The organism is Azospirillum palustre (assembly GCF_002573965.1).
Taxonomy (GTDB): domain Bacteria; phylum Pseudomonadota; class Alphaproteobacteria; order Azospirillales; family Azospirillaceae; genus Azospirillum; species Azospirillum palustre.
In genome coordinates, this window is sequence record NZ_PDKW01000043.1 from 2,307,212 (window position 1) to 2,348,744 (window position 41,533).

A 41,533-nucleotide genomic window follows, 5' to 3' on the forward strand; every position below is an offset into this window, starting at 1 on the left:
CCGCCCCCTCGCCTTCCGCACGTCACGCCTGTGATTGCCGTCACAGCGCCATCCGCCGGAATTTCCTAAAATTTTAGAGAAATCGGCACTGGAGCGGTGGAGGGCGCGATGATGGCGAAGCGGCAGGCGGACGGCTGGACCGGGACTCATGCGGCCGACCGCCTCCAATACAAGCGGCCGGCCCGAATCGCCTCCGCTCCGGGATCGGGCAAGCGGGCACGGTGGCGGGATCACGAGAGCCGCCTTGTGGAGGTTCTGCTGGAGTTCACCACCATCGCCGGCCTGTTCGCCCTGCTGTTCGCCCTGTTCGTGCTGTTCGGCGCCGCCCAGACCCTGTCGCCCTGAGTCTTTCATACTCAGTCTTTCATACTCAGTCTTTCACCCTCAGTCTTTCGCCCCGACCTCGCGCTCGTTTCTCCTGCTGCGGAGTTCCCGCGGCCATGTTTCTACAATTCGCGACAAATTGAAATCCACACTCCCGCCTTGCGCGAATTCCGCATAGGATCGCCGCCGATACGGGCGGCACCATCCTGCCCGGCGCGCCAAACGGGAGTTTTCATCCATGACCACCCAGCCGGTCTGCCAAGCCGCGGTCGATCTTGTGAAGCATTTCGAAGGCCTCTACCTCAACGCCTATCTGTGCCCGGCCGGCGTTCCCACCATCGGTTACGGCCATACCGCCGGCGTGACGATGGGGCAGACCATCACGGTGGAGCAGGCCGACGCCTTCCTCGCCTCCGACCTGGCGCAGGCGGCCGGCCATGTCGACGCCCTGGTGAAGGTGCCGTTGAACGAGGACCAGCGCGGCGCGCTGGCGTCCTTCGTCTTCAATCTCGGCGCCGGCAGCCTGCAAAGCTCGACCCTGCTGAAGCTGCTGAACGAGGGCGATTATGCCGGCGCCGCCGGCCAGTTCGGCCGCTGGGTCTATGCCACGGTGAACGGCACGCCGACCAAGCTGCCGGGCCTCGTCGCCCGCCGCGCGGCGGAGGAGGCGCTGTTCCAGAGCCAGACCGCCCAGCCGAAGGACGGCGTGACCACCGCGGACGGCACCCCCTGATCCAGAGGCGATCCGGGCCTCATCCGGCAGACCCGATCCGGCAGGCGCCGGGCACGAGCCGTTTGACGGGACGGGATGTTCGCCCCACATTTGCGGACATCCCACCGCCGTGCTCCGGAATGCCGCCTTGACCGCCTTTGCCTCCGACAGCCTCGCCGCCGCCACCCGCCCCAACCCGAACCGGCCCATCGCCGTCTGGCTGCTGGTCTGCGCCGCCATGGTGCTGGCCATGGCCGTGATCGGCGCCATCACCCGGCTGACGGAATCCGGCCTGTCGATGGTGGAATGGAAGCCGCTGATCGGCATCCTGCCGCCGCTGTCCTCGGCGGAATGGAACCGGGTCTTCGACCTGTACAAGGCGACGCCGGAATTCCGCATCTACAACAGCCACATGGATCTGGCCGGCTTCCAGTCGATCTTCTGGTGGGAGTGGTTCCACCGGCTGTGGGGCCAGTTGATCGGCTTCGTTTTCCTGATCCCCTTCCTGCGTTTCTGGATGCAGGGCCGCATCTCGTCGGAGCTGTGGCCGAAGCTGGCCGGGCTGTTCCTGCTGGGCGGGCTCCAGGGCGGCATCGGCTGGTTCATGGTGAAGAGCGGGCTGGTCGATTCGCCGAACGTCAGCCATTACCGGCTGGCCCTGCATCTCAGCACCGCCATCCTGATCTACGCCCTGCTTCTGCGCACGGCGCTGGGCCTGCTCGATCCGCTGCCGATGGCGGGCTGGCGGCCGGAATCGGCGTCCTTGCGCCGTCACACCCGCTGGGCGCTGGGGCTGGTCGCCGCCACCATCGTCTGGGGCGCCTTCGTCGCCGGGTCGGATGCCGGCTTCGCCTACAACAGCTTCCCGCTGATGAACGGCCACTGGATCCCGCCGGAGGTCGACACGCTGACCCCCTGGTGGCTCAACCCGGTCGAGAACACCGCGGCGATCCAGCTGATCCACCGCTCGCTGGCGATCCTGACCGGCGTGGTCGTCCTGGTGCTGGCCGCCCGGGTCCTGAACGCCCGCCTGCCGGGGCGCGCCGGCCGCGCGGCGCTGGCGTCGGGCGCCATGGTCCTGCTGCAGATCGCGATGGGCGTCGCCACACTGCTGACCGTGGTGTGGACGCCCATCGCCGCCGCCCATCAGGCCGGCGCCATTCTGGTGGTGTCGATGCTGGTCTGGCTGCTGTTCGAACTGCGGCCGGTGGGGCGCGGATGATGCGCGCCTGATCCTTGCCGGTGTGCGGGCACGGCCGGCAAGATCTACACGGATTGCACGGATTTAAGCACGGATTACACGGATTTTTCGATGACTTGCCAAAGCGGATGCTTCTCCGGCAGGCATAAGCCTTGCGGAGAAACATCCGTGAAATCCGTGTCTTAATCCGTGAAATCCGTGGAAAATTCCTCAAACACCCCCGCACCCTGCAAAAGCGCGAGCGCCCGCGTCACGCCCCTTCGGCCAGATCGTACATCGCGTCGATGTCGGCGATCAGAACCTTGTTGCCTTCCTGGAGCGAGATCACGCCGGCGGTCTTCAGCTGGGTGAAGGTGCGGCTGACGGTTTCCGTGGTCAGGCCCAGATAGTCGGCGATGTCGGCCCGGCTCATCGGCACGAAGACCGGGTTTTCCTTGTGGCCGCGGCGGGCGGCGCGCTGCGACAGCATCAGCAGGAAGGAGCAGATCTTCTCCTTCGCCGTCTTGCGGCCGAGCAGGAGCATCTGGTCCTGCGCGGCGGCCAGCTCGTTCGACGCCATCGAGAACAGGCGCCGCTGCATCTTGGGGAATTCCTCCAGCAGCGCATCGATCTTCTTGCGCGGGAAGCGGCAGAGCGAGGCGCTGGTCACCGATTCGGCGGTGTAGGCATAGCTGTCGTTGACCGCCAGCCCAAGGAAATCGCCGGTCACCAGGAATCCGGTGATCTGGCGGCGCCCGTCCGGCAGCAGCTTGTACAGCTTCACCGTCCCGGAGGTGACGTTGTAGAGCGCATCGGATGCGTCGCCCTCGGCGAACAGGGTGTGGCCGGCATCGATGCGCACATTCTGCAGAATGTCGGCAAGACGGCGCAATTCCTCGGGTTCCAGCGCGGCGCACACCGTCAGGCTGCGCACGGGACAGGCCCCGCAGGGATTCATTTCCGTCGCAGCGCTCTTTTCCCGAGCGCGAACCGTATCAAAAGGTGGCATGGAGGAACCCAGCCTTTCATTCCGCATGGGCCCATATTGGTGGCAATCGCTCAGAATCGCAACCTTGCACGCATACAACCTTTTCTATGCCCATACGGGATTTGGCACTATTGCCCGCGGACGGCCTCCGCCGGCTTGGCCGGCTCGCCGCCCGCACGGGGTGCCGCCGGCAGATCGTCGTCGAACAGGACGCGGTGGGCCGCCCCGTCCAGATCGTCAAACTGGCCGGACTTCAGCGCCCACAGAAAGGCCGCCAGCCCCAGCCCGCCCAGGCTCAGCGCGATCGCGATCAGATAGAGAAGCTCGTCCATCACCCGAATCCTTACCCGGCAGTTCCCGAACGGCGATGTCCCGCACGGGAAGATCCTTGACGACGGCGCCGCGGGCCAGCCGCAGCGCGTTCAGAATGACGATCAGCGACGACGACGACATCGCCAGCGCCGCCAGCAGCGGCGTCAGCATGCCGCCCATCGCCAGCGGAACGGCGCACAGGTTATACACCAGGGCGATCCCGAAATTCTGCCTGACCAGACGGCCGGACCGGCGGGAAACCTCCACCGTCTCGACGATCGGGCGCAGCAGCCGGCCCTGGAACACCACGTCGGCCGCGGTCTGGCTGACATCCACCGCGGTGGACGGCGACATCGACACCGCGGCGGCGGCCAGCGCCGGGGCGTCGTTCAGCCCGTCGCCGACCATCAGCACGGTGCGGCCCTGCCCGGCCAGTTCGGCCAGCGCCGCGGTCTTGTCGGCCGGCGTCTGTTCGGCCCGCCAGTCGGCGATGCCGAGCCGCTCCGCCACGGCCGCCACCGCACCGCGGCGGTCGCCCGACAGCAGCTTCACCTCCAGCCCGCGCGCCTTCAGCGCCGCCACCACTGCGGCGGCGTCGGGGCGCGGGGCGTCGAGGAAGACGATCCGCCGCGGCTCCTCGCCCGGACGGGCCAGCCACAGCTCCGGGCCGGCGGCGTCCTCCGCCTCCAGCGGCGCGCCGGTGAAGCGGCGGCTGCCCAGCCGCACCTCGCCGTCCGCCGTCTGCAGGGACAGGCCGGCACCGGCGATCTCGCGCACGCCTGCGGCCACCGGCACCTCGGGGGCTGCGGCGGCCAGCGCGCGGGCCAGCGGGTGGCGGCTGGCCGCGGCGAGCGAGGCCGCCAGCGCCAGATCCTCCACCGACAGCCCCTCCGCCGATAGCCCGTCGAGCTGCGGCACCGGGCGCCCTTCGGTCAGGGTGCCGGTCTTGTCGAACACCACCGTGTCGATGGCGGCGAGCCGCTCCAGCGCGGTCGGGCTCTTCAGCAGCGTGCCCTGGCGCATCAGCCGGCCGCTGGCGATCACCTGCACCACCGGCACCGCCAGCGCCAGCGCGCAGGGGCAGGTGATGATCAGCACGGCGATGGCGTTCATCAGCGCGTCCTGCCACACCACCCCGCCCAGCAGCATCCAGCCGGCGAAGGTGGTCAGCGCGGTCAGATGGACGACTGGGGCATAGAGGCGGGACACCCGGTCGGCGATGGCGACATATTTGGCGCGGCCCTGTTCCGCCACTTCCATCAGCCGGACGATCTCGGCCAGCAGCGTGCCCTCGCCCACCGCGGTGACGGTCAGGCGCAGGGGTGCGGTCAGGTTGAGGGTGCCGGCGAAGACCTGATCGCCCGGCCGCGCGGTGCCCGGCACCGTCTCGCCGGTGATCAGGCCGGTGTCGAGGTCGGACACGCCGTCGGACACCCGGCCGTCGACGGGGATGCGCTCGCCGGCCGCGACCAGGATGACGGTGCCGGGGACGACCTGCTCCGGCGCCACCACGGCGCTGGTACCGTCGGCGTTCAGGATGGTGACGGCGTTGGCGCGCAGGCCCAGCAGCTGTTCGGCCGCCGACCGCGCCCGGCCGCGCGCCCGCTGGTCGAGATAGCGGCCGACCAGCAGGAAGAACAGCAGCATGACGCCGCCGTCGAAATAGGCATGCTCGCCGCTGTGGATGGTCTCGAACAGGCTCATGCCGGTGGCGAGCAGCACGCCGATGGTGATCGGCACATCCATGTTGGTGCGGCCATGACGCAGGGCCGACAGCGCCGAGCGCGCGAAGGGACGCAGCGCATAGGCGATGGCCGGCATGCAGATCAGCGCCGAAATCCAGTGCATCAGGTCGCGGGTGGCGGTGCCCATGCCCTGGCTGTGGCCGGCCCAGACCGACACCGACAGCAGCATGACGTTGCCCATGGCGAAGCCCGCCACCGCCATGGCGCGCAGCAGCTCCTTCTCGCTCTTCGCCTGGGCGCCGCCCAGCCGGTCGGGGTCGAAGGGAACGGCGCGGTATCCCAGCTGGGCCACGGTGCCGACCACCGCGTTGGCGTCGGTCGCCTCCGGCGTCCAGCGCACGGTCAGCCGGCGCGTGGTCATGTTCATGCGGGCCTGGGCGACGCCCGGCTGGCGGTTGAGCGCCGATTCGATCAGCCAGACGCAGGCCGCGCACTGCATGCCGTCGACCATCAGGTGCAGGCTGCGGCTGCCGTCCTGCTCGTCGCGGGCATGCGGCTCGTAATCGACCGCCGGGGCATCGTCGGGACGCAAGGGGCGGGCGGTGGGATCGACGCTGCGGCGCTCATAGTAGCGCTCCAGCCCCAGCCCGCGGACAAGGTCGTAGGCGGCGGCGCAGCCGGTGCAGCAGAACGGCCCGGCGCCATCGCCGGCAGTGAGGCCGCCAATTGCCGCGTTACCGGCCTGCGCGCCCTCGCCCAGCTCTTGTCCGCAATGGAGGCAGACGGTCATCTCGACATCACCCTGACTGTCCCGGTCGCGGCGCCTTCGTTCGCCGCCCTCACTGCACCCAGACGCGCTTCCGGTCCTGATAGTCGCCGGTGGCGTGGGTGATGACGAATCGCATGTCCCACTGGCCTTCCAGATCCAGCTCCACCGGGGCGCCATAGCGGCCCTCGCCCAGATAGGGCAGCGACAGGGTCTTGTCATGACCCTCGGAGATCGGACGGATCATCGTCACGGTGACGGCGGCGTCCTTCAGGATCTGGCCCTGCTTGTCGCGGACGGTGATGGCGATCACGCCCTTGCGCGGTTCGGTGCTGGTGAAGTCCGGCTGGACCTGCCAGCCGCGTTCCGCCTGGGCGCGGGCTCCGGCCAGATCGTTGTTGTAGCCGAGCCCTTTGATGAAGTGGTTCTCGGTCTCGATCCCGGTCCAGCTCGACACCGCGAAATGGACCATCACCCCGTTCACCGCCAGGACGACCATGAAGACGCCGACGAAGATCCAGGGGATGTACCATCCCGGCTGGCGCGGCGCCTTCAGGCGTTTCGGCGGGAGGGGGCGGTTTCCGGTGGTGGTGCTGATGCTCATGTCGCTGGCTGCCCTTCGACTGGTCGGCGGCGTTTGATAAGCGGTGTCTGGTCGCGGGAACTATGGCGACCGATTGCCGCAGCTACATTGCGATGGATCAAATGACAGGAAGTTAACGAAACCGCCGGCCCGCCCCATGTCCCGCAAAGAAAAAGGCGCCGGGGAGTGACCTCCCCGACGCCCTTTCCGGCCGGTTCCGCAATGGTCCGCCCGGGCTTCGGCTTACTTGCCGCCGCCCAGGTTGTGGACGTAGACGGCCAGCGACTTGATCGTCGCGTCGTCCAGCCGCTTGGACCAGGCCGGCATGACGCCGGCGCGGCCGTTGGTCACCGTCTCGACCAGCGTCTGCTTGTCGCTGCCATAGAGCCAGTTGGCCTGCTTCAGCGGCGGAGCGCCGACACCGTCGACACCGGCGGCAACCGAACCCTGGGCCGCGTCGCCATGGCAGGCGGCGCAGTTCTCGTCATAGACGGCCTTGCCCTTGGCGGCCTTGCCCGCATCGGCGGTCTTGCCGTTCAGCGACAGCACATAGTCCGTGACCTGATCGATCTGGTCGCGGTTGAGGATGCCGTCCTTGCCGAAGGCGGTCATGCCGACGTTCGGCGTGCCGCGGGTGTCGCCGTCATCCGAACGGATGCCGTGCTGGATGGTCTTGTAGATGTCGGCCGAGGAGCCGCCCCACAGCCACACGTCGTCGGCCAGCGTCGGGAAGCCCTTGGCACCCTGGCCGCCGGCGCCGTGGCAGGCGGCGCAGTTCTCGTTGAAGTAGGACCGGCCGCCGGCCATCGCGAAGCCCAGCAGGTCCTTGTCCTTCTGGATTTCGTCGACCGACTTGGCGGCGATGGCGGTCAGGAACTTGGCCTGGCCGGCCTTCGCCTCCGCCATCCTGGTGTCCAGCTCCTCGCGCTGGGAATATCCCAGGATGCCCTTCGTGTAGGTCTTGCCCAGCGGCCAGGCCGGGTAGAACACGTAGTACACCATCGCCCAGGCGATGCAGACGTAGAAGAGATACAGCCACCACTTCGGCAGCGGATTGTTCAGCTCGCGCAGTCCATCCCACTCGTGGCCGGTGGTCTCGACGCCGGACAGCTCGTCCTTGTAATTCTGTGCCATGGTCTAAAGCTCCTGACCATCATCCTTGAGCGGGATCTGGGCGGCGTCGTCGAAGGTGCGGCGGTTGCCGGGCCACATGGCGTAAACCAGGATGCCCGTCAGCAGCAGCATCAACCACACCGTCCAGAAGGACCGAAGCATCACCGTGATCGAATCCAAGTCCATGGATTCCTCCCCCGATTACTGCTGCAGCTGCTTGGACTGGTACTTGGTGAAGTCCACCATGGTGCCCAGCACTTGCAGGTAGGCGACGAGAGCGTCCATTTCGGTGACGGTCTTTTCGCCGGTGAAGTTCGCGACCACGGCCTTCGGGTAGCGCTTCATCAGCCCGGCGGTGTCGCCGTCGGGGTTCTTCTGCGCTTCCAGGTCGGCCTTGGCGTTGGCGATCTGCTCGTCGGTGTAGGGAACGCCGACGATCTTCAGGGTCTTCAGGTGATCGGCGATGTCGCCGTAGCTCAGCGGACGCTCCTTCATCCAGCCGTAGGTCGGCATGATCGACTCCGGAACGACCGCGCGCGGGTTCACCAGATGGGCGACCTGCCAGGCGTTGGAGTATTTGCCGCCGACGCGGGCCAGATCGGGACCGGTGCGCTTGGAGCCCCACTGGAACGGATGGTCGTACATCGACTCCGCCGCCAGCGAGTAGTGGCCATAGCGCTCGACCTCGTCACGGAACGGACGGATCTGCTGGCTGTGGCAGTTGTAGCAGCCTTCGCGCAGGTAGATGTTCTGCCCGGCCAGTTCGAGCGGGGAGTAGGGACGGACCCCCTCCACCTTCTCGATGGTCGATTCGATGGTGAAGAGCGGGACGATCTGAACCAGACCGCCGATCGACACGGTGATCAGCACGAGCACGATCAGCAGAAGGGTGTTCCGCTCGATCAGGTCGTGGCTGAAGCCCTTTTTATCCTGAGCCATTTCTCGCATCCTTCCCTAGCGTCAGGCCGCGCCGACCGTCGCCTTGTGCGGCGTGGTGACATAGGGCTTCTCGATGCGGACATCGCCCTTCGCCGTGCGCCACAGGTTGTAGACCATGATGAGAGCGCCGGTGACGAACAGGACGCCGCCCATCGCGCGGATCACGTAGAACGGGTGCATCGCCGCGACGGTCTCCACGAAGGAGTACTGCAGGAAGCCCAGGTTGTCGTAGGCGCGCCACATCAGGCCCTGCATGATGCCCGACACCCACATGGCGGTGATGTAGAGCACGATGCCGATGGTGGCGGTCCAGAAGTGGTAGCTGACCAGACGCATGCTGTAGAGCTGCGAGCGCTTCCACAGCACCGGCACGAGATAGTAGATCGCGCCGAAGGAGACGAAGGCGACCCAGCCGAGAGCGCCGGAGTGCACGTGGCCGACGGTCCAGTCGGTGTAGTGCGACAGGGCGTTGACCGGCTTGACCGACATCAGCGGGCCTTCGAAGGTCGACATGCCGTAGAAGGCGACCGAGGTGACCAGGAAGCGCAGGACCGGGTCGGTGCGCAGCTTATCCCAGGCGCCCGACAGGGTCATGATGCCGTTGATCATGCCGCCCCAGGACGGCATCCACAGCATGACGGAGAAGGTCATGCCCAGCGTCTGCGCCCAGTCCGGCAGGGAGGTGTAGTGCAGGTGGTGCGGACCGGCCCAGATGTAGAGGAAGATCAGGGTCCAGAAATGGACGATCGACAGGCGGTAGGAATAGACCGGCCGCTCGGCGCGCTTGGGCACGAAGTAGTACATGATGCCCAGGAAGCCGGCGGTCAGGAAGAAGCCGACCGCGTTGTGGCCGTACCACCACTGCACCATGGCGCTCTGCACGCCCGACACGAAGGTGTAGGACTTCATGCCGAACAGCGACACCGGGATGTTGATGTTGTTGCCGATGTGCAGGATCGCGACGGTCAGGATGAACGCCATGAAGAACCAGTTCGCCACATAGATGTGCGACTCGCGCCGCGTCATCACCGTGCCGATGAACTGGACCGCATAGAGCACCCAGGTGACCGTCAGGTACAGGTCGAGGATCCACTCGGGCTCGGCGTATTCCTTGCCCTGGGTGAAGCCCAGCACATAGCTCAGCGCCGCGAGCACGATGAAGACGTTGTAGTTCCAGAAGATGAACTTCGCCAGCCCTTCGCCCCCGAAGAGATACTGACGGCAAGTCCGCTGGACCGAATAAAGCGAAGTGGCGAACAGCACGTTGCCGCCGAACGCGAAAATCACGGCCGAGGTGTGGACGGGGCGCAGGCGCCCGAAACTCGTCCACTCCAGCCCGAGATTCAGCGCCGGGAAAGCCAGCTGCAGAGCGATGAAGGTGCCGGCCAGGAAACCGACCACGCCCCAGAACACTGCAGCGATCACGAAGAGTCGGATGGCGTCCTCATGGTAACGCACGTCTTCCGACACCCGCTGGCTGCCCAGGGTGGCCCCTGAAGTCAGAGTCGCTGATGTCATACAATCTCTCCCGTTTGCCCCGGGCGGCCGCGGAGCCGCGCCTTCTGGGTTGCACCACCACTGGGTACGTACTGTTAAGGAGCGGGACAGGTTGCACTCGGAAATGCCGAAAGGGACGCCGGGCGCGCCTGTCTCCAATGGCGCACACTATGTGCATGGGGGGGGTCAGCAACATTGATCTACGTCAACGACCCTTCCGCCCCGGGGCTGCCATCGTTCAGTGTCCTTGCAATCGGCCGGGCTGAAATGGACGACGGTTTCATCGCTAAACCCCTTGGTCGGCGCCAGATCGACCAGGCCTATCCGCTGGTCTGCGCCATGGCGCCGGGCCTGGGGATCGACCGATGGCGCGCATTTGCCGCAGCGGTTCTGGACAGTGCAACCCTCGAGGGCAGCGGGGAAGGCCGCCCGCCGGCGAGCCGGGGCATCATGACCGTGCAGAACGCGCAAGGGTACCTGCACGGCCTGTTCTCCTACACGGCCGAACCGCATCTGCTGCACGGGCGGACGCTGTGCGTCGACAACTTCGTCGTGCTCGACCTGTTCGACGTCGCCGGCGTGGCGGAGGCCCTGCTGCGGGCGATGGAGGGGCTGGCCCGGCGGCTGGGCTGCGCCGCCATCCATACCACCCTGCCCGACCGTTTCGCCCGGCCCGAGTCCCTTGAGGGCCCCCGCCGCGACCCGATCCCCGACTGCTTCCGCACCGAAGGGCACCGGCGGGAGACGATCCGCTTCTGCAAGGATCTGGCGGTGGTCAACGACAATGCCGTGACGCCGGCGGAGGGACGGCGCGACGCGGAATAGGCGAAGACGGCGGGACGGACAGGCGGCCATTGCGCGCCGCCGATTTGCCGCTAGGATGCGGGCCCATGAGCGACACCGGCACCAAACCCGTCAAGAAATACCCGGCGATCCATTTGCAGTCCGGCCGCCAGCGGCGCGTCATGCATGGACATCCCTGGGTCTATTCCAACGAAGTCCAGATGGACACCACCGCCAAGGCGGTGCCGCCCGGCAGCCCGGTGCGGCTTCTGGACCCCGGCGGGACGCCGCTGGGCATCTACACCTTCAACCCGCACACGCTGATCGCCGCCCGGCTGCTGTCGAGCGACCCGGCGACCGTGGTGGACCAGGCCTTCATCGCCGACCGGCTGCGCCGCGCGGTCGAACTGCGCGACCGGCTGTTCAGCCGTCCCTTCTACCGCGTCGTCCATGCCGAGGCCGACGGGCTGCCCGGGCTGATCGTCGACCGCTTCGACGATGTGGTGACGGTGCAGGCCAATTCCGTCTTCATGGACCGCCGGATCGACGAGATCCTGGCCGCCATCGACGAGGTGATGGCGCCGCGTGCGGTCATCCTGCGCAACGACGGCAGCCAGCGCGCGCTGGAGGGGCTGGCGGAGGAGACCCGGCTGGCCAAGGGCGAGATCGACGGCTCGATCCGCCTCGAAGAGAACGGCGCCACCTTCTTCGCCAACCCGCTGGACGGCCAGAAGACCGGCTGGTTCTACGACCAGCGCGACAACCGCGCCTTCATCGCCTCGCTGGCCAAGGGCGGCCGGGCCATCGACTTCTACAGCTACAATGGCGGCTTCGGCATCCAGTGCGCGGTGGCCGGCGCCACCCAGGTCATCGCGGTCGACCGCTCCGCCCTGGCTCTGGAGAACGCCACCCGCGCCGCCGAGGCGAACGGCGTCGCCGACCGCTTCGAGGCGCGCAAGGCCGACGCCTTCCAGGAAATGGAGCGGCTGGGCACGGCCGGCGAGACCTTCCAGGTGGTGGTCGCCGATCCGCCGGCCTTCGTGAAGTCGAAGAAGGATCTGGCGGTCGGCAGCCGCGCCTACCGCAAGATGGCGCGTCTGGCGGCGAAGATCACCGCCCCCGGTGGCTATCTGCTCTGCGGGTCGTGCAGCCACAATGTCGATCCGCCGACCTTCGCCGAACTGGTCGCCCGCGGTCTGACCGACGCCGGCCGCACCGGCCGCATCCTGCGCAGCGCCGGCGCCGGGCCGGACCATCCGGTCCACCCGCACCTGCCCGAGTCGGCCTATCTGAAGGCGATCGTGCTGCAACTGGATTGAGTGCAGCCGGCCTGAGCATCCGGGGCTGAGGGGCGGACGTACACAAGGAGGTACGCCCCCCGTACGCCCCCAGCCCCGGCCCGGCGGCGGCACGTACGCCTGCTGACCGGACCCTATCCCTATCCTGCAAATCCCGCCATCGCCCGCACCTCGGCCGGGCTGCGGCCTTCGTCCCGCAGCGAACGCAGGGACTGGGCGCGGTCGCGCTTTGCCAGCCGCTCGCCCGCCGCGTTCCGCAGCAGGCCGTGATGGTGGTAATCGGGAGGATCGTAGCCCAGCAGAGCCTGCAACAGCCGGTGCAGGTGGGTGGCGAAGAACAGATCCTCGCCGCGGGTGACCAGAGTCACGCCCTGGAGATGATCGTCGACCGTGACGCTGAGGTGATAGCTGGTCGGCGTGTCCTTGCGCGCCAGCACCACGTCGCCCAGGAGATCCGGCGTCGCCTGTTGCCAGCCCTGCGCCCGGTCGTGCCAGCGCAACGGCCCGGTCAGCCGGCAGGCGGCCTCCACGTCGAGTCGCAGCGCCCAGGCGTCGCCCCGCCCGATCCGTTCGGCACGCTCCTCGGCTGAGCGATGGCGGCAGGTACCGGGATAGAGCGGCCCGTCGGGACCGTGGGGAGCCGCACCGGCCCGCGCGATCTCGGCGGCGATGTCCTTGCGGGTGCAGAAACAGGGATAGAGCACGCCCAGCGACTCGAGCCGGGCCAGTACGGCGCGGAAATCGTCGAAATGGTCGGACTGGCGGCGGATCGGACCGTCCCAGTCGAGGCCGAGCCACGCCAGATCCTCGATCAGGTCGCGCTCATACTCCGGACGGCAGCGGTTGGGGTCGATGTCCTCGATCCGCAACAGGAAGCGGCCGGCGGCACTGCGGGCTGTGGTCCAGCCGAACAGCGCGGAATGGGCATGGCCCAGATGCAGATGCCCGGTTGGGCTGGGGGCGAAGCGGGTGACGAGATCGCTCATTCCCGCTTTATAACGGCTGGCACGCGTTGGATGTAAGGGCAGATCAGATATAAGGATTGTCGCGGATCGGCTCGACCGGGATCTCTTCGCCTTCCAGATAGAGCGCCAGACGGCGGCGCAGCTCGCGGTCGAACGCATCGATGCGGATCTGGCGCTCACGCTCCTCGCGTTCACGGCGCTTCTGGGCGAGGTCGATGATGACGGCGGTCATGGCGGACTTTCCTCGGGGTCGCTTCCGGCCGGTTCGGACCGGCGGGATCGGCTTGGATCAACGAGGTCCACCTTCGCGCCGTCATGGTTAACGAGGGGTAAGCACGCAAGGCGGGCGCGACTGTTTTTTGCCGATGTCACAGCCGCCGCGGGTGGTGCCGCTTGACCGCCTCCCCCCGCTCCCGGCTTGCCCACAGCGCGAAAAAGGTTACACAACGGTGAAGAAATTCAGACGCACCGGGTCAAGATGTTGAGTCCCGGCCGCCGATCCACTATGTATCTGGTTGTCCCGGAGGACGATTCGGCCGCCGGGGCACAGCAGACACGACCCCGCGCACGGTGCCGCAGCAGTGTCGCGTGCCGGGATCCAGACACGGTCTCAGACAACGGTTACAGACAAGGGAGTGGCCATTGGCTCCACCACCCGATCACTGTCCGGCTCTGGTGCTGAACGCGGATTTCCGCCCGCTCAGTTACTTCCCCTTGTCGCTATGGTCCTGGCAGGAAGCGGTCAAGGCGGTCTTTCTGGAACGGGTCAACATCGTATCGCACTATGACCGGGTCGTCAGATCCCCCAGTTTCGAAGTCCGATTGCCCAGCGTCATCTCGCTGAAAGAGTTCATCCCGGCTTCACGCCGCCCGGCCTTCACCCGCTTCAACGTCTTTCTGCGCGACCGTTTCACCTGCCAGTATTGCGGCCGCCCCTTCCCCACCCACGACTTGACCTTCGACCATGTGATTCCGCGGTCCCGCGGCGGTCGGACGACGTGGGAAAACGTCATCACATCCTGTTCGGCCTGCAATCTGGCGAAGGGCGACCGCCTTCCCCACGTCTGCGGCATGATCCCCCTCAGTCCACCCTTCCAGCCCAGTGCCTACGAGCTGCAAGAGAACGGACGCGCCTTCCCGCCAAACTTCCTTCATGAAAGTTGGCGGGATTTTCTTTATTGGGACTCGGAACTGGACCCGATGTAGGGCTGGCGCCGCGGTGTCAACGGATGGGGGCCACCGCCGGCCCCTGCATCCGCCCCATCACACCCGCCCAATCGTACCCGCCCCGTCACACCCGTTCCGCCACCCAGATCACCGCCCGGGTGCCGGCCTTGATCGCCGCCGACAGCAGGGGATAGCCCGCCGCGCGCTCCGCCTCGTTCTGCAAGCCGATGTTGCGGTGCTCGACCTCTTCCGCCTGGAATTTGCGGATGCTGTCGGACAGCTCCTGCTCTTCCTCGCCGAGATGAGGCAGCTGCGCCTCGTAATGCTCCTCGATCACCTCTTCGACGGCGACGGTGCAGGCCATCGCCGCCCGTTCGCCGAGGATCGCGGTGCCGGCGCCCAGCAGGAAGCCGGTGACGTGCCACAGGGGTTGCAGCAGGGTCGGCCGCACCCGGCGCCGGTTCAGCTGCTTTTCGAAATATTCGAGATGGACCAGCTCCTGCTCGGCCATGTGGCGCAGGGTCTTGCCGTGGCGGCCCTTGCCCATGACGGCGATCTGGCCTTCATAGATGCGCTTGGCGCCATATTCGCCGGCATGATCGACGCGGACGATGCGGGCCAGCCGGTCGCGCCGCGGCAGGTCGCCGGGCAATGCGCCGGGCAGCGTGCCGTGACGGGGGGCGCCGTGACGGGAACTGGCGGTGGGAGACGTCGTTTCACTCACAATGCGGTCCTCGACACCGGGGTGCGGGTGTAGGCGATGCGTGCCGCGGCGAAGGCGTAGGCCGCCAGCGCCAGCGAGATCGCCACGTTGTAGCCCGCCATGGAGATCCCGAACAGCGACCACGCCACTTCGTCACAGCGGGTGACCGGGGCGGCCAGCACCTGGGCGCGCAGCGCCTCCAGCGAATTGGCCGCGGCCGAGCCGCCGCAGGACGAGGTGCCGGCCCACCAATGCTGCTCCACCCCGACATGATAGGCGGCGATGCCGGCACCGGCCAGCAGGGCCAGCCCGCTTGCCACCAGCAGCGCGTCGCCCAGCCCCTTCCAGCGGCGGAACAGCCAGGTCACCAGCCCCAGCACCATCACCGCCACATAGGGCCAGCGCTGCATGATGCACAGCACGCAGGGTTGGTAGTTCAGCACGAACTGGAAGAACAGGGCCGACAGCAGCACCCCGGCACTGGCCAATGCCAGCAGCAGGGCGGCGATGCGGGGATCTTCGAAGGCACGGGAGAGGAAGGGCTTGGTCGTCATGGCCGACAAGGTAGCGCGTGCGAGGCCGTTCGGCCAGCCGTCCGCAACGCCCACGTCACGCCTGCGACGGCATGACAGGGCGGCGGCATCGGCAGGGAATAAGCGGCACCGCGGCTGCGTCGCCGCAGGCTGGGGCTGGTGCGGAGAGCGAGGCTGCCCGGGCCCGAGACAGCGAACCGGGACAGCGGACCGGGACGCCCGTTCTTTTGCACTTTCCGTTTCCCGGCTGTTGCGCTAGAAGAGGCGTCGCTGCGGGCGTGGTGAAATTGGTAGACGCGCCGGACTCAAAATCCGGTTCCGCAAGGAGTGTCGGTTCGAGTCCGACCGCCCGCACCACCCGATCCTCCTCTTATGGGATCGCGGTTCCGGTCAGCCGGCCGCCTTTTCGGTGAACTGGTCGAATGCTTCGACCGCCTGGGCGGCATACATCACCGACGGCCCGGCGCCCATATAGACCGCCATCCCCATCGTCTCCATCACCTCGTCTCGGGTCGCCCCCTGCTTCATCGCCGCTTCGGCATGAAAGGCGACGCAGCCGTCGCAACGGATCGCCACCGCAATGGCGAGCGCGATCAGCTCCTTGGTCTTGGTGTCCAGCGCATTTGCCTTGAGCGCCGCCTGGGCCATCCCGGAAAAGGCCTTCATGACCTCCGGGGCACCGCCGCGCAGTTCGCGGATGGCGCCGGACAACTCACCGGTCATCTGCGGCCAGTTCTTGTGCATGGGTCATCTCCTGCTATCGAAAGGGCGCGCACCGGACTGCCGGGTCGCCGCCCGGCCGGAACCGCCCTGGCGGAAAGAAGGCTGCGGGCGGCATCGCCCCATTGACTTAACATTAGTATATACTAATTTATTGGTCAAGGCCAGTCCGATGCCGGCGCCCGCTCCGCAATCCCCTTTCAAGGATCGACTCCGATGTTCCTCTGCTCCCTGATGCGACGCCTGTTCCCGACAGCGCAGCCCGACACGCAGGGCGGCTCCGACCGGATCCTGCAGGTCGATCCGCAGACCGCCATTCACTGGCAGGCCAGGGGCGAGGCGGTGATCGTCGATGTCCGCGAACCGCATGAGCACGCCGCCGGCCACATCCCCGGCGCCATCCTGAACCCGCTGTCACAGTTCGACCCGTCGCGCGTCCCGGCCGAGCCCGGCAAGCATCTGGTCTTCCATTGCCAGGGAGGCATGCGCTGCGGTCCCGCGGCCGAACGGATGATGGCAGCGGGCCATACCGGCACCATCAACCGTCTGCGCGGCGGCTTTTCCGCCTGGGCCAATGCCGGCGGCCCGGTGGAACGCTGACGGGTCCCGTCAAAGCCGCTGGCCTGCGCGTCACGGTGGACGTATGTGTCTGACCGTCACAGGCAGACAAGCACGGACCGTCGAATGAAGCCCGCCCCCTCCCCGGCCCCCTCCCCAATCCTCGTCGAAGAAACCGGACCGCAGAGCTTCGCTCTCACCGTGACGTTCGACAGCCAGCGGTTCGAGTGCGGCAGATACATCAGCCGCGCCGCGGCGATGCAAGCCGGCCGGTTGTTCCTTCAACGCAAGGAGGGGGAAGCGGCCAACGGCCGGACAAAACGAAAGCCGGGCAGGAAGTGACGCCCGACATGCCGCCGGATGACGACCGCGCCCGCCTCGCCGCCAATGTCGGCGCGGCCATCGCCATCATGATCGTCCTTGCTCTGGGATACTGGCTGATGGGCGCCTTGATGCATCAGTCCAACACTGAGGACTGTCTGCTGGCCCATCGGCGCAGCTGCGGCACGGTCGAGGTTCGGTGAGGCTTCCGCCCACCGGCCCGAAGCCGTTGCCGTATCGCCGCCAGCCAGCGGCAGGACTGAAATTTCACAGCATAGTCAATATGGTGCGGGCGGCGGGACTCGAACCCGCATACCTTACGGCGAGGGATTTTAAGTCCCTTGCGTCTACCGGTTTCGCCACGCCCGCGCCCCGGACTCTGCCATTGCAAGCCGATGCTGGCGCACCGGACCAACGAAGGCAAAGCTCATGTCCACGAAGCGGTCCCGCGTTGCCCGCGGAGATTGCATACTAGGATATGCAACGCACCGTTCCGTGGTCATGACTTAGACAATCGCGGGGCCGCGGGTCAAGGGGCCTTCGCAAAACCGCAGGCATTCCCATATCGAAGGATGCGCAACTGGGGGCCGGGTCAGGTCAGATCGGGGACAGGAAGGAGACGGCGTGAGCGAGACGCAATGGATGTCGCTGGTGGCGCTGCTGATGGTCGCGGTTCTCGTGGTACCGGCAGCCCTTCGCCGCAACCGTGGGGTGGTGCTGCGCAACGCGGCGCTGTGGCTGGCGCTGATCGTCGCCCTTGTCTGGATCTACGACCGCTTCGGACCGTTCGGCAACTGAAGGCAACCCTGCCGCGGTGTCATGCCGCGGCGTTAGGGGCGGGTGTCCTCGTTCATCGTCATGATGCCGATTCCCATCGACACGCTGCCGAAGGTCAGCATCAGCCCGGCATAGAGCATCACCGTGGCGGTGATGCCATATTCGCTGCTGCCGATCAGGGTCGCCAGCTTGGCGACGTCGAACCACAACAGCCCGCTTGCCAGCACCACGGCGCCGACGATGCCGGCGAACAGGTGGCGGAGAAGAAACAGCAGCGCTGATTTCTCGAAGCTCTTCATGGCGGGGCTCCCGCGGCGGGCAAGACGGAGATGACAGAAAGTTAATGTAGGACCGGATCGGTCCGCGGCAATCGATCCGCCGACATATCCCTCGTCAGAGCGGCCGTCATACCCACCACTATCCTTTCGTACCGACCGTCACGGTGGGCGTGCCGCCAAGACCGCGGATGATCTCCACCAGCTCATCGGCCGCGCCCGTCACCTCCGCCTCGTCGGTGCCGCGCAGCAGCAGGCTGACGCCGAAGAAGCCGTTGCGGAAGTAAGGATAGCTGCCGATCTCCAACGCCGGATGGCGGTCCTGCAAGGCCGACAGCTCGGCGGCGATCACCCCCTCGCCCAGTTCGCAGGCCACCGTGCGGGCATGCAGGGCCGGCCCGCCGGCCAGCCGCGGCAGGATGCCGTCCAGCATCGCCCGCATGATGTTGGGCACGCCGGCCATGACGAAGACATTGCCGATCTGGAAGCCCGGCGCCTGGCTGATCGGGTTGTCGATCAGGATGCCGCCGGCCGGGACGTTGGCCATGCGCAGCCGCGCCTCGTTCAGCTGGCCGGCGGCGTAATGGCGCTCAAGCCGGGCCACGGCCTCCGGATTGCGCTCCAGCGCCACGCCGAACGCCTTGGCGACACAGGCGGCGGTGATGTCGTCGTGGGTCGGACCGATGCCGCCGGTGGTGAAGACATAGGTGTAGCGGGCGCGCAGGGCGTTGACCGCGGCGACGACCTCGTCCTCCACGTCCGGCACCACGCGGGCCTCGCGCAGCCGCACGCCGATCTCCGTCAGCTTCTCGGCGATATGCCCCAGGTTGGCGTCCTTGGTGCGGCCCGACAGGATCTCGTTGCCGATCACCAGCACGGCGGCGGTCGGGTTGGCTCCAGTCTCGTTTGCAGCAGCTTCGGACGTCATCTGGCGGGGATCTCCATCGGAACGCACTTGTCGGGCGGGAAGGCCAAGGGTAGCGTCGCCGCCAAGATGCGCTTTCCCACCCCCCTTCTTCAAGGCCGCCTGATCCGCCGCTACAAGCGGTTCCTTGCCGACGTCCTGCTGGACGGGGTGGAGGTGACGGTGCATGTCCCCAATTCCGGCAGCATGATCGGGCTGGACATCCCGGGCTCCGCCGTCTGGCTGTCGCGCTCCGACAACCCCAAGCGCAAGCTGGCCCACACGCTGGAACTTGTGGAGGCCGCCGCCCCCTGGGGCGAGGGGCTGGTCGGCGTCAACACCGGCCATCCCAACGCCCTGGTCGCCGCCGCGATCTCCGCCGGCACCATCCCGGAACTGGCCGGTTACGACCGGCTGCGGCGCGAGGTGAAATACGGCCGCAACAGCCGCATCGACGTGCTGCTGGAGGACGATCCAGCCAAGCCGGGAGCCCGGCCACCCGCCTATGTCGAGGTCAAGAACGTCCATCTGCGCCGCCCCGACGGCCCGCATGGCGACGCCGCCGAGTTTCCGGACTGCGTGACCGCCCGCGGCGCCAAGCATCTGGAGGAGATGACGGCGATGGTGGCGCAGGGCTGCCGCGCGGTCATGCTCTACCTTGTCCAGCGCGGCGATTGTTCCCATTTCCGCACGGCGGCCGATCTCGATCCGGCCTATCATGACGGACTGCGCCGCGCGTTGGATTCTGGGGTGGAGGCGCTGTGTTGGTCTTGCGCGATCACCCCCGAATCGATTGAATTGGACCGGCCGTTGCCGATCCGGCTCTAGGGTCGCGGCAGCAGGCCTTCGGCATCCGGCTTTTGGTTACCTGGCATAGGGGCTTTCGTCTTGGAACAGGATCACGTCGAATCCAACCGCGTCCGCCTTCATGGTCCGGAGGGATTCGAAGGCATGCGCAAGGCCGGTCGTCTGGCCGCGCTGGCACTGGACTACATCGTCCCCTATGTGCAGCCCGGCGTCACCACCGGCGAGCTCGACCGCCTGCTGGAGCAGTTCATCCGCGACCATGGCGGCATCCCCGCCCCGCTGGGCTATCGCGGTTTTCCGCGCGCCAACTGCATCTCGGTCAACCATGTCGTCTGCCACGGCATTCCCGGCGACAAGCGTCTGGTCGACGGCGACATCCTGAACATCGACGTCACGCCGATCGTCGACGGCTGGTACGGCGACAGCAGCCGCATGTATCTGTGCGGCGACGTCGGCGTGAAGGCGCGCAAGCTGGTGGACGTCACCTATGACGCGCTGATGATCGGCATCGCCGCGGTGAAGCCGGGCGCCACGCTGGGCGACATCGGCCACGCCATCCAGACCTTCGCGGAGTCCCACCGCTTCTCGGTGGTGCGCGACTTCTGCGGCCACGGCGTCGGCCGCGTCTTCCACGAGCCGCCGTCGGTCCTGCATTACGGCAAGCCCGGCGAAGGCTTGGTCCTGCGGGAAGGCATGATTTTCACCATCGAGCCGATGATCAACACCGGCCGCCCCGACGTGAAGATCCTGGGCGACGGCTGGACCGCCGTGACGAAGGACAAGTCGCTGTCCGCCCAGTTCGAGCATTCCATCGGCGTGACGGCGGACGGTGCGGAGATCTTCACCCTGTCGCCGGCCGGCTACACGAAGCCGCCTTACCCGGTGGAGTGAGGGCGAAGGGTTTTGTGGGATGAGGGACGGGCGCCGTGTCGGGAGATGCGGCGCCCGAGTTGTTTGCGGCGACCGCCAAGCACTCGATTGACCAGCGCCATAACGGAGAGCCGCGCAACACCCCAGAAACGATCAAGGGCCCGGCAGTTGCTTGCCGAGCCCTTGAAGAAACTGGTGCCGCAACAGGGATTTGAACCCCGGACCTACTGATTACGAATCAGTTGCTCTACCCCTGAGCTACTGCGGCGTCGTTGTGGCGCGGAACATAGCGAGGTGCTTGCCGGGATGCAAGCGGTGAATTTCGGAAAAATCGGCCGCCCGTCCTCAAACCTGCCATGCGCCCGAAAGCCTTACCCGTGCTGCCGGATCACCTCCAGGAAGGCGTCGGCGTAGCGTTCCAGCTTGCGCCCGCCGACCCCCGGCAGATGGGCGAAGGTGGCGTGGTCGCGGGGGCGCTGGGCCACCATCTCCAACAGCGTACTGTCGTGGAAGATCACATAGGGCGGCACGCTTTGCGCCTTGGCCAGAGCCGTCCGGCAGTCCTTCAACGCATGCCACAGCGCGTCGTCCGCCGCCGACAGCGCTCCGCGGGCGCCGGAGCGCGACACGCCTTCCCCGCTCCCGCCGACCGATCCGCCCCGCGCGCTGTGGCGGCGCAGAGCGTCGTGGACGCCGCGCCGGCGCTCCAGCACCGGGTCCTTGCGCAGCTTCACCACCCGCTGCCCCTTGATGACGGCGACCCCGGCATCGGTCAGGCGGAAGCCGCCGTAACCTTCCAGATCGACGGTCAGCAGGCCGGTCGCCACCAGCTGGCGGTAGACCGACTGCCATTCGACCTTGGTCAGATCCTTGCCGACGCCGAAGGTCTTCAGCTGGTCATGGCTCTGCTGCACCACCTTCTCGGTGGCGTTGCCGACCAGCACGTCGATCAGGTGGCCGGCGCCATAGCGCTGCCCGGTGCGGTAGACCGCCGACAAAGCCTTCTGCGCGGCGATGGTGCCGTCCCAGGTCTCGACCGGGTCCAGGCAGGTGTCGCAGTTGCCGCAGGGCTGCGGCAGCGTCTCGTTGAAATAGTTCAGCAGCACCTGACGGCGGCAGTCCGACGTCTCGCAGAAGCCCAGCAGGGCCTCCAGCTTGCCGCGCTCCACCCGGCGGTGGCTGTCGCCCGCCTCCGACTGCTCCAGCATCTGGCGCAGCATCACCACGTCGGCCATGCCGTAGGCCATCCAGGCGTTGGCGGGCAGCCCGTCGCGGCCGGCGCGGCCGGTCTCCTGGTAATAGGCTTCCAGGCTCTTGGGCGGGTCGAGGTGGCAGACGAAACGGACGTTCGGCTTGTCGATGCCCATGCCGAAGGCGACCGTCGCCACCATCACCAGACCCTCGCTCTTGATGAAGCGGTCCTGGTTGGCCTCGCGCGTCTCGGCCGGCAGCCCGGCATGGTAGGGCAGAGCCTCGCGGCCCTGTTGGTTCAGCCAGGCCGCGACCTCCTCCACCTTGTTGCGCGACATGCAATAGACGATGCCGGCGTCTTCCGGATGGTTGTCGCGCAGGAAGGCCAGCATCTGCTGGCGCTCGCTCTTCTTCGGCACCACGCGGTAGGTGATGTTGGGGCGGTCGAAGCTGGACAGGAAGACGCGGGCGTCGGTCAGCCCAAGCTTGTCCTTGATCTCGGCGCGGGTCTGCACGTCGGCGGTGGCGGTCAGCGCGATGCGCGGCACCGCCGGGTGGCGTTCGTGCAGGATCGACAGCTGCAGATATTCGGGCCGGAAATCGTGCCCCCACTGCGACACGCAATGCGCCTCGTCCAGCGCAAACAGCGCCAGCCGGGTGCGGTCGAGCAGGTCGAGGAAGCGCGGCGTCACCAGCCGTTCGGGGGCGACATAGACGAGGTCGATCTCGCCCTGCACCATCGCCCGCTCCACCTCCCGCGCCTCGGCCGGGCCGAGGGAGGAGTTGAGGAAGGCGGCGCGCACGCCGAGTTCCCGCAAGGCGGTCACCTGATCGCGCATCAGGGCGATCAGCGGCGAGACCACCACCGTCACGCCGTCGCGCACCAGGGCCGGGATCTGATAGCACAGCGACTTGCCGCCGCCGGTCGGCATCAGCACCAGCGCGTCGCCGCCGCGCACCACATGGTCGATGATGTCGGCCTGCTGGCCGCGGAAGGAGTCGTAGCCGAACACCGTCCGCAGCGCGTCGAGCGCCGTGGCCGGCCGTTGACCGGAGGCATCGTCCGACGCACCCGGGTTGCTGTAGGAAAACAACGAATCCACGCCGATGCGGTTCAGGAAAGTGGTGCCGGAGATCCGGCTTGTCGTCTCAACGCCCCATCATGTCGCACAGATCGCCTCCAGGGCAAAGCCGCAAAGGGACGCGTCCGGGAACAAAGGTCGGACCTGCCCCGAACGGCAACCGGCCGCCACCACACATCGGTGTGAAAAGATACCGGCTGCTCATCGTCCGCGTGTAAACTGAAAACGGCGGATGGGTGGTCCATCCGCCGTTTCAGAAGGAGGAAGGTGGCATGAAGAAGATGCCCTTCTTCCTGGTGCTCCAGTGGCGGAGATGGCGGATCGAAATCCGCCTGATCCGGCGCTAAGCACTGGGAGCGTGCCGGCGGGTGCAGGAACACCCGTCGGCCACCTCCGAAAAATATACAGCCGCGCAGCCCGATTTTCAACGCGCGGTATCGCCCCTACAGCAGATCCCGCAGCATCGCCACCAGCGGAACGTCGGCCGGCGGCATCGGGTAATCGCCCATCCGGTTCGGATAGACCCAGGCGAGCGTCTGCCCTTCCCGCGGCATCACGTCGCCCTCCCACACCCGGCAGACATAGAGCGGCATCAACAGATGGAAGCGCTCGTAGCTGTGCGAGGCGAAGGTGAAGGGGGCGAGGCAGCTGGCCGCCGTGTCGATACCCAGCTCCTCCTTCAGCTCGCGCACCAGCGCCGCCTCCGGCGTCTCCCCGGCATCGACCTTGCCGCCGGGGAACTCCCACAGGCCGGCCAGCGACTTGCCGGGCGGGCGCTGGGCCAGCAGCACGCGCCCGTCGGCATCGACGAGCGCCACCGCGACGACCAGCAGAACCGGCAGCGAACCGGGGGCGGGGGTGGAGCTGGGATCGAAACAGGCGGTCATCACGCGACTCCGATGGCCCGTCAGCTCCGATAGCTGCCGTTGATGTCGATGTAGCCGTGGGTCAGGTCGCAGGTCCACACCTTCGCCGTCCCCTTGCCCAGGCCAAGGTCGATGTCGATGTCGACCTCCTTGCCCTTCATGTGGGCGGTGACCGGCGTCTCGTCGTAACCCGGGACTTCCATCCCCTCGGCGCAGATCAGGGTGCCGCCGACGGTGATCCTGATCAGGTCGCGGTCTGCGCGCTCGCCGGCGCGGCCGATGGCGGCGACGATGCGGCCCCAGTTGGCGTCCTCGCCGGCGATGGCGGTCTTGACCAGCGGCGAGTTCGCCACCGTCATGCCGATCCGCTTGGCGGCGGCGTCGCTGTCGGCGCCGCGCACGGTGATGGCGATGAACTTGGTCGCCCCCTCGCCGTCACGCACCACCTGCAAGGCCAGATCGAGCAGCAGATCCTCCAGCGCGGCGCGGAACTCCGCCAGTTCGGCGGCATCGGCGCTCGACACCGGGGCGTTGCCCGCCTTGCCCGTCGCGAACAGCAGCAGAGTGTCGCTGGTCGAGGTGTCGCCATCGACGGTGACGGCGTTGAAGGTGCGCTCGGTGAACTCCGACAGCATGTCCTGCAGCGCGGTGGCGGCGATGGCGGCGTCGGTGAAGACGAAGCCCAGCATCGTCGCCATGTCCGGCGCGATCATGCCCGAGCCCTTGGCGAAACCGGCGATGGTCACCGTCGTCCCGCCGATCCTGGCGGTGCGCACCGAGCCCTTCGGGAAGGTGTCGGTGGTCATGATGGCGCGGGCGGCCTTCTCCCACGCGGCCGAATCGGCGGCGAGGGTCGGCACCATCGGCGCCAGGCACTTGCCGATGGCGTCGGCGGCCAGCGGGATGCCGATCACGCCGGTCGACGCGATATAGACCTCGTCCGGGGCGCAGCCCGCCAGCTCGGCGGCGGCGTCGACGGTCGCCTGAACGGTGGCGTCGCCCGCCTTGCCGGTGAAGGCGTTGGCGTTGCCGGCATTCACCACCACGGCGCGGGCCGACCCCTTGGGCAGGCTGTCGCGGCACCAGATCACCGGGGCCGAGCAGGTCAGCGACCGGGTCAGCACGCCCGCCACGCTGGTGCCGGGATCCAGCACGGCCAGCAGCAGATCGTCGCGGCCCTTGTATCGGATGCCGCTGTTCGCCGTGGCGATGCGCACGCCCGCGATGGGCGGCAGCGTCGGGAAGCTTGCGGGAGCCAAGGGGGAGAGGGTCGTGGCCATGACGGAAATTCCCGTGGTGGGGAGTGGTGGTGGCGTGGTGACGCGATGAAACTGTCGGAGCCTCCGGCCCCCATCGCCCTCGTCTCCGCAGGTGCGGGGATAAGGGGCGGCGGGGGCCGGAGCGCCGGAACTTACTTCTTCGCCGGTTCCGCCGGAGCGGCCGGGGTGGCCGGAGCGGCCGCCGGCTCTTCCTTCGGCATCGGCGAGCCGTCGAGCTGGAAGGTCTCGATCTTCGCCTTGCCGCGCAGTTCCTCGACGAGCGCGGTGACCATGTCTTTCGACAGGGTCTGCTCCAGCTGCGGCTTCACTTCGTCCAGCGTCGGCTGCGGCTGGGTCCGCTTGTCCTCGACCTTGATGATGTGATAGCCGAACTGGGTCTTGACCGGCTCCTTGCTGATCTCGCCCGGCTTCATGGCGAAGGCAGCGTTGGCGAAGGGCTCGACCATCGCGTCCTTGGTGAAGTAGCCGAGGTCGCCGCCCTGGGCAGCAGCGGCGGCGTCCTTGGACTTCTCCTTGGCCAGCTTGGCGAAATCGCCGCCCTTCTTCAGCTGGGCGATGATGGCCTTGGCCTCGTCTTCCTTCTCGACCAGGATGTGGGCGGCCTTGACCTCCTCCTGCGCCGGGTTCTCCTTCAGGTAGTCCTGATAGGCCTTGTTCAGCGCCTCCGGCGTCACGCGGGCCTTGATTTCCTTCTGGATGTAGGCGCGCTGCACCGCGCGCTCCTCGGCGCGCTTGATCTCGTCCTTCACCTCGGCCGAATCGGCCAGACCGGCCTTGTAGCCGGCCGAGGAGACCAGCTTGCCGCTGACCAGCTGGTCGATCACCGCCGGATAGATCATCTCGATCGGCATCTGCTGCACCTGCGGCGGCAGCTGCGAGACCATGCGGGTGACGTCCGACTTGTGCAGCTCCTCGCCGTTGACGCGGGCGACCACCGGATCGGCCGGAGCGGCCGGAGCAGCAGCGGCAGCCGGGGCCGGAGCGGCCGGCGCCGGGGTGGCGGGAGCCGGCGTCTGGGCGTGGGCGGCCAGCGCGATGCCACAGGCGGCAACCGACAGGAGCGCGGTGCGGAACACTCGTTGAACCATGGCGTGTCTGTTTCCTTCCGGCGGATGCTTCACAAATGGGCGGCCGATGGGCCGGCGCCCGTTTCGCATGGTCTGCGGCATCGGAGCCATCCGCCGCTCCGCGCCCGATTCCGCAGGGGATTAAGCATGGCTAAGCCGCGCGGGGCAAGGGTCCCCATTGTCCCGCGCGCGGCCACCGCCCATTAGCTGTGTTCCGCCGCAGGGGATACCAGCCCCCACCGGCGACAGCCAACCGCCGCGGCGGTTTCTGGACGCGAATTCATCAAACGGTCATGCCCCAAGCGCGCTGCCACCGCCCTGCCGCCGCCCCGCATCCCGCTCTGCGCTCCCGCCCCGCCCTCTGCGCAAATGCCGCAACGGGGCCCCCGCCGGCCCGGTCTCGTTGACAGCGCCTTGCCATAGTCCTATGTGAGACCCGTCGATAGGCTGGCCCACATTCCGCTTTACTCCCGAGGTTTTCATGTTCGGCGCTCTCGCCCGCAAGATTTTCGGCACCGCCAACACGCGCGCGGTCAAGGCGCTGCACAAGACCGTGGCTCAGATCAACGCGCTGGAGCCGTCGGTCGCCGCGCTGTCGGACGACCAGCTGAAGGGTCGCACCGGCTGGCTGCGCGAACGGCTGGCCAAGGGCGAGACGCTGGACGACATCCTGCCCGACGCCTTCGCCACCGTGCGCGAGGCGGCCAAGCGCGTGCTGGGCCAGCGTCACTTCGACGTTCAGCTGATGGGCGGCATGGTCCTGCACAGCGGCAAGATCGCCGAGATGCGCACCGGCGAAGGCAAGACGCTGGTCGCCACGCTGGCCGTCTACCTGAACGCGCTGGAAGGCAAGGGCGTCCACGTCGTCACCGTGAACGACTACCTCGCCTCGCGCGACAGCGGCTGGATGGCGCGGGTCTACGGCTTCCTCGGGCTGTCCACCGGCTGCATCGTCCATGGGCTGGACGACGACGAGCGGCGCGCCGCCTACGCCGCCGACATCACCTACGGCACGAACAACGAGTTCGGCTTCGACTATCTGCGCGACAACATGAAGTTCCGGCTGGAGGAGCTGGTCCAGCGGCCCTTCAACTTCGCCATCGTCGACGAGGTCGACTCGATCCTGATCGACGAGGCGCGCACGCCGCTGATCATCTCCGGCCCCTCGACCGATTCGTCCGAGATGTATGTCCAGGTCGACCGGCTGATCCCGATGCTGGTGGCCGAGGATTACGAGAAGGACGAGAAGCACCGCACCGTCAGCTTCACCGAAGCCGGCCAGGAGCATATGGAGCAGCTGCTGGCCGAGGCCGGGCTGCTGAAGACCGGCGGGCTCTACGACATCCAGAACGTGGCGCTGGTCCACCATTCGCAGCAGGCGCTGCGCGCCCACATGCTGTTCCAGCGCGACAAGGACTACATCGTCAAGGACGACAAGGTCGTCATCATCGACGAGTTCACCGGCCGCATGATGGACGGCCGCCGCTTCTCCGAAGGCCTGCACCAGGCGCTGGAAGCCAAGGAGAAGGTGACGATCCAGCGCGAGAACCAGACGCTGGCCTCCATCACCTTCCAGAACTACTTCCGCATCTACCCGAAGCTGGCCGGCATGACCGGCACCGCGCTGACCGAGGCGGCGGAGTTCGGCGAGATCTACGGGCTGGAAGTGGTCGACATGCCGACCAACGTCCCGGTCAAGCGCATCGACCATGACGACGAGGTCTACCGCACCGCGACCGAGAAGTACCACGCGATGACCGACCTGATCGAGGACGCGCGCAAGCGCGGCCAGCCGGTCCTGGTCGGTACCACCTCGATCGAGAAGTCGGAACTGCTGTCGGAGCTGCTGACCAAGCGCAACATTCCGCACAACGTCCTGAACGCCCGCCACCACGAGCAGGAAGCCTACATCGTGGCCCAGGCCGGCCGCGCCGGCGCGGTGACGGTCGCCACCAACATGGCCGGCCGCGGCACCGACATCCAGCTGGGCGGCAATCTCCAGATGCGGATCGAGGTCGAGCTGGCCGACATTCCGGAAGGCCCGGAGCGCGACGCCCGCATTGCCCAGATCGAGGCCGAGATCGCGGAAGCGCGCGAGAAGGTCAAGCAGGCCGGCGGCCTCTACGTCATCGGCACCGAGCGGCACGAGAGCCGCCGCATCGACAACCAGCTGCGCGGCCGTTCCGGCCGCCAGGGCGATCCCGGCACCTCGAAGTTCTTCCTGTCGCTGGAAGACGACCTGATGCGCATCTTCGGGTCGGAGCGGATGGACAGCATGCTCCAGCGTCTCGGCCTGAAGGAAGGCGAGGCGATCATCCATCCCTGGATCAACAAGGCGCTGGAAAAGGCGCAGCAGAAGGTCGAGGCGCATCACTTCGAGGTCCGCAAGAACCTGCTGAAGTTCGACAACGTCATGAACGACCAGCGCAAGGTCGTCTATGAGCAGCGCCACGAGGTGATGGAGAGCGAGGACATCGCGGAGGAAATCCGCGAGATGCGCCACCAGATCATCGCCAACATGGTGTCGACCGCCATTCCGGCGAACAGCTACTCCGAGCAGTGGGACATCGCCGGCCTGCACGAGGCGGTCAACCGCGTGCTGGGCATGGACCTGCCGGTCCAGGAGTGGGCCAAGGAAGAGGGCATCGCCGAGCCGGAGATCGAGGAGCGCGTGCGCGAGGCCGCCGACCGTAAATATGCGGACAAGGAGGAGGCCTACGGCGCCGAGACGATGCGGCATGTCGAGAAGAGCATCCTGCTCCAGATCCTGGACCAGGAATGGAAGGACCATCTGCTCCAGCTCGACCATCTGCGCCAGGGCATCAACCTGCGCGCCTATGCCCAGAAGGACCCGCTGAACGAGTACAAGCGCGAGGCCTTCGAGCTGTTCGACAGCATGCTGATGGCGCTGCGCGAGCAGGTCACCACCATCCTGATGCATGTCGAAATCCGCATGGCGCCGTCGCAGGAGGAGCTGTTCGCCCGCCAGATGCAGGAGATGCACGAGGGCCGCATGGACCCGGCCCTGGCGATGGCCGCCATGGGGGCCGGTGACGGCGAAGCCCTGCCGGACGGCATGGTCCGCGCCTCCTCGCTCGCCTCCTCGCTGGTGGGCACGCCGGAAGACCAGCCGCTGCCGGCCGAGGTGATGGAGAACACCCCGCGCAACGCCGCCTGCCCCTGCGGCTCCGGCAAGAAGTTCAAGCACTGCCACGGCCGCATGGCGTAAAGAGCCGAAGTCACCCCCTCTTCCCCCGGTCCTGTCCGGGGCAAGAGGGGGCCTTATGAAACCATCCCTGCTCCGTCCCGTTTCCCTTCCGTGACCACGGAGAAACGGGACGCCATGTTCGAAGAATTCAAGAAATTCATCAGCCGCGGCAATGTCGTGGAGCTGGCGGTCGGCATCATCATCGGTGCCGCCTTTACGGGAATCGTCAATTCCCTGGTCAAGGACATCCTGATGCCGCCCATCGGCTGGGTCATGGGCGGCATCGACTTCTCCAACTATTTCTTCAGCCTGTCCGGCGGCCAGTACGATTCGCTCCAGGCCGCCGAGAAGGCGGGTGCGGCGACCGTCAACTATGGCCGCTTCATCAACGCCTGCATCAATTTCCTGATCGTGTCGGGCGCCCTGTTCCTGATCGTCCGGCAGGTCAACCGGCTGCACATCCTGCACAAGGAAACCCTGAAGACGCCGCCGCGGCAGGAGCAGCTGCTGGAGGAAATCCGCGATGCCCTGCGCGCCCAGGTGAACGACCGGGCCGGCCATCCGTCCAATTCCCGGCCCGCCGCTCCGCCCGCCGGCCGCTCGCCCTGATCCCTTGCCGGGCGCACCGGCTGCCATCGGCGCGGGAGCTTGTCACAGGCGTGCAAGAACCCCTCGTTGCCGCAGCGCGTCGAACGGGTTACCCTCTTCGATAAGCTGGCGATGGCGGCGAGGAGATGGCCTCGCACGCCTGCGCTGTCCATGACCTCGGCAAGGGCCATGTCCATGTCCGCCACGCGCTGTCCATCGACCGTTCCGCCCGGGGTGCCTCCATGAGGCGCGAGGGGAGGTCCAAGGCGATCCCCATGGGGCTTCCCATGGCGATCCGCAGTGCGCGGACCGCGGTCTCGCGGTTGCTGGCGATCCTGCTGCTGTCGCTTCTGGCCGGCGACCCGGCGGCTGCGATCAACACGCCGGTGCCGGCCACGCTTGCGGAGACCGGCCCCCGCCCGGCCGAGATCCGGGTGACGCTGGACAACAATTACCCGCCCTACAGCTTCCACACGCCGGACGGCGCCCATGTCGGCATCGTGAAGGACATCTGGATGCTGTGGTCGCAGAAGACCGGCATCCCGGTGCGGATGATGCCGCTCGACTGGGGGCTCGCCCGGCAGGCGATGGACAGGGGCGACGCCGACGTCATCGAGACCATCTTCCGCAACAGCGCCCGCGAGGCGATCTACGATTTCTCCAAGCCCTATGCCCGCGTCGACGTGCCGATCTGGTTCAGCGCCGACCTCAGCGGCATCACCGGGGTGGATTCGCTGCGCGCCTTCACGGTCGGGGTGAAGGACGGCGATTTCTGCATCGAATGGCTGACCGACCAGGGCATCACCGCCTTCCAGCGCTATCCCGGTTTCGAGGCGATGGTCGATGCCGCCTCGCGCCAGGAAACCCGGGTCTTCTGCATGGACGACCCCTCGGCCCGCTATTACATGACCAAGCGCGGGGTGCAGGGGCGCTTCCGCTACACCGAGCCGCTCTACACCGGCGAACTGCACTGGGCGGTGCGCAAGGGCAACGCCGCCCTGTTCCGCCTGATCGCCGACGGCTTCGCCCGCATCGCCCCGGAAGAGCGCAAGGCGGTGGAGGAGCGCTGGCTCGGCCGCCCCCTCACCGGCCTGGTCAGCCCGCAGACGATGGACCTGCTGGTCAAGCTGCTGGCCGGGCTGGCCGTCCTGGGCGCCGGCGCGCTGGTCTGGGTCCTGCTGCTGCGCCGGCAGGTCGAAAGCAAGACCGAGAGCCTGCGCACCGCGGTCGCCGCCCTGACCGCCAGCGAGGAGCGCGTCCGCACCATCTTCGACAGCGTCACCGACGCCATCTTCATCCACGACCTGGACAGCGGCTCCATCCTGGAAGCCAACCGCAGGATGATGGAGATGTACCGGGTGGAAGGCCTGCCGCTTTCGGACATCACCGCCGGGATGCTCAGCTCCGGCACGCCGCCCTACACGCGCAGCGAGGCGGCGGCCTGGATCCGCAAGGCGGCCGACGGCGAACCGCAGCTGTTCGAATGGCATGCCCGCCGGCTGGACGGGTCGCTGTTCTGGGTGGAGGTCAGCATGCGGCGCGCCGTCATCGACGGCAACGACCGCCGGGTTCTCGTTCTCATCCGCGACATCACCGAACGCAAGGCGGCGCAGGAGCGGATGGAGTATCTGTCGCGCCACGACGCGCTGACCCTGCTGCCCAACCGCATCCTGGTGCAGGACCGCACCGAACAGGCGCTGGCCCGGTCGGAGCGCAACGGCCGGCTGGTGGCGCTGGTCGCCTGCGGCCTGGACCGCTTCAAGACGGTGAACGACAGCCTGGGCCACGCCGTCGGCGACGCGCTGCTGCGCGCGGTGGCGGACCGGCTGAAGGCGGCGGTGCGCGAGACCGACACGGTCAGCCGCGGCGGCGGCGACGAGTTCATCCTGCTGCTGTCCGGCAAGCCCGACATCGACACGGTGGTGGAAACCGTCGCCTCCCTGCACGAGGCGATGGCCGACCCCTTCCAGGTCGGCGGGCACGAGCTGACGCTCACCCTGTCGTCGGGCGTGGCCATGGCCCCGGCCGACGGGAAGGATTTCGCCACCCTGCTGAAGAATGCCGACACCGCGCTCCACCACGCCAAGGCCGCCGGCCGCGACACCCACCGCTTCTATGCCGAGGCGATGAACGCCGAGGCGGTGGCCCACCTGTCCACCCGCAGCGGCCTGCGCCGCGCGCTGGAGCGGGGGGAGTTCCTGATCCATTACCAGCCGCAGGTCTGCCTGGAGACCGGCGCCGTGACCGGTGCCGAGGCGCTGGTGCGCTGGAATCATCCGGACAAGGGCATGGTCCCGCCCGGCGATTTCATTCCGATCGCCGAGGACAGCGGCCTGATCGTGCCGATCGGCGCCTGGGTCCTGACCGAGGCCTGCCGGCAGGCGGCGCAATGGCACGCCCAGGGGCTGCCGCTGTCGGTGGCGGTCAACCTGTCGGCCTTGCAGCTTCAGCGCAACGACCTCGTGGCCACGGTGACGCGGGCGCTGAGCGACAGCGGGCTCGACCCGCTGCTGCTGGAGCTGGAGCTGACCGAATCGATGCTGATCCAGAACACCGACCTGGTGATGGACAATCTGCGCCGGATCAAGGCGATGGGGGTGCAGGTGTCGATCGACGATTTCGGCACCGGCTATTCCAACCTGTCCTACATCGGCCGTCTGGCGGTGGACAAGCTGAAGATCGACCGCAGTTTCGTCGCCGACCTCACCCGCAACCACGACAGCGCCAAGATCACCGCCGCCGTCATCCAGATGGCCCACAGCCTGAACCTGACCGCCGTGGCGGAGGGGGTGGAGGATGCCGAGACGCTGGAGGCCCTGCGCGGCCTGAACTGCGACTTCGCCCAGGGCTATTTCCTCGGCCGCCCCGGCCCCGCCGAGGCGGTGGAGCGCGCCGCCCGGCAGGTGAACCCGTTCAAGGTCGGGGTTTAGGCCGGCCCGCTCGCCATGTGCAGGCTGATCACCCCGGCGACGATCAGGAGGATGCCGACCACCTTCATCGCCGTCAGCGATTCGCCGAAGACGAAGACGCCGATGGCGGCGATGGCGGCGGTGCCCGTCGCCGACCAGATCGCGTAGGCGATGCCGACCTCCATCGTGCGCAGCGCCTTGGCCAGCAGCAGGAAGGCGATGCCGTAGCACACCACCACGACCGCCGCCGGGCCGAGCCGCGTCATCCCGTCCGACATCTTCATCGCCGACGTGCCGACGACCTCGAACAGGATCGCCACCACCAGATAGAGCCAGCTCATCGCCCCAAAACCCCGCCAACTCCCGCAAGGCCGATTCCGCGGGGGGCGCAGGATGGACCGGGCGAAAGGGTGCCGCAAGACCCACCAAAGACGTCCCCCGCCAGACATCCATGCCAGCCAGGCCGGACGCCCAAGGTTGACGCCACGCCCGCCCGGCCCTAGGGTCTTTGCCCTCATTCCCAACTTTATCTTTGTGGTTTCGAAAGGGTCCGACGATGACCGGCGAACGGGATCTGGCGTTGCAGGCGAAGGCATGGCCGTTCGAGGAGGCGCGCAAACTGGTCGCGCGCTTCGCGAAAGCTCCGCCCGCCAAAGGCTATGTCCTGTTCGAGACCGGTTACGGTCCGTCGGGCCTGCCGCATCTCGGCACCTTCGGCGAGGTGGCGCGCACCAGCATGGTGCGCCACGCCTTCCAGACCATGAGCGACTTGTCCACCAAGCTGTTCTGCTTCTCGGACGACATGGACGGGCTGCGCAAGGTCCCCGACAACATCCCCAACAAGGAGATGGTGGCGGCCAATCTCGGCAAGCCGCTGACCCAGGTGCCCGATCCCTTCGGCACCCATGACAGCTTCGGCGCCCACAACAACGCCCGGCTGCGCGCCTTCCTCGACAGCTTCGGCTTCGAGTACGAGTTCCAGTCCTCCACCGACTGGTACAAGTCGGGCCGCTTCGACGAGGCGCTGCTCGGCATCCTGCGCCATTACGACGAGGTAATGGCGGTGATGCTGCCCACGCTCGGTGCGGAGCGTCAGGCGACCTACAGCCCCTTCCTGCCGGTCTCCCCCTCGACCGGCCGGGTCCTCCAGGTGCCGATGCTGGAGCGCAACACCGATGCCGGCACCATCGTCTTCGAGGACGAGGATGGGAAGAAGGTCGAGCTGCCGGTCACCGGCGGCCATGTGAAGCTGCAATGGAAGCCCGACTGGGGCATGCGCTGGTTCGGCCTCGGCGTCGATTACGAGATGTACGGCAAGGACCTGATTCCCTCGGCCGATCTCGCCGGCAAAATCTGCAAAATCCTTGGCGGCACCCCGCCGGAAGGCTTCAATTACGAGCTGTTCCTCGACGACAAGGGCCAGAAGATCTCCAAGTCGAAGGGCAACGGCCTGACCATGGAGGAATGGCTGGCCTACGCGCCGCAGGAAAGCCTCGCCCTCTACATGTTCCAGAAGCCGAAGTCGGCCAAGCGTCTCTATTTCGACGTCATCCCGCGCGCCGTCGACGAGTATCTGACCTTCGTCGACAGGGTCCATGGCGAGGAGCCGGCGAAGAAGCTGGAGAACCCGGCCTGGCACATCCACAACGGCAAGCCGCCGGCGGTGCGCTCCGACGTGTCGTTCAACCTGCTGCTCAATCTGGCCGGTGCGGCGAATGCCGAGACCAAGGACGCCATGTGGGGCTTCATCCGCCGCTACGCGCCCGACGCCACGCCGGAGAACAGCCCGTTCCTCGACAGCATGGTCGGCTATGCCGTGCGCTACTACCAGGATCAGGTGAAGCCGACCAAGCAGTTCCGTGCGCCGACCGACGCCGAGCGCGCGGCCTTGCAGGACCTGCTGGTCAAGCTCGACAGCGTGCCGGCTGACGCCCGCGCCGACACCATCCAGAACGAGGTGTTCGAGGTCGGCAAGGCGCACGGCTTCACCGAGCTGCGCGCCTGGTTCCAGGCGCTGTATGAGGTGCTGCTGGGCCAGACCACCGGCCCGCGCATGGGCTCCTTCATCCAGCTTTACGGCATCGAGGAGACCAAGGCGCTGATCCGCGAGAAGCTGGCGGCCTGACGCTGCGGTCCGCATGGGATTGGAAAAGGGGGTGTCGCGAGACGCCCCCTTTTTTCGTTTGCGAACATTCCCTGGCGCGATGATTTTCGAATTTGATCGTTCGCTCTTCCCGCAAGCTGCTGCCTGCCCATGAAACGGGCAGAAAGCTGCCTTCCCGCATAGGGGCTGGGCAAACCAAACTCTATTCCATACCGCGCTATGCGGATGTCGCACCGCACCAATACGAAAACCGTGGTACCGCTAACACGGCTGCGGGCTTAAACTCCGCCTCGTTACTGCATTTTGCAGTGCGTTTCCTCCCTAGACTAAAGGCCGCTCCCATTTGGGATGCGGCCCTTTTTTTGCCCGCGGCGTCCCCTTCCCTCTCTCTCCCGACACCGCCCTGTGATGGCCGTCACAGCCGGATTAGATAAAATACCGGATAAATTGTTCCGGTAACCGCGTCCGGCCCAGCCGCCGGCCGGCTGGGATGAACCGGGAGGGAGGGCGTGGGATGACCGCCGATCAGCCGCCGTTCGAACGCCACCATCGCACGGCCCAGGCTCTGGTCAGCACCTTTCAGGAGGCGCTGGAGCCGCAATTCACCGCCAAGGGCGTCCTGTCGCGCGAGGAATTCACCCGCGCCATGGGGTTGATGATGGCGCACTGGCCGTCGGTGCTGCCGCTGTTCGCCTCGATCTGCCAATCCTGCACGGCGTCGAGCTGCGGGGGCTGTGGGGGAGGCGCCAGCCCTTTGGGGGAGGAGCCTCCGCAGATCGGGGCCGGCGGGCGCCGCCGCGACTTCGTCACCCGCCTGATGGTTTCGGCCCTGCGCACCCGGCTGCCCGACAGCATGGATCCGATCACCGGAGCCAGCTTTCCCCAGGTGATCCTTCCCGGCCTGCAATCGACCCTGACCGCCCTGTTCTATGAAAAGGAATGGGAGGCGATGAATGCCAGCGTCATCGCCCTGTTCAACCGGCTGGGGACCGACCGCGATGGCGAGGTCTGGCAGCGGCTGGCGCATGAGGAGACGCTGGCGGTGCTGGCCGACACGCCCTTCATCCGGGTGATGCTGCGCTTCCGGCAGTTCCACCAGCAGCGCCAGACCTTCATGCGGCGGATGACCGACCAGCTGCGCGAGCGTCATTTCGTCTTCGCCGAGGAGCATTTCCAGGCGCTGTTCGACGCGCTGTTCGGCCGGCTGCGCGACGGGCTGCGCACCGAACTGGGCCGCGCCCGCACCGACATCCAGTATGGCGAAGGCACGGCGGAGGCGCTGCTGCGCATCTTCGACCAGTTCGACAAGCACCGGCAGGAGCAATCCGTGCCGGTCCGCGTGCTGGGCGGCCGGCAGATGCCGCGCCCGATGCTGGCGCAGCGCAGCATGCTGGGCAGCACCCCGGCGGCCAAGCGGCGCTGAGGTTCGCCGCCGGCCTCGTGGGATGTCACAGGCCGCACCGCCGCCGAATTAGGGGGCCGTTAACCAGGGGAGCGTTTCGATGGTCTGCACGATCCCACAGCTGCCGCTCCGCTCCGGCCGCGGCCCAACCACAAGGCTTCAGGTCCGGTGACAGCCCGGCGCTCCCCGTCCCGTCCCTCGGCCCGTCCCTCGGCCCGCCCCTCCCCCCGTCTTCCGCCGGAGACGGAGTGCGGCGTCGCGCCCGAGCTGATGGACTATCTGTTCGCCGAGTCGCCGGAACCGGCCCCAGCGCCGGTGCTGGAACCCGTGCCAGCACCGCCCCCCGCTGCCGCCCCCCATCCCGGACGCGGTGTCGCCCGTCAGGTCGGCGACGTTCTGGTCGAGTCGCGGCTGGCCGGCATGGGCGATGCGGACGTGCGCTCCACCCTGGCCCGCAAGCTGTGCCACCTGTTGCCCGACCTGCCACCGGGCGGGGCCGACACCGTCAGCACCGTCGCGACCCGTGCGCTGGAGCAGCTGGCCCGCGACCACATCGTCCGCGTGCGCGAGGCGCTGGCGACGGCGATCAAGGATATCGCCTGCGCCCCGCCCTCGGTGGTGGCGACGCTGGCGCGCGATGTCGAACGCTCGGTGGCCGAGCCGGTGCTGCGCTGCTGTGCGGCGCTGGGCGACGAGGATCTGCTGGACATCGTCGCCGCGGCCCCCGCCGGCTGGGCCCTGTCGGCCATCGCCCGGCGCCACAGCATCGGCGCCGCCCTGTCCGACGCCATCGCCGGCAGCGGCCATGCCGAGGCGACCGGCATCCTGCTCGACAACAGCGGTGCGGTGATCGCCGAACCCACCCTGGAAGCGCTGGTGGAGCAGTCGGCCCACCATCCCGACTGGCGGGAGAAGCTGGCCCGCCGCCCGGCCCTGCCCCGCCGGCTGGCGCTGCGGCTGGCCGATTTCGTCGATCTGGCGGTGGTCGAGGCGTTGCGCCGCCGTGGCGACCTCGACGAGGCCACGGTGGCGGAGATCGCCGCGACAACCCGCCGCCGCATCGACTGGGCCGAGGCCCCCGACCAGGCAGAGCCGCCGGAACGCCGCGCCGTCCGCCTGCACCGGCAGGGGAAGCTCGACGAAACGGCGCTCAGCGACGCGATGTCGTGGAACGAGACCGGTTTCGTGCGGGCGGCACTGACTTTGCGCGCCCGTGTGGCGCCGGATGTGGTGGATCTGATCCTCGATGCCCACGACCCGCAGGCGGTCACCGCGCTGGTCTGGCGCGCCGGCCTGTCGATGCGGTGCGCCATGCAGATCCAGGCGCGCGCCGCCGGCATCCACCCGCGCGCCATGCTGAACGCCCGGCAGGGCAGCGGCTTCCCGCTGTCCCCCGCCGAGATGGCCCGCCACCTGGAACGCTACGGCGTCGGGCCCTGACTGTTCAGCTTACTGCACGCCACCGCGCGGCATCGGCTGGCGCGGGGTGGCGCGGCCGGTGTGCGGGATCGGGGCGTCGGGCGACGGCTCCTTGTAATAGGGGCCGCGGTCGGTCGGGCCTTCCATCGCCTCGGCCGGGGTGACGATCTGCTCGCCGGTGCCGGCGTCGAAGGCGATCAGCGCCTGCTGGCGCACCTTCAGGCAGGCGTCGCGCTTGGCGGAGATCTCCGCCGACTGCGTCCCGTCCAGCGTCACCAGCGGCATCACCCAGCTGGAGCGCTGGTTGTCGGGGATCGAGGTGTAGACATAATTGGTCAGCGGCCGGCAATAGGCGGCGCTGGCCTCCGCCGCCGGGTCGGTGATCGGGGCGGCGGCCATGGCGGCGGTGTAGTCGCCGACCGTCTGGGCCTGGGCTGCACCGGCCCCCAGGACACCGGCGGCAAGCGCCAGCGACATGGTCAGACCGGGAATGAAACGGGCCACGAGCTTGGCCATCTGCGCTCTCCTTCGACCATATTCGAACAAGGTAAGGACCGGACGCGAACCATACGTATAAAGCCCAACGCTGCGGCGTTTGGAAAGGATCATCGGGGGTGCGACGCAACGCTGCAATGCTCCGCTTGCGGTCATGCTTGCCCTCCGCGACAAAACGCGCTACCTACGCTTCCGAAATCTCGGGGCGCTGGATCCCTAAGACGTTAGAATGACCAACGGTTCTAGTCTCCCGCTGAATGGGGGACGCTCAAACGTTTTAGGGAACGCTCCATGGCTCGCAAGAAGATTGCGCTCGTCGGTGCCGGCCAGATTGGCGGCACGCTGGCTCTGCTCGCTGCCCAGAAGGAACTGGGCGACGTCGTCCTGTTCGACATCGTCCCCGGCACCCCCGCCGGCAAGGCTCTGGATCTCGCCGAGGCCGCCCCGGTCGAGGGCTACAACGTCAGCCTGACCGGCGGCAACGACTACTCGGCCATCGAGGGTGCCGATGTCGTGATCGTCACCGCCGGCATCCCGCGCAAGCCGGGCATGAGCCGCGACGACCTGATCGGCATCAACAGCGGCGTCTGCAAGACCGTCGGCGAGGCCATCGGCAAGCACGCCCCCAACGCCTTCGTCATCGTCATCACCAACCCGCTCGACGTGATGGTGTGGGTGCTGCAGCAGGCGTCCGGCCTGCCGCCGGAGCGCGTGGTCGGCATGGCCGGCGTGCTCGACTCGGCCCGCTTCCGCTACTTCCTGGCCGAAGAGTTCAACGTCTCGGTCGAGGACGTCACCGCCTTCGTGCTGGGCGGCCACGGCGACACGATGGTCCCGCTGGTGCGCTACTCCACCGTCGCCGGCATCCCGCTGCCCGATCTGGTCAAGATGGGCTGGACCACGCAGGAGAAGCTGGACGCCATCGTTCAGCGCACCCGTGACGGCGGCGCCGAGATCGTCAAGCTGCTGGGCAACGGCTCGGCCTTCTACGCCCCGGCCGCCTCCGCCATCCAGATGGCCGAGTCCTACCTCAAGGACCAGAAGCGCGTTCTGCCGGTCGCCGCCCACCTGAGCGGCCAGTACGGCCAGGACGACCTCTACGTCGGCGTCCCGACGATCATCGGCGCCGGCGGCGTCGAGAAGATCATCGAGATCGAGCTGAACGACGAAGAGAAGGCGATGTTCCAGAACTCCGTCGACGCGGTGAAGACGCTGGTCGACGTCGTCAAGAAGCTGGACGCCGAGAAGTCCGCTTCCTAAAGAACGGCTTGCGCGGTCTCCGGCGCCGTCCCTGCCCCCAGTTCGGGTCGGGACGGCGCCGGTGGTGCGCCCGTCTTGTCCTTCAGTCGACCCGTTTCGTCAGCCGAACCAAAAAACAGATGGACGCCCGATGAACATCCATGAGTACCAGGCGAAAAGCCTGCTGAAGAAGTACGGCGTCGCGGTTCCCCGCGGCGGCGTTGCCTACACCCCGCAGGAGGCCGAGACGGTCGCCCGCGAGCTGGGCGGTCCGGTCTGGGTCGTGAAGTCCCAGATCCACGCCGGTGGCCGCGGCGCCGGCCGCTTCAAGAACAACCCCGAGGGCAAGGGCGGCGTCCGCGTCGTCAAGTCGATCGAGGAAGTCGGCAAGAACGCCGCCGAGATGCTGAACAGCGTCCTGGTGACGAAGCAGACCGGCGCGGAAGGCCGCGAGGTCAAGCGCCTCTACATCGAGGAAGGCGCCGACATCAAGCGCGAGCTGTACCTCGGCATGCTGATCGACCGCGCCACCGGCCGCGTGACGATCATGGCCTCGACCGAAGGCGGCATGGAGATCGAAGAGGTCGCCCATAACACGCCCGAGAAGATCATCAAGGTCGCGGTCGACCCGGCCACCGGCATCCAGGGCTACCACACCCGCAAGGTCGCCTTCGCGCTGGGCCTGGAAGGCAAGCAGGTCGGTGCCGCCGCCAAGTTCATCCAGGCCGCCTACAAGGCCTTCGTGGACCTGGACTGCGCCATCGTCGAGATCAACCCGCTGATCGTCACCGGCGCCGGCGACATCCTGGCGCTCGACGCCAAGATGAACTTCGACGACAACGCGCTGTTCCGTCACAAGGACGTGGAAGAGCTGCGCGACGAGGCCGAAGAGGATCCGTCGGAGATCGAGGCCGCCAAGCACAGCCTCAACTACGTCAAGCTCGACGGCAACATCGGCTGCATGGTCAACGGCGCCGGCCTGGCGATGGCCACCATGGACATCATCAAGCTGTATGGCGGCGAGCCGGCCAACTTCCTCGACGTCGGCGGCGGCGCCACGAAGGAGCGCGTCACCGCGGCCTTCAAGCTGATCCTGTCCGACAGCAACGTCGAAGGCATCCTGGTCAACATCTTCGGCGGCATCATGCGCTGCGACGTGATCGCCGAGGGCGTGGTCGCCGCGGCGCGCGAAGTGCACCTGCACGTTCCGCTGGTGGTGCGCCTGGAAGGCACCAACGTCGATCTGGGCAAGAAGATCCTGGCCGAATCCGGCCTGCCGATCCTCTCGGCCGACAACCTCGCCGATGCCGCCGAAAAGGTGGTCAAGGCCGTGAAGGAGGCCGCGTAACATGGCTGTTCTCGTCGACAAGAACACGAAGGTGATCTGCCAGGGCTTCACCGGAGCCCAGGGCACCTTCCACTAGTGTGAGGTCGTCTGGTTCTAATGCTCCTGAATGCAATACCGGGACGTCCATAAACTCCTTTGTACCTAGCCGCGTCAGACCAACACATCGCGGGAGTGAACTTGTCGAGAGCAGCAATCGGTTTTGCTTCAGAGATGGGCAGTCAGTTCCGGCACCGCGGTGAACAGGTCGGCGACGAGGCCGTAGTCGGCGACCTGGAAGATCGGCGCCTCCTCGTCCTTGTTGATGGCGACGATCACCTTGCTGTCCTTCATGCCTGCCAGATGCTGGATGGCGCCCGAGATTCCGACGGCGACATACAGGTCGGGCGCGACGATCTTGCCAGTCTGGCCGACCTGATAGTCGTTCGGCACGTATCCGGCATCGACCGCGGCCCGGCTGGCACCCACGGCGGCACCCAGCTTGTCGGCCAGAGCCTCCAGCATCGGGAAGTTGTCGCCCGACTGCATACCGCGCCCGCCGGAGATGACGATGCGGGC

General features: G+C 67.3%; 42 protein-coding genes and 3 tRNA genes. 21 read left to right on the top strand and 24 right to left on the bottom strand.

Going from position 1 to position 41,533, the window contains the following annotated elements; translation table 11 throughout:
* Window positions 1-108: 108 nt before the first annotated feature.
* The 3 genes from CRT60_RS33220 (at window position 109) to CRT60_RS33230 (ending at window position 2,258) form a co-directional block, all read left to right on the top strand.
* Window positions 109-345, top strand: a complete 237-nt coding sequence (locus CRT60_RS33220) for a hypothetical protein (protein ID WP_098740626.1) — start codon at window positions 109-111, stop codon at window positions 343-345.
* 217 nt (window positions 346-562) lie between these two features.
* Entirely contained in the window at window positions 563-1,057 is a 495-nt protein-coding gene (locus tag CRT60_RS33225) for a lysozyme (RefSeq protein ID WP_098740627.1), read from the top strand.
* Between the two features lie 127 nt (window positions 1,058-1,184).
* Window positions 1,185-2,258, top strand: coding sequence for a COX15/CtaA family protein (locus CRT60_RS33230; RefSeq protein WP_098740628.1), 1,074 nt, complete (start codon window positions 1,185-1,187; stop codon window positions 2,256-2,258).
* Between the two features lie 229 nt (window positions 2,259-2,487).
* Here the strand turns inward: CRT60_RS33230 and CRT60_RS33235 are convergent, their stop codons facing one another.
* The 8 genes from CRT60_RS33235 to ccoN form a co-directional block, all read right to left on the bottom strand.
* Window positions 2,488-3,150, bottom strand: a complete 663-nt coding sequence (locus CRT60_RS33235; RefSeq protein WP_244592885.1) for a Crp/Fnr family transcriptional regulator — start codon at window positions 3,148-3,150, stop codon at window positions 2,488-2,490.
* A 182-nt stretch (window positions 3,151-3,332) separates the two neighbouring features.
* Window positions 3,333-3,536, bottom strand: coding sequence for a cbb3-type cytochrome oxidase assembly protein CcoS (gene ccoS, locus CRT60_RS33240; RefSeq protein ID WP_098740630.1), 204 nt, complete (start codon window positions 3,534-3,536; stop codon window positions 3,333-3,335).
* Window positions 3,442-5,991 (bottom strand): heavy metal translocating P-type ATPase, encoded by a 2,550-nt coding sequence (locus CRT60_RS33245; RefSeq protein WP_098740631.1) that lies wholly within the window; start codon window positions 5,989-5,991, stop codon window positions 3,442-3,444. Before CRT60_RS33245 ends, ccoS begins: the two co-directional genes overlap by 95 nt.
* 49 nt (window positions 5,992-6,040) lie before the next feature.
* Complete coding sequence (locus CRT60_RS33250) at window positions 6,041-6,571, bottom strand: FixH family protein (protein WP_098740632.1); 531 nt, start codon at window positions 6,569-6,571, stop codon at window positions 6,041-6,043.
* A gap of 222 nt (window positions 6,572-6,793) precedes the next feature.
* Window positions 6,794-7,684, bottom strand: coding sequence for a cytochrome-c oxidase, cbb3-type subunit III (gene ccoP, locus CRT60_RS33255; protein ID WP_098740633.1), 891 nt, complete (start codon window positions 7,682-7,684; stop codon window positions 6,794-6,796).
* Window positions 7,685-7,687: 3 nt separating this feature from the next.
* Entirely contained in the window at window positions 7,688-7,849 is a 162-nt protein-coding gene (locus CRT60_RS33260) for a cbb3-type cytochrome c oxidase subunit 3 (protein ID WP_012972963.1), read from the bottom strand.
* 15 nt (window positions 7,850-7,864) lie between these two features.
* Window positions 7,865-8,602, bottom strand: coding sequence for a cytochrome-c oxidase, cbb3-type subunit II (gene ccoO, locus CRT60_RS33265; RefSeq protein WP_098740634.1), 738 nt, complete (start codon window positions 8,600-8,602; stop codon window positions 7,865-7,867).
* Between the two features lie 21 nt (window positions 8,603-8,623).
* Window positions 8,624-10,120: a cytochrome-c oxidase, cbb3-type subunit I gene (gene ccoN, locus CRT60_RS33270; protein WP_098740635.1), complete on the bottom strand. Its 1,497-nt coding sequence runs from the start codon at window positions 10,118-10,120 to the stop codon at window positions 8,624-8,626.
* Window positions 10,121-10,549: 429 nt separating this feature from the next.
* On the opposite strand from ccoN, the gene CRT60_RS33275 reads away from it, so the two are divergent.
* The gene (locus CRT60_RS33275; protein ID WP_244592886.1) at window positions 10,550-10,924 is read left to right on the top strand and encodes a hypothetical protein; all 375 of its coding nucleotides are present in this window, start codon (window positions 10,550-10,552) and stop codon (window positions 10,922-10,924) included.
* Window positions 10,925-10,989: 65 nt separating this feature from the next.
* Window positions 10,990-12,201 carry a class I SAM-dependent rRNA methyltransferase gene (locus tag CRT60_RS33280; RefSeq protein ID WP_098740637.1) on the top strand — a complete coding sequence of 404 codons (1,212 nt, stop codon included), beginning with the start codon at window positions 10,990-10,992 and terminating at the stop codon, window positions 12,199-12,201.
* A 119-nt stretch (window positions 12,202-12,320) separates the two neighbouring features.
* On the opposite strand, the gene gluQRS is transcribed toward CRT60_RS33280, so the two are convergent.
* Window positions 12,321-13,166, bottom strand: coding sequence for a tRNA glutamyl-Q(34) synthetase GluQRS (gene gluQRS, locus CRT60_RS33285; RefSeq protein WP_098740638.1), 846 nt, complete (start codon window positions 13,164-13,166; stop codon window positions 12,321-12,323).
* Between the two features lie 43 nt (window positions 13,167-13,209).
* Entirely contained in the window at window positions 13,210-13,377 is a 168-nt protein-coding gene (locus CRT60_RS36580; protein WP_014248815.1) for a hypothetical protein, read from the bottom strand.
* Window positions 13,378-13,787: 410 nt separating this feature from the next.
* On the opposite strand from CRT60_RS36580, the gene CRT60_RS33290 reads away from it, so the two are divergent.
* Entirely contained in the window at window positions 13,788-14,351 is a 564-nt protein-coding gene (locus CRT60_RS33290; RefSeq protein ID WP_098740639.1) for an HNH endonuclease, read from the top strand.
* Between the two features lie 85 nt (window positions 14,352-14,436).
* On the opposite strand, the gene CRT60_RS33295 is transcribed toward CRT60_RS33290, so the two are convergent.
* Both CRT60_RS33295 and CRT60_RS33300 read right to left on the bottom strand, forming a co-directional pair.
* Complete coding sequence (locus tag CRT60_RS33295) at window positions 14,437-15,036, bottom strand: demethoxyubiquinone hydroxylase family protein (RefSeq protein WP_425290423.1); 600 nt, start codon at window positions 15,034-15,036, stop codon at window positions 14,437-14,439.
* Window positions 15,033-15,569, bottom strand: a complete 537-nt coding sequence (locus CRT60_RS33300; RefSeq protein WP_098740640.1) for a disulfide bond formation protein B — start codon at window positions 15,567-15,569, stop codon at window positions 15,033-15,035. The genes CRT60_RS33295 and CRT60_RS33300 overlap by 4 nt, the downstream gene beginning before the upstream one ends.
* 251 nt (window positions 15,570-15,820) lie before the next feature.
* On the opposite strand from CRT60_RS33300, the gene CRT60_RS33305 reads away from it, so the two are divergent.
* Window positions 15,821-15,905 (top strand) — tRNA-Leu (locus tag CRT60_RS33305).
* A 33-nt stretch (window positions 15,906-15,938) separates the two neighbouring features.
* On the opposite strand, the gene CRT60_RS33310 is transcribed toward CRT60_RS33305, so the two are convergent.
* A complete protein-coding gene (locus CRT60_RS33310; protein ID WP_098740641.1) occupies window positions 15,939-16,292 on the bottom strand; it encodes a carboxymuconolactone decarboxylase family protein in 354 nt (117 codons plus the stop codon).
* Between the two features lie 192 nt (window positions 16,293-16,484).
* Here CRT60_RS33310 and CRT60_RS33315 point away from each other — a divergent pair, with 192 nt between their 5' ends.
* From CRT60_RS33315 to CRT60_RS36335, 3 genes are all read left to right on the top strand, one after another.
* Complete coding sequence (locus tag CRT60_RS33315; protein ID WP_098740642.1) at window positions 16,485-16,868, top strand: rhodanese-like domain-containing protein; 384 nt, start codon at window positions 16,485-16,487, stop codon at window positions 16,866-16,868.
* A gap of 84 nt (window positions 16,869-16,952) precedes the next feature.
* Window positions 16,953-17,168, top strand: a complete 216-nt coding sequence (locus tag CRT60_RS33320; protein WP_098740643.1) for a hypothetical protein — start codon at window positions 16,953-16,955, stop codon at window positions 17,166-17,168.
* 8 nt (window positions 17,169-17,176) lie between these two features.
* A complete protein-coding gene (locus CRT60_RS36335) occupies window positions 17,177-17,350 on the top strand; it encodes a hypothetical protein (RefSeq protein WP_161958143.1) in 174 nt (57 codons plus the stop codon).
* Window positions 17,351-17,431: 81 nt separating this feature from the next.
* On the opposite strand, the gene CRT60_RS33330 is transcribed toward CRT60_RS36335, so the two are convergent.
* Window positions 17,432-17,516, bottom strand: a tRNA-Leu gene (locus CRT60_RS33330).
* Between the two features lie 255 nt (window positions 17,517-17,771).
* On the opposite strand from CRT60_RS33330, the gene CRT60_RS36585 reads away from it, so the two are divergent.
* The gene (locus CRT60_RS36585; RefSeq protein ID WP_167421852.1) at window positions 17,772-17,945 is read left to right on the top strand and encodes a hypothetical protein; all 174 of its coding nucleotides are present in this window, start codon (window positions 17,772-17,774) and stop codon (window positions 17,943-17,945) included.
* A gap of 32 nt (window positions 17,946-17,977) precedes the next feature.
* Here the strand turns inward: CRT60_RS36585 and CRT60_RS33335 are convergent, their stop codons facing one another.
* Together CRT60_RS33335 and CRT60_RS33340 are read right to left on the bottom strand one after the other, a co-directional pair.
* A complete protein-coding gene (locus CRT60_RS33335) occupies window positions 17,978-18,223 on the bottom strand; it encodes a hypothetical protein (protein ID WP_098740645.1) in 246 nt (81 codons plus the stop codon).
* Window positions 18,224-18,341: 118 nt separating this feature from the next.
* Complete coding sequence (locus tag CRT60_RS33340; protein WP_098740646.1) at window positions 18,342-19,127, bottom strand: competence/damage-inducible protein A; 786 nt, start codon at window positions 19,125-19,127, stop codon at window positions 18,342-18,344.
* Between the two features lie 66 nt (window positions 19,128-19,193).
* On the opposite strand from CRT60_RS33340, the gene sfsA reads away from it, so the two are divergent.
* Entirely contained in the window at window positions 19,194-19,931 is a 738-nt protein-coding gene (gene sfsA, locus CRT60_RS33345; protein ID WP_098741163.1) for a DNA/RNA nuclease SfsA, read from the top strand.
* A 60-nt stretch (window positions 19,932-19,991) separates the two neighbouring features.
* On the top strand, window positions 19,992-20,801 hold the full coding sequence (map, locus tag CRT60_RS33350; RefSeq protein ID WP_098740647.1) for a type I methionyl aminopeptidase: 810 nt from the start codon (window positions 19,992-19,994) through the stop codon (window positions 20,799-20,801).
* Window positions 20,802-20,973: 172 nt separating this feature from the next.
* On the opposite strand, the gene CRT60_RS33355 is transcribed toward map, so the two are convergent.
* The 5 genes from CRT60_RS33355 to CRT60_RS33375 form a co-directional block, all read right to left on the bottom strand.
* Window positions 20,974-21,048 (bottom strand) — tRNA-Thr (locus tag CRT60_RS33355).
* A gap of 103 nt (window positions 21,049-21,151) precedes the next feature.
* Complete coding sequence (gene recQ / locus CRT60_RS33360; protein ID WP_098740648.1) at window positions 21,152-23,074, bottom strand: DNA helicase RecQ; 1,923 nt, start codon at window positions 23,072-23,074, stop codon at window positions 21,152-21,154.
* A gap of 422 nt (window positions 23,075-23,496) precedes the next feature.
* Complete coding sequence (locus CRT60_RS33365; RefSeq protein WP_161958144.1) at window positions 23,497-23,940, bottom strand: (deoxy)nucleoside triphosphate pyrophosphohydrolase; 444 nt, start codon at window positions 23,938-23,940, stop codon at window positions 23,497-23,499.
* 20 nt (window positions 23,941-23,960) lie between these two features.
* Window positions 23,961-25,199 (bottom strand): bifunctional glutamate N-acetyltransferase/amino-acid acetyltransferase ArgJ, encoded by a 1,239-nt coding sequence (gene argJ, locus CRT60_RS33370; protein WP_098740649.1) that lies wholly within the window; start codon window positions 25,197-25,199, stop codon window positions 23,961-23,963.
* Window positions 25,200-25,330: 131 nt separating this feature from the next.
* Complete coding sequence (locus CRT60_RS33375; RefSeq protein ID WP_098740650.1) at window positions 25,331-26,287, bottom strand: peptidylprolyl isomerase; 957 nt, start codon at window positions 26,285-26,287, stop codon at window positions 25,331-25,333.
* Window positions 26,288-26,747: 460 nt separating this feature from the next.
* Between CRT60_RS33375 and secA the strand changes: the two genes are divergently transcribed.
* From secA to CRT60_RS33390, 3 genes are all read left to right on the top strand, one after another.
* A complete protein-coding gene (secA, locus tag CRT60_RS33380) occupies window positions 26,748-29,495 on the top strand; it encodes a preprotein translocase subunit SecA (RefSeq protein WP_098740651.1) in 2,748 nt (915 codons plus the stop codon).
* Between the two features lie 114 nt (window positions 29,496-29,609).
* Window positions 29,610-30,083: a large conductance mechanosensitive channel protein MscL gene (gene mscL, locus CRT60_RS33385; protein ID WP_098740652.1), complete on the top strand. Its 474-nt coding sequence runs from the start codon at window positions 29,610-29,612 to the stop codon at window positions 30,081-30,083.
* Window positions 30,084-30,208: 125 nt separating this feature from the next.
* Window positions 30,209-32,992, top strand: a complete 2,784-nt coding sequence (locus tag CRT60_RS33390; RefSeq protein ID WP_244592887.1) for an EAL domain-containing protein — start codon at window positions 30,209-30,211, stop codon at window positions 32,990-32,992.
* Here the strand turns inward: CRT60_RS33390 and CRT60_RS33395 are convergent.
* Window positions 32,989-33,312 carry a DMT family transporter gene (locus tag CRT60_RS33395; protein WP_098740653.1) on the bottom strand — a complete coding sequence of 108 codons (324 nt, stop codon included), beginning with the start codon at window positions 33,310-33,312 and terminating at the stop codon, window positions 32,989-32,991. The genes CRT60_RS33390 and CRT60_RS33395 overlap by 4 nt on opposite strands.
* A 215-nt stretch (window positions 33,313-33,527) precedes the next feature.
* Here CRT60_RS33395 and CRT60_RS33400 point away from each other — a divergent pair, with 215 nt between their 5' ends.
* From CRT60_RS33400 to CRT60_RS33410, 3 genes are all read left to right on the top strand, one after another.
* Entirely contained in the window at window positions 33,528-35,096 is a 1,569-nt protein-coding gene (locus CRT60_RS33400; RefSeq protein ID WP_098740654.1) for a lysine--tRNA ligase, read from the top strand.
* Window positions 35,097-35,589: 493 nt separating this feature from the next.
* Complete coding sequence (locus CRT60_RS33405) at window positions 35,590-36,498, top strand: hypothetical protein (protein WP_098740655.1); 909 nt, start codon at window positions 35,590-35,592, stop codon at window positions 36,496-36,498.
* Between the two features lie 249 nt (window positions 36,499-36,747).
* A complete protein-coding gene (locus tag CRT60_RS33410; RefSeq protein WP_098740656.1) occupies window positions 36,748-37,917 on the top strand; it encodes a DUF2336 domain-containing protein in 1,170 nt (389 codons plus the stop codon).
* Window positions 37,918-37,926: 9 nt separating this feature from the next.
* Here the strand turns inward: CRT60_RS33410 and CRT60_RS33415 are convergent, their stop codons facing one another.
* Window positions 37,927-38,412, bottom strand: a complete 486-nt coding sequence (locus tag CRT60_RS33415; protein ID WP_098740657.1) for a hypothetical protein — start codon at window positions 38,410-38,412, stop codon at window positions 37,927-37,929.
* 270 nt (window positions 38,413-38,682) lie between these two features.
* Here CRT60_RS33415 and mdh point away from each other — a divergent pair, with 270 nt between their 5' ends.
* On the top strand, window positions 38,683-39,651 hold the full coding sequence (gene mdh / locus CRT60_RS33420) for a malate dehydrogenase (RefSeq protein WP_098740658.1): 969 nt from the start codon (window positions 38,683-38,685) through the stop codon (window positions 39,649-39,651).
* Between the two features lie 130 nt (window positions 39,652-39,781).
* Window positions 39,782-40,978: an ADP-forming succinate--CoA ligase subunit beta gene (sucC, locus tag CRT60_RS33425; RefSeq protein WP_098740659.1), complete on the top strand. Its 1,197-nt coding sequence runs from the start codon at window positions 39,782-39,784 to the stop codon at window positions 40,976-40,978.
* A gap of 204 nt (window positions 40,979-41,182) precedes the next feature.
* On the opposite strand, the gene CRT60_RS33430 is transcribed toward sucC, so the two are convergent.
* Window positions 41,183-41,533, bottom strand: a 351-nt coding sequence (locus tag CRT60_RS33430; RefSeq protein WP_204562115.1) for an FAD-binding protein, incomplete at its 5' end; no start/stop codon positions are given.

Excerpts from the sequence above, each read along its gene's own strand:
- CRT60_RS33320 (WP_098740643.1), top strand. The coding sequence starts at position 16,953 with ATGAAGCCCGCCCCCTCCCCGGCCCCCTCCCCAATCCTCGTCGAAGAA.
- ccoO (WP_098740634.1), bottom strand. The coding sequence starts at position 8,602 with ATGGCTCAGGATAAAAAGGGCTTCAGCCACGACCTGATCGAGCGGAAC.
- ccoP (WP_098740633.1), bottom strand. The coding sequence starts at position 7,684 with ATGGCACAGAATTACAAGGACGAGCTGTCCGGCGTCGAGACCACCGGC.
- CRT60_RS33415 (WP_098740657.1), bottom strand. The coding sequence starts at position 38,412 with ATGGCCAAGCTCGTGGCCCGTTTCATTCCCGGTCTGACCATGTCGCTG.
- argJ (WP_098740649.1), bottom strand. The coding sequence starts at position 25,199 with ATGGCCACGACCCTCTCCCCCTTGGCTCCCGCAAGCTTCCCGACGCTG.
- CRT60_RS33375 (WP_098740650.1), bottom strand. The coding sequence starts at position 26,287 with ATGGTTCAACGAGTGTTCCGCACCGCGCTCCTGTCGGTTGCCGCCTGT.
- CRT60_RS33335 (WP_098740645.1), bottom strand. The coding sequence starts at position 18,223 with ATGAAGAGCTTCGAGAAATCAGCGCTGCTGTTTCTTCTCCGCCACCTG.
- CRT60_RS33410 (WP_098740656.1), top strand. The coding sequence starts at position 36,748 with ATGGACTATCTGTTCGCCGAGTCGCCGGAACCGGCCCCAGCGCCGGTG.
- CRT60_RS33275 (WP_244592886.1), top strand. The coding sequence starts at position 10,550 with ATGACCGTGCAGAACGCGCAAGGGTACCTGCACGGCCTGTTCTCCTAC.
- CRT60_RS33225 (WP_098740627.1), top strand. The coding sequence starts at position 563 with ATGACCACCCAGCCGGTCTGCCAAGCCGCGGTCGATCTTGTGAAGCAT.
- CRT60_RS33260 (WP_012972963.1), bottom strand. The coding sequence starts at position 7,849 with ATGGACTTGGATTCGATCACGGTGATGCTTCGGTCCTTCTGGACGGTG.
- mdh (WP_098740658.1), top strand. The coding sequence starts at position 38,683 with ATGGCTCGCAAGAAGATTGCGCTCGTCGGTGCCGGCCAGATTGGCGGC.
- CRT60_RS33315 (WP_098740642.1), top strand. The coding sequence starts at position 16,485 with ATGTTCCTCTGCTCCCTGATGCGACGCCTGTTCCCGACAGCGCAGCCC.
- ccoN (WP_098740635.1), bottom strand. The coding sequence starts at position 10,120 with ATGACATCAGCGACTCTGACTTCAGGGGCCACCCTGGGCAGCCAGCGG.
- CRT60_RS33250 (WP_098740632.1), bottom strand. The coding sequence starts at position 6,571 with ATGAGCATCAGCACCACCACCGGAAACCGCCCCCTCCCGCCGAAACGC.
- secA (WP_098740651.1), top strand. The coding sequence starts at position 26,748 with ATGTTCGGCGCTCTCGCCCGCAAGATTTTCGGCACCGCCAACACGCGC.
- sfsA (WP_098741163.1), top strand. The coding sequence starts at position 19,194 with ATGCGCTTTCCCACCCCCCTTCTTCAAGGCCGCCTGATCCGCCGCTAC.
- CRT60_RS33390 (WP_244592887.1), top strand. The coding sequence starts at position 30,209 with ATGGCCTCGCACGCCTGCGCTGTCCATGACCTCGGCAAGGGCCATGTC.
- mscL (WP_098740652.1), top strand. The coding sequence starts at position 29,610 with ATGTTCGAAGAATTCAAGAAATTCATCAGCCGCGGCAATGTCGTGGAG.
- CRT60_RS33365 (WP_161958144.1), bottom strand. The coding sequence starts at position 23,940 with ATGACCGCCTGTTTCGATCCCAGCTCCACCCCCGCCCCCGGTTCGCTG.
- CRT60_RS33395 (WP_098740653.1), bottom strand. The coding sequence starts at position 33,312 with ATGAGCTGGCTCTATCTGGTGGTGGCGATCCTGTTCGAGGTCGTCGGC.
- CRT60_RS33245 (WP_098740631.1), bottom strand. The coding sequence starts at position 5,991 with ATGACCGTCTGCCTCCATTGCGGACAAGAGCTGGGCGAGGGCGCGCAG.
- CRT60_RS36335 (WP_161958143.1), top strand. The coding sequence starts at position 17,177 with ATGCCGCCGGATGACGACCGCGCCCGCCTCGCCGCCAATGTCGGCGCG.
- gluQRS (WP_098740638.1), bottom strand. The coding sequence starts at position 13,166 with ATGAGCGATCTCGTCACCCGCTTCGCCCCCAGCCCAACCGGGCATCTG.
- CRT60_RS36580 (WP_014248815.1), bottom strand. The coding sequence starts at position 13,377 with ATGACCGCCGTCATCATCGACCTCGCCCAGAAGCGCCGTGAACGCGAG.
- CRT60_RS33400 (WP_098740654.1), top strand. The coding sequence starts at position 33,528 with ATGACCGGCGAACGGGATCTGGCGTTGCAGGCGAAGGCATGGCCGTTC.
- sucC (WP_098740659.1), top strand. The coding sequence starts at position 39,782 with ATGAACATCCATGAGTACCAGGCGAAAAGCCTGCTGAAGAAGTACGGC.
- CRT60_RS33280 (WP_098740637.1), top strand. The coding sequence starts at position 10,990 with ATGAGCGACACCGGCACCAAACCCGTCAAGAAATACCCGGCGATCCAT.
- CRT60_RS33405 (WP_098740655.1), top strand. The coding sequence starts at position 35,590 with ATGACCGCCGATCAGCCGCCGTTCGAACGCCACCATCGCACGGCCCAG.
- CRT60_RS33220 (WP_098740626.1), top strand. The coding sequence starts at position 109 with ATGATGGCGAAGCGGCAGGCGGACGGCTGGACCGGGACTCATGCGGCC.
- ccoS (WP_098740630.1), bottom strand. The coding sequence starts at position 3,536 with ATGGACGAGCTTCTCTATCTGATCGCGATCGCGCTGAGCCTGGGCGGG.
- CRT60_RS33300 (WP_098740640.1), bottom strand. The coding sequence starts at position 15,569 with ATGACGACCAAGCCCTTCCTCTCCCGTGCCTTCGAAGATCCCCGCATC.
- CRT60_RS33340 (WP_098740646.1), bottom strand. The coding sequence starts at position 19,127 with ATGACGTCCGAAGCTGCTGCAAACGAGACTGGAGCCAACCCGACCGCC.
- CRT60_RS33310 (WP_098740641.1), bottom strand. The coding sequence starts at position 16,292 with ATGCACAAGAACTGGCCGCAGATGACCGGTGAGTTGTCCGGCGCCATC.